The sequence below is a fragment of the Pseudomonadota bacterium genome (genome assembly GCA_018823135.1).
Classification (GTDB): domain Bacteria; phylum Desulfobacterota; class Desulfobulbia; order Desulfobulbales; family CALZHT01; genus JAHJJF01.
The window spans coordinates 1-57671 of record JAHJJF010000106.1 but is presented as its reverse complement, the minus strand read 5'-3'; the positions used below and the strand labels follow the sequence as shown (position 1 = coordinate 57671).

Genomic DNA, 57671 nt, shown 5'->3' with positions numbered 1-57671 from the left:
TTTCAGGACGCGATTTGAAAATCCGGCAAGAGCGATGGCAGGATTCTTGATGTCATGCAGCACATCATCCAGAAACTCCAGCTTCGATGCCTTCATGATTTCCTTACCGAAAAAGGTTATCAGCTCCACCTCTTCTTCAGTAAAGGCCTGGCGATGCCTGGTGGCGAAAAAAATCATCAGATGCCGGACCTCGCCGACAACTTTCAGGGGAACGAAAAGAATGGAATGAATATTATGTTCCTTCACCAGATCATGAAGCCGGTCGCTGATCAAAGAACTTTTAATAGGGTTCTTGACCAGAATATAGGATGGGGTGATCCTTTCATATTTGCCGTCGCCGATGGACTTTGTTCCGGAAATCGCCGCCTGAAAATACGGATGATGGGAAACCGTATAGCTGTAATTGGCTTCATAATAATTCACATCCGATGGATAGGAGGCTTCAAGATGGATATGTTGCCGGTCGTCTGAAACGGTTAACAGAGAGCAGCCCTGCACGCCAAGCATTTCGTCCAGTTCCGGGACAAGCAGGATAAAAAGATCTTTAAGCTTGATCCCTTCGCGGCGACTGAGCTTGAAGAAGATATTGTTTATGATGGTCTCTTTGCGCCGGTTCAGCTTCTGAAGATCGAGGATCTTTTTCTTGGCAAGGACAAAACTGATGCGCCGGGACAGCAACTCGGCATGGGTAATTTCCAGGTCGGTGAATTTTCGCCCCTTCTCCTTGTAATAAATCTGCATGGTGCCGAGAAGGTCTTCCCCGGTGGCAAGCATCGGCACCGGATTAAAGAGCGGCACGGCCAGAAGCGAATGAAAGCCGCGGGCCTTGACAATGGTTTTATCCTTGAAAAGAGGATGTTCAAAAATATCGGGTACGGCTATGGCTTTTTTCTGCTGGACCACCAGACCTGAGATGGATTCCTTGAGCGGGACGGAGGCGAGCCGGTCATAATTGGAAACGCCATAGGCTCCGAAACTGGTCATCCGCATATCATCCGGCTCGATGATCCTGATGGTTGCGGCATCGGCAAAGAGATGCTTGACGATAAGCTTGGCTGCAAGTTCAAGGATTTTCCGGGTGGGTTGCGACGGATCAAGGGCCAGGATTTCTTCCGTTTCGCTGATTATCGAAGAGAGAAACCAGGTCTGATATTCGTCTTCAAGAGCGGCGATCTGGTGCTGTCTGGCGCGAGAAAGCTCACTTTCTTCCAGTAACTGAAACCGGGTGATAAATTCCGCGAGTTTTTTTTCCATACCATGACCCAATCCGCAAGCGAAATTGATTATAAAGGATCTTTACTTTGATGGTAGACAGCGAGAAGGCTTGAGTCAAGCAGTATGGATCAGAAACACAACTATCCTTCAAGGGCCAATTCAATCAACCTGTCGAGAAGCGCTGAAAAACTCAAACCCTGCGCCGCTGCAGCCTGAGGAAGAAGACTGGTCGAAGTCATGCCGGGGATGGTGTTGGTCTCAAGCACATAGATATCCGTCCCGGAAATGATCATGTCCGTCCGGCTATAACCCCTTAAAAGCAATGCCTTGTGTGCGGTTACGGCAATATCCTGGGCCCGCCTGGTCAGTTCAGGACCAATTTCAGCAGGACATACCTCGCGGGTCGCACCGGGCTGGTACTTGGCTTCATAATCGAAAAATCTGTATTTCTGATCAGGGATAATTTCCACGATGGGCAAGGCTTCGAGGGTGTCGTTGCCAAGAACGGCGCCGGTAATTTCACGACCGGCAATAAATTTCTCCACCATGACCGCATTATCATACTTGAATGCCTCGCGGATGCCGCGGCCAAGCTCTTCTTCAGTTTCGGCAATACTCATGCCCAGGCTTGACCCCTGGCGCACCGGTTTTATGACCAGCGGCAGGTCAAGTTCATCGGCAAGGCCTGCCGGAGAATCAATGTCCTGCGGGAGTGCCATGACCCAGTCGGCAACCAGGAGTCCGGCGTTATGGTACAACTCCTTGGCAAGATTTTTATCCATTGCAATGGCACTGCCAAGCACCCCGGAGCCCTGATAGGGAATTCCCAGAAGATCAAGATACCCCTGCACCGTGCCGTCCTCGCCGAACACCCCGTGGAGCAGGATAAAGGCCACATCTATGTTTTTTGCATCTTCGGCCAGTTTGCCAAGATCATTTGCCGGATCATAACGCTTCACCGTGTATTTTTGCGGATCAAGGGCCTTTTCAACTTCCAATGCCCCCTTAAGAGACACTTCCCGTTCCCCTGATTTGCCGCCGGCAAGCAGAGCAACTCGTAATTTATTGTTCATGAAAAACTATCCTGATTTAATTCCATTTAAGTTATCGCAGAACAGCCTGAAGGCTGTTAATTAATCCCACATTCGCCCCACATCCACAGAGAGAATCGGTACTTCAAACAAAATAGTACTTTACCTTCTTCCTCTCATTTCGTAAACCATTGACATGGACCAGCAAATCATAAAAGCGCTTGAAAAAATCATCGGCAAGGAACATCTGACCACAACCCCTGAAGAACTGCTCTGCTATTCCTACGACGCAACCGCCCGGGAATTTCCTCCAGCTGCTGTTGCCTTTCCCGGCAACACCGAAGAAGTCGCAGCAATAATGCGGCTTGCCAACCAACTTTCTTTTCCAGTGGTTCCCCGGGGAGCGGGAACCGGAATGACCGGTGGTGCTTTACCCATAGCCGGCGGCCTGGTCATGGCCATGAGCCGCTTCAACCGCATCCTTGAAATTGATTCGGAAAATCACATCGCAGTGGTGGAGCCGGGGGTGATCACCGGCGATTTCCAGAATGCCGTAAAAAAACTGGGCCTTTTTTATCCGCCGGATCCGGCAAGTCATAAATTCTGCAGCCTGGGCGGCAATGTGGCGGAATGCGCCGGAGGCCCAAGCGCCGTAAAATACGGGGTCACCAGAGATTATGTCCTGGGCCTTGAAGTCGTGCTTCCGGACGGCAGAATACTTACCACCGGCACCAGAACCGCCAAGGGCGTGGTGGGCTACGATCTTTCCCGCCTCTTTGTGGGATCGGAAGGCACCCTGGGGATCATTACAAAAATTATCCTCCGCCTGCTTACCAACCCTGAAGCACGGGTCTCTTTTCTGATCGCTGTAGAAAGCCTTGCTGCGGCCACGGCTCTTGTAGCAAAAATTCTAGCATCACACCGGCCATGCACCCTTGAATACATGGACCGGACGGCGATCAAAATCGTTTCTGCATCCCTTCCCTTTTCCCTGCCCGAACAAACCGAAGCCATCCTGATTCTCGAACTGGACGGCGACAAAAAGATCATTGAAACCCAATCGGAAGAATTACTGGATTTCCTTCAGTCTCAGCCCGGCATTATCGAAATCAGCAAGGCTGATACCGATGAAGAACGCGAAGCCATCTGGTCAGCCCGGCGTGCTGTTTCGCCTGCCGCCTTTCAATTAAAGCCGCACAAAATCAGCGAAGACGTTGTGGTTCCCCGCACGAAAATTCCAGAACTTGTTGCCTTTACAGAACAACTGGCTCTTGACCTTGATGTTATCATCTTTACCTTCGGGCATGCCGGAGACGGCAATATCCATGTCAATATAATGCTTGATAAAGCCAATCCAGAAGAAGCCCTGCGCGGCGAAACCGCCAAAAGACAACTCTTTGAAAAAGTCATCAGCCTCTCGGGCACCTTATCCGGAGAACATGGCATCGGCATCACCAAGGCGGAATTTCTCCCCCTGGAACTTGATCCCAACACCCTTTCAGTGATGCAGGAGATAAAAAACCTTTTTGACCCGAACAACATCCTGAATCCGGGAAAGATATTTCCGCCGCAGAAGAAAACAACCTGAATTAAGGCACAAAAAACAATTGACAGATACCCCTATCATCTTATATAAAGCATGTTTTGTCTTGCCGCCTGACTTGGTCTTTACATTTTCCAGAATGGCAATCATCGAAAAACAATGCAGGGCAAGGCGTTACACTATTAAATTAGTAAATTGACAATCAATAAATACTATTGGAGTTACCATGATCGAAGTTGAAGTTAAGGGAGATATTGAACAGGCGATACGGATTCTTAAGAAAAAACTCCAGCTTGACGGTGTTAAAAAAGAGCTGAAAAGACGGGAATCTTACGAAAAACCCAGTGCCAAGCGTCGTCGCAAAGCAGCGGAAGCACAAAGAAAAATTCGCAAACTCAAACTCCGCTCTGATAGAGACTAATATCACGCTTTTCCCCGTTTTATGCGGGGAAAAGCTATTCCTGCTTTCTCCTCTGATAGTATATAAAGGGAGATATGTCAGCCTCCCAAAGCAAATCCACCCAGATTTTCAAATCCAACCTGGATATATTTCTCCACTATCTGGCCGCGGAACGCCGCCTTTCTGAAAACACCCTTTCATCGTATCATTCAGATATCAATTTCTTTATCGCTTCCATGACCAATGCCGGCATCCATGATCCGGCAAAAGTTGAAACCCGGCATATCAGGAATTTTCTTGCGAGTTGCAATAAAGAAGGCCTTTCCTCCCGCAGCATGGCACGAAGGGTTTCAACGCTTCGTGCTTTTTTTCGTTTTCTGCTTGCCGAAAAAATAATCACAAAAGACCCCACCGGAATTATCGATCTGCCCAAACCCAAGCGCACCCTGCCAAAGGTCCTTACCATAACAGAAGTCTCAACTCTTCTTGAAGGGCCTGATTCAGGAATCCCCTTGGATTTACGAAATACCGCAATGCTCCACCTGCTGTATGCCTCCGGCATGCGTGTTTCAGAACTTGTCAAGCTGCCGGTTGCATCATTAAACATCACGGCCGGACATCTCCGGGTTCTGGGCAAAGGAAGCAAGGAACGCCTGATCCCTTTTGGCGAACAGGCAAGGGACAAAATTACAATCTATCTTGAAGACGGCCGCGGACGGATATTAAACCACCGGCACAGCGATTTTCTTTTTGTCACCAAGAGGGGCACGGCCATGACCCGGCTGCGCTTCTGGCAGATCATCCAGGAAACGGCCACCCGCGCAGGGATCAGGAAAAAAATCAGCCCTCACGTGCTTCGGCACTCCTTTGCCACGCACCTGCTTGAAAACGGCGCCGACCTTCGTTCTGTCCAGCTCATGCTGGGACACTCGGATATTGCCACAACCCAGATTTATACCCATGTTGACAGCAACCGCCTGAAATCTATTCACCAGAAGTTTCACCCCCGCGGCTAGCCGTAATACTGTCCATTTGATCGAACCGCAGAATATCGACCAGGAAAGCGTAGACTCCGAGGAATATCAAATGTCGAATGAACGGATTTTACTTCAAAATTCTGCGGCTCCACGTTCGATATTCGATATTCAAAAACTCTCAATCTCCTTAAGTGAACGGTATTGCGGCTATCCGGCGTAAATCAGGTGACTCTCTTACCGTCAGATGCCATCTCCTTTTGCATAGAATAGATCTTGCGGTTAATCTCCTGTTTTTATTTGTGAATTCTCCCTGCATGCTTTACCTTATATTCATTAGCTAACGCCTTGGAAATTCCAGACAGGTTTTATGAAATTTCAATTAATCAAAACGGCTCCACGAAAGGTTTTCACTGGTGCTGAAGATGCAAGGAAGAAATGTGTTCGCGGTACTAATAGTGCGTGAACATGTTGATAACACAGCTGATTTAGTGCCAGGGGAAGCCCGTTATAATACCTACTAATTAGTAATAATAAAATACATGGAAGTAATCACCACACATCTCAATGCCGATTTCGATGCCATGGCCTCAATGGTCATGGCAAAAAAACTGTACCCGGATGCGGTGTGCGTTTTTTCCGGCTCACAGGAAAAAAACCTCCGGGATTTCTTCGTCGAATCAATCCATTATTACGGTGTACAGCGGCTCAAAAATATCAATCTTGACGAGATTACCAAACTGATCATTGTTGATACGCGCCAGCCGAAAAGAATCGGAAATTTCCAGCAACTCCTTGATAAAGAAGGAGTCGAGGTGCATATTTTCGACCATCATCAGGATGCCCCGGGCGATATCAAGGGTGATTATGAGGTGATCCGCCCGGTGGGCTCCACCTCGACAATCCTTACCGATCTGTTCAGAAAAAACCGCACGAAAATAACCCCTGAAGAAGCAACTATTCTGGCCATGGCCATTCATGAAGACACCGGTTCATTCACCTTTGACTCAACCACTGCTGATGATCTCAAAGCAATGGCCTGGCTCCTGAAAAAAGGCGCTGATCTTCACAAAATATCCCAGTTCGTCGCCAAGGAGCTCACAACCGGTGAAGTCTCTCTTCTGCACGAACTGATCCGCTCGGCCACAACCTATACGATCAGGGGAATCGATATTGTTGTCGCCAAAATTTCCGTACCCGACTACGTCGACGAGTTTGCCATGCTGGTCCGCCGCTTTCTGGTGATGGAAAATCTCAACACGCTTTTTGCCATCGCCCGGATGGACGATCGGATTTATCTTATCGCCAGAAGCCGGATTCCGGAGGTAAACGTCGGAAAAATAGCGCTGGATTTCGGCGGCGGCGGGCATGCCTCGGCAGCTTCGGCAACCATCAAGAACATGACACTCATCGAGGCGGAAGAAAAACTCATCCAACTGCTTCACAAACATGTCAGCCCGGAAAGTTTTGCCCGGGATCTCATGTCTTCACCGGTTATCTCGGTCAAGCCTGATGTGCCGATCAAAGATGCCAACCAGACACTCACCCGCTACAACATCACAGTGCTTCCGGTATTCAAGGACAAAAAGAAAATTCTCGGACTCATCTCCCGCCGGGTTGTTGAAAAGGCCATCTTTCACGGCTTAGGCGACCTGCCGGTGTCTGAATACATGAGCACTGATTTTGTGACATTACCGCCGTCATCCTCTCTTTCGGATATTGAGGAACTGATAATCGAGCATCGCCAGCGATTCATCCCGGTTGTCTCAGACAAGGGAATCATGGGCGTAATCACCCGCACCGACCTGCTCAATCTCCTGGTCAATGATCCTGCCCGGCTTCCTAAAAATCTGCTTTCGGAAAACGATCAGCCGTCCACGGAACGGAACAGAAATCTCAACAGCCTCATGGTGGAAGCCCTTTCCAGAGATATCATCATCCTGCTCCGCACCATCGGCGAAGTTGCCAAAAAGAACAATTGCGCGGCCTATGCCGTGGGCGGATTTGTCCGGGACCTGCTGCTCCATGTTGACAATCTTGATCTGGATATCGTCATTGAGGGAGACGGCGTCGACTTTGCAAGAAAACTTGCCGCACATCTTGGCGGTGAGGTGAGAATTCATGAAAAATTCAGCACTGCCGTGGTCAAATTACCGGATGGTTTCAAAATTGACGTGGCAACGGCTCGGCTTGAATATTATGCTTATCCCGCGGCCATGCCCACCGTGGAACTCTCATCGATAAAACTTGACCTTTACCGCCGGGATTTCACGGTCAATGCCATGGCGATTCATCTGAATCCTGAAAAATTCGGCATCATGGTCGATTTTTTCAATTGCCAGAGCGACCTCAAGGATCGTCAGATTCGAATCCTGCACAATTTGAGTTTTGTCGAGGACCCGACCAGGATCTTCCGGGCAATCCGTTTCGAGCAGCGCATGGGGTTTACCCTTGGAAAGCATACGGAAAAACTCATTAAGAATGCCGTGCGCATGGACCTGTTCAACAGATTTTCCGGACGCAGGTTCTTTGGCGAGCTGCAACTGATTCTTTCGGAAGAAGACCCTCTGCCGGCAATAAACCGCCTGAATCAATTCAATCTGCTGAAATTCCTGAGCCCGACTCTCAAGCTTGATCAGCGCCTCAAACACATACTGGACGACACACAGAAAGCCATTGCCTGGCATAAACTCCTGTATCTCAATGAACCCTGCCAGCTATGGATGGTCTACCTGCTGGCGCTCACCGCCCGAACGCCGATGAATGAAGTCCTGTCTTTTTGCATTAATTTTGAAGTGCCGGAAAAATACCGCCAGATCCTGATCAAAGAAAAAAGCGACGTGTACAAAATCGACCAGTCACTCCACCGCCGGACGCCTTTCAGGGCAAGCGAGGCATACTGGCTGCTGCATGATCTGAGTCATGAAGGTGTGCTCTACCTCATGGGGATAACCAAAAAGAAATCTGCAAAAAAACTGATTTCCCATTACTTTACCACGCTGCGCCACATGAAAACTTTTACAACCGGTGCGGTTCTTAAAAAAATGGGGTATCCTGCCGGACCGATCTACCGGACAATCCTCAATCATGTTCTTGAGGCTAAACTTGACGGCCTGGTCAAAACACGCAAAGAAGAACGCTCCATGATCAAGGAGCTGTATCCTCTGGCTGATTATGCCGGGAAGCCCACGGGGACAGAATAATTTTCAAAAGAACAAAAACACAGGGGCTCCACACCATTTTCGGCATGAGCTCCCCATAAAGCTGTGGCATTTTATGCTGTGGAGGTGACTTGCGCCCGGCCCGAATTTCGAAACGATCAGGCCCGAAGGGGGCGTGACAGGAAGTCACGCATCGACGAACCCGCAGGTAAGCAACGACTCCGGGAGGCGGGATTTCGTCGGCCAGCGAAGAAGTTCGGAAAAGCCGAAGCATCCGAGCCGGAACATCATAAAACGGCTGCAAAATGAAATCACTCTGTTTACGGTTTTATCAAAATTCACAAAAGCCGCATACGATAATTCATGTTTCCCTTAACCAATCAACGAAATCAAAACGGTCATACGGATCCATAACATATGAATATAGAAAATTTTATCAGGGATCTCACTATCCTTGCCCCGCCATTTCTGCTCGCCCTCACAGTCCATGAAGTCGCCCACGGGCGCGTTGCCTACCGTCTCGGCGACCCGACGGCATATAATCAGGGACGCCTCACCTTGAATCCCCTCAAGCATCTGGACCCCATCGGCACCATCTGTTTTTTCATCATGAAAATCGGCTGGGCCAAGCCGGTGCCGGTGAACCCGATATATTTCAAAAATCCCAGAAAGGACATGCTCTGGGTTTCCCTTGCCGGACCCGGTGCAAATTTCATGCTGGCCATTGCCAGCGCAATTCTCGCAAAAGTCCTGAGTCTTGCCGCACCGCTGATTCCAAACTTTTTTCTGTGGCCGTTGCTGAATATGGTTGCGGCAAGCATCTGGATTAATATCATGTTCGGCGTCTTCAATCTTGTACCCATCCCGCCCCTTGACGGCAGCAAGATTCTCATGGGCCTGCTTCCCGACGGTCTTGCCCGCTCCTATGCCCGGGTGGATCGCTACGGATTCATTGTCCTCCTGATCCTTTTTTATACCGGAATCCTCCCCAGGCTGATCCGGCCGATCATCACCTTTGCCCACGGCATCATTGCCGGATAAACCCCGATGCGTCCGGTTCCTTTTTTTCGCCTCTTTCCCAAAAAGTCATATCCATAATCGGCTGAATCCTGCGTGTTCCAATTCAGACGGGTATAGCACCGGCAATTTGTCGATTTGATTTGGCATTTGAAGGCAGCGGGATTAATTCAGGAAGGATTTTTTTTTGCCATTTTGACAAAACACCATGTCATTATGGCAGTCAGATCGACACGCAAAAAACTTAACACACTGATATAAAAGGGAATATTACTGTTGGCACGGTTCTGGCAATATAATCAAGCAAAGAGCGACACTAACTATCCGACCCAGATGGAGGGAAAGAAAATGAATACAGAAAACACCGCAGCAAAAACAATCACCAGGCAAGGCGTTAATACCAAAACCACGGATTCCGCAAAATCCGGAATCGATGCAGTTTCCAAGGGCAGCATCATTCTCATGGGCGCGGTTTCCGCAATCATCGGCCTTTGGGCGGTTGCCTGCTTTGTTGGAGCGATGATGAGCAGCAGCAGCCCCACAGGCGTCTTCGGCGGCTGGTTCAGTTCAATCATCGGCATGTAATTAAACAAACAATACCTTTAAAAAAATATCGGGGGCACACCATGAATACCACAGCAACAAGAACCAAGACAAATGAAGCGATTACAACTCAGGCCGGAATCGACGCAGTAACCAAGGGCAGCATTGCCATCATGGGCAGCGCCTCAGCACTGATCGGACTTTGGGCTGTAGCCTGTATCATCACTGCAGCTTTCACCGCAGGACCATTAGGATTAGCCAGGGGATGGTTCTCGGCAGTGGCTGGAATGTAATAACGATTTTTCACAATCTTAAATAATAAATTTCACAAAACCGGGAGATTATACATGAGCACGATGATCAAATCCAAAATTCAGGCTAAAATCCGCGCCAATGAAGGAACCCAGGCAGGAGTCGATTCAATTTCAAAGGGAAGCCTCATTGCCATGAGCTCAGTTGCTGCTCTGGTGGGTCTTTGGGCGGTTGCCTGCTTTGTTGGCGCCTCCATCAGCACCGGACCGGTTGCAATGATCAAAGGATGGTTCTCAGCCCTGGCCGGCATGTAATCTCTTGTAAGCTGCGGTCTCATGGCACCGCGTCTCCTTCGTCAACAGGAGGACGATGCTTCCCTCGCCCGATAATCTGCGGCAGTCACATAACTTCTAAAAAACCGCTGTCCCGGCTCCATACCGGCGCAGCGGTTTTTTTATCAACTTTCCGGCGAACATATTTGCCTTGCGATTCCATTACCGTATTCGCCTGAAACACTGAAGGCTTTCCAAAACCGTTAAAATAATTTACCTTTACTTCATCCGGATACGGTACTTCTCACTAAAACTCTCACAGACCACTCGAAACACGCAATGCAACCAGCCAGAAAAAAACTGGGAAATTACATCATCATCGCCTTCTTTCTCAATGTCTTTGCGATCTTGAGCCTTGGCGGGGTCTGTATCCTGATGGTCAAAGACATCGTCCACAATATCACCGAGCTTGAGGATGAAAGCAGCAATGTGAGCCGCGCCGATGATATCAACAATAAAACCCATGAGATGATTTTTGCCATCCACCAGGCAATCATCAATATTGATAAATACTATCTGGATTATGCAATCAACATTGTCGACGACGTCGAAAATAAGGTGTCGCTCTATAAAGCCGAAGAAGAATCAAGCACCAAACCTCACAATAAAGAAGAGGTAAAGATCCTGGAGCAGATGCTTGCAGATTTCGCCGGCCTTCGCAAGGAAATCAACTCCATCCACAAAACGTTTTCCGAAACCGGCAAACTTGACAAAACCTCTATTTCTAAACTTGAGCGCCACGCAAGCGCCATCCAGAACCAGGCGGTTAAACTTAATAAAATCCATTTTGAAATCATTAATGTCCTGGTCCATGAATCCCATAATAAAATGTACTTCATCCTGTTGCTCTACCTGGTCTCAGCCCTGGTTGGCATTCTTGCCTCGGTTGTCGGCTATATCATCCTTACCCGGAACACGGTGTTTCCCATAAAAAATCTTGCCTTTGCCACCCAGAAGGTTGCAGACGGCGACCTTTCCATCCGCGTTCAAACCAAATCAGCAACGGAGATCGGCGCTCTTTATGATTCCTTCAACGTCATGACCGAACGTCTTGAAAAACACGAAAAACAACGGGAAGAATTTAAATTGGAACTGGAACGCCAGGTCCGGGAAAGGACCTCGGAACTGCGGGCGGCAAACGAATCGTTGCGAAAGGCCCAGGTCGATCTGATCCGCATGGAAAAAATCGCCACTCTGGGCCAGATCGCCACCACGGTGAATCACGAGATCAAGACGCCGCTCAATTCACTGTATATGAACCTGCAGCTGCTCACCAAAAAGATCAACAAGAGCGAATTGCAGGATGATGCCGCCAAAGACGGCATGCTTGCCGTTACCGCCATCATCGACAGTGAAATTGTCAGAATCAATGAAATCCTTGAAGAATTTGTCAAATACGCGCGGTTTTCCTCGCCGGTGCTCAAGGAAAACGACCTCAACGAGGTTATCCGCAATGTGGCGCAGATGATCAATCAGAACGCCGAGAAATCCAACGTCGCCATCGAGCTTTCCCTGGATGACAACAACGGTCTTTCGATGATTGATGCCAAGAAGATGACCCAGGCGATTCTCAATCTCTGCGTCAATGCCATCCAGGCGATGCCGGACGGCGGCCGGCTGTTTATCGGCACCCACCAGACCAAACAGTACATTATTACAACTATTGCTGATACCGGTACCGGCATTTCCAAGGAAGATCTTGAAAAAATCTTTGATCCGTTCTTCACTAAAAAGGAAAAGGGCCTGGGGTTCGGCTTATCCATTGTTCAAAGAATTATTGAAGACCAGAAGGGCTGGATAAGCTGCTTCAGCGAATTAGGGGAATTTACGATTTTTGAAATTGTCCTGCCGACCCTCGACCTTAACCACAAACAGCTCCAGCAAGAGGGTTGAATATCCAGATTCAGCCATTCAACCCGGCCGATAAGGAAAAACCCCTTCCTTGACCACCAAGGATTACGAGACACATAAAAAAACTATGGAAAAGAATATAGCGATACTCGTGGTCGACGATGACCAGATAACCAGGCAGACTTTGTCCATGGCCCTGGAGGATGATTATACGACATTTACTGCCGAGGACGGCCGGGATGCCTTGAAGGTGCTTGCCAGAGAAGAGATTGACCTGGTGCTCTCAGACCTTGATATGCCGGGGATGACCGGCATCGAACTTCTTGAAGAAATCAATAAGCGGGAAAATCCTTACCCGGTCATTTTCATCACCGGCCAGGGCACCATCGAGACCGCGGTGCAGGCCATGAAGCTGGGCGCCTATGATTACATAACCAAACCGATCAACATCGACCGCCTCATGCTGCTCATCGAAAAAACTTTAGAAAACAAGCGGCTCAAGGAAGAAAATATCTTCCTCAAGAAACGAATCAAGGAAAGCCAGCCGGAGCTCAATCTGATTGGCAATTCCGTGGAGATGAAAAAAATCACCGAGCTTGCCTTGCAGGTTGCCGCAACAAGGGCCACGGTGCTCATTGAGGGCGAATCCGGCACCGGCAAGGAACTGATCACCAATATCATCCATTATAACAGCCCGGTGGCCCATGGGCCGTTTATCAAGGTGAATTGCACCGCCTTTGCCGAGGGCGTGCTGGAATCCGAACTTTTCGGCCATGAAAAAGGGGCGTTTACTGGTGCGGTCTCCACCAAAAAGGGGCGGTTTGAGCTTGCTGACGGCGGTACCCTGTTTCTTGACGAGATCGGTGACATGCCCATGTCGATCCAGGTCAAAATGCTCCGGTTCCTCCAGGAAAAAACCTTTGAGCGGGTTGGCGGCACAAAGACCTTCAAGGTGGAGGTGCGGATCATTTCAGCAACCAACCGAAACCTGGAACAGCTCATCAAGGAAGGGAAATTCAGGGATGATCTTTATTACCGGCTGCGGGTCGTGAAAATGGAAATGCCCCCCCTGAGAAGACGGAAAGGCGATATCAAGCCGCTGGTTGAAAACTTTATCGAGAAATTTTCAAGTTTTCACGGCAAACCGATCACCGGAATAACCGAAGAGGTTCTGCAATTAATGGAAGACTACCGTTGGCCGGGAAATATCCGCGAGCTCATTAACTGCATAGAAAGCGCCGTTGTCATGAGCAGAGGGGACACAATTGATATCCAGTCGATCCCGGAATACCTCGCCTACAAAACCGTTGACGCCGACACCGACATGGAGGGCGGCCTGCTCCAGGAGCTTGAAAGAAATGCGATTGTCCAGGTTCTTGATGAAACCGGCGGCGATAAAACCAAGACAGCTAAAAAGCTCGGCATCGGGCTTCGCACCCTGTACCGGAAAATAGAAAAATACAATCTGGAAAACTGACACAACCCCTGATGTTGTCGGGCGCTCAGCTCTTTTCAACTTTGCCGGAAGGTTTTACGAAAGCATATACCAGGCAAGCTTGTTGTCCTGTCCGCCGCTTTCAAGCACCATGCAGCCGATATAATTATTTCTGACAAAACGAACCAGCAGATTTCTCTCGATTAATGTCTTTGCCGAGTCATCCAGACGTGTCTTCAGCCGGACATAATCATTAACGGATAATTCATGCGCTACCAATGTTTTAAAGCCAATACCATTCATTGAGATATTCTCAATCAGGCAATTCGGCTTTTTAAAGTGAACAAATGTTGTTTCCCAATGTACCACAGGAAACTTTTCACCTTCCTGGTGATGAAATTTTTCGAAAAACCCATCCAGTTCGGTTTTCTTCCTGAATTTCTTTCTGCCCTCAACTTCAACCTCAAATAAATTACCACAGGTACATCTTGCCTTAAAGCTCCGCTTTATAAGACTATACACCGGTATTTTTTTGGTGTGCCGGCATTCAGGACATGTAACCGTAATGCTGTCCCTGCCACCAATTATCAATTTTTGTTTGCTCACAATTTCTAAAAACTCGTTTTAATTAATGCAAATTAACCTTGCCTAAGCAATCAAAACAAATCATTTTTCAATGATCTTTTTGAAATACAAAGTAACGCATGTTAACCTAAAAAACCTTATCAAAAAATTCGGATGCATTTTATTAAACTTCCTCAAAAATGAAAACCAGACATGCCAATGAAAAAAATATTTAAGGCTGCCATTGACCTGCTCAGAGGAATACACCCTAACGGGCATAAACCTTTTGCTTTGCATGTCCAAATCTTCATTTTGATCCTGATTGCTTTTTCCTTCTTCGGCTGTAGCTCGCTGGAACCGGAAATCATCAAGCCTGAAATTCCTGCAGCGGAACTTGCGGCTCTCAAAGCCAAAGGCGAAACCCTCGAGTATCAGAAAGACATTCAGCCCATCCTCGATCGCCGTTGCGTTACCTGTCATTCCTGCTACAACTCCCCCTGCCAGCTGAAAATGACCTCCTTTGAAGGCCTTGCCCGCGGCGCCACCAAGAAAAGGGTCTATAATGCGTCCAGGATTCAAGAATTACAGCCCACCCGCCTTTTTATTGATGCGAAAAGCACCGAAGAATGGCGCAAGCAGAGTTTTGCCGATGTGACCGGTGGAGACCAGAGCCTTGGACCGAACTCTTTCATGTATCAGCTGCTTGACCTCAAGGAATGCAACCCTGAGATCAAAGGGACCTACGACTCTGAAGCTCGCGACCTCACCTGCTCTCAGACCGACGGCGAACTCAAGGAGTTCATGAAGAAAAATCCCCACGCCGGGATGCCTTTCGGATTCCCGGAAATCAGTAAACAGGAAAAAGAGACCCTCAGGGCCTGGCTTGCTGCCGGCGCCAAAGGACCTGATCCGGAAACAGATCGCCTGATGAAATCCCCGTCCAATGGTACAACAGGGGAAGAAGTGATAAATCGCTGGGAAAAGTTCCTCAACGAGGCAACACCCAAAATGATCACCACGGCGCGTTATCTCTATGAACATCTCTTTCTGGCCCATATCCATTTCGATGAAATCCCCGGGGATTATTTTCTCCTGGTGCGATCACGCACCCCCTGGCCTGCGCCCATTGATGAAATCCCCACGGTCAAACCCTACGATGACCCGGGCGTGCCCCAATTCTATTACCGCTTCCAGAAAATCCACTCCACCATTGTATTCAAAACCCACATCCTCTACCGCCTCAATGATACGCGGATGGACCGATACAGAAAACTCTTTCTTGACTCTGAATGGCAAAACAATGAAATCATTGTTCCCAGTTACGAGCCGGACAGTTCAGCAAATCCTTTCAGGACATTTCAACAGATCCCTGCCCGCTCCCGCTATCAATTCCTGTTGGATGATTCCCAGTATTTCTTTATGTCATTTATCCGCGGCCCGGTGTGCACAGGACAGCTCGCCTTGAATGTTATCAATGACCATTTCTGGGTGATATTTCTGGATCCAGATGCTGATCTTTCCCTTGCAGATCCACAATATTTAAATGCCAACATTGACTACCTGAAGCTGCCCACCGAAGCCAGGGGCCGATACGACAGGCTGTTTTATGTGCCCTATCTCTTTGCCCGGAACCGCTATATTTTAAACCGCACGGCACTGTATAAAGCAAAATATCCCAATGGCCTTGGACTGGAAGATGTCTGGGCCGGCGATGACAGTGAGTCAAACCCCTTTCTGACCATTTATCGGCACTTTGACAGCGCCACGGTGAGTACAGGCCCGGTGGGCGGCTTTCCCCGCACCGGCTGGGTTATTGATTTCCCTCTGTTTGAAAGACTCTACTATAACCTTGTGGCCGGATTTAATGTGTTCAGCAACATCAAAGAACAGGTGGGCGGCAGAAACTACATGGATCTCCAGAGAAAGGAAGCCGAGCTCCTTTTACTGAACTTCATGCCCCCTGAGAGCCGGGCTGAAATCCTGAAGAGCTGGTACCCGACTTTTTTCTCAAGACTTTTTGTTCTTGACGATATGGTGATGCTCGATGCTGAGACCCCCACCCAGGTCCTGTTTCCGGGAAATAATACCGATCCAATGCAGTATAAAAACACCTTTTTCACCCAGATTATCGACCAGCGACTGCGTAAGGATATCGGATACCAGTATGACCCGTTAAACTTCCATGCTGATCAATTGGACCGCACCCCGGCAAAGGTTATCGCCACCGAACAGGATCTGGACGATGAATTCCGCAAAATATCCCATCTTGCAGGGACCTTTGTCCGGGCCATGCCCGACAAGGGCGATGTGGCCTTTGTTCGCTTTGTCCGTGAAAACCGTGAAGACCTTGTCTACACCGTCATTCTCAACCGCTACCACGAAAACGTCGCGTTCATAAAAGGTGAAGACCTGCGATTGGACGAGGCAAAAAACACCATTCATGTGGTGAAGGGGTTTGTCGGAAGCTACCCCAATGCTTTTTTCAAGGTGAATTTCGAGGAGGCGCCCGAGTTTTTCAAAATGTTTCGGGCTGCCCATGACACCCCGGAATCATTTTTACATTTCTTTGAAAAATTCGGAATCAAACGATCCGCCCCGGACTTCTGGGAGATGTCGGACTTTTTCAATGACCGTTTCATGAAGGACCGCCCGCTTGAGGCAGGTTATTTTGACCTGAACCGTTACATCAACGACCCGCAACCGCCATCTTTCTGGGATCGGCTGCTCTTTACTCTCCGCAAGGAGTATCAAACCGGCGAGGCGTTACCTGCTGATTGTCCTGCCGGCTTTTGATAAGCGGCTCCTGCTGACATTCTATAGTCCGCTGTTTTTTTCACTCCTGGAGATTCACTTGACCTAGGTCATTTTACTCCTGTTCATATCCGTTTATATTGAAGGAAAATCCAACAAATCAGGAGCAGAAGAGATGGAACTGCCTAATAATCTAGGAGATTCCCCAATCATTGATGTTATTAGAAGATATGCCGAGATCGGCGAAATCCTGGACAGATACGGTATCGGCTGCACCAAATGTTCAATTGGCACTTGCCTGTTAAAAGATGTGGTCAGGGTTCATGTTTTAGGGGACGAAACCGAATCACAGATTGAAAAAGAGATCAATGCCTATCTTAATACCCAAAAGCCTGAGCCTGTACTTATGAATGCGAAAGAGGAGAAACATCAATGAACCGACCTCAAACCAGAATCACCATTTCGATCATTACCGTTCTTCTGCTATTTTCAGGCTTTGGCTCTTTAGCCTTGGCAGAATCAGCAACCAATTGCCATTGCTTCAAAGACCGCTCCTATAATCCTGCCAAACCATTTGCTGCCGACGACTATATCCTGGCAACAGCCTTTAACAGTTTTGTTTCCAAGGCATTCAACATCCCCAAAAAAGAAATTGTCATGCTTAAAATGAAACAGGGGGTCGGGCAGAATGATTTGCTGATCGGACTGAAAATCGCTGCAACAACCGGAGTTGACCTCAAAGAACTCCTCAGTCAACGTAAGCAAGGGAAAAGCTGGTCAGCAATTATCTCTGATCCAGCCATGAACGAATCATTACAAAAAAACCCGCTCCTTCAAAGTATCAAATCAGAAATTTCAATGGATCAGGCCGCAGCAGAAGTTGCTGATCAATCCCTTGCAAATTTCTTTTCGATCCCCATTGAAACAATCCGAAAAATCAAAACATCAGGTTTGAATGAAAAGGAACTTGCCCTGGTTTTTATTCTGGCGCATGCCGGTGAGCAAAATCCGGAAACTCTGGTTTCGCAATTCAAAAAAGACGGCAAAAGCTGGAGTGCAATCGCCAAGGGGATTGGGATCAACCCTCAGGCTGCCGGCGAACTGATCCTGCAATTCCCGGACAAAAAACTTCCCCGGTAAGTATCATGGAGAACAACACACCCCTCCATCCCCGGATGAACAGAGAGAGAAAAACCGTTGAGTTGATGCTCAAGCTTTATTGCCGGGACCATCATAAAACCAAACAGGAACTTTGCACAGAATGCCAGAAACTTGCTGAGTACGTGAAACTGCGCCTCAAAAACTGCCCGTTTCAGGAGAATAAAACAACCTGCGGCAATTGCCCGATCCATTGCTATAAACCAGAAATGCGGCAGAAAATTCGAGAGGTAATGCGCTATGCCGGACCCCGGATGATCCGGCATCATCCCCTGCTTGCCTTCGGCCACATGCTTGACGGTTTCAGAAAAAATCCGGGCCCCGGGAAATTGAAGTAATTGCCGGTTAAATGTTAACGCTGGCCGATTGTAAATACCGGCGGCGCTATATGACTTTTTTTGCATTGAGGACAGCGGCCAGGCCTGGTGAGGCGACTGCGCTCAGAAAACACAAAACCACAGTCATAGCAGCAACTTGGCCGAACTACAAGCTTTTGTCCATGGGTGACTGCTGTCCGGGCAATATGATCGAGATGCTTATAAACATCTTTTTCCCGGATGCTGACCTCCTGTGATATATCCCGTGCATTCATCTCTTTCGCCATAAGGAGGTCGACGATTTCCTGTCGGACAGTCTGCAAACGTTCACGGTCTGATTCCTGCTTCATCTCTCTTTCATCTCAGGCGACAGCTGGCAATGAAAAGAACAAGCCACCGCATCAGGAGAGACTTGTTCTTTTCAGCGCAAGAAAAACCTCGGTTGCCTGCAGATGGTGCAGGGAAGAACGAAGCCCCATATTCCAAATAGTTTTCAGGAATGATACTTGAAAGAAACGCTCACCCGTGCCCGGAACATGGCAACCTTACCGTTCTCCATCTTCATATCCAGCTTGGTGACTTCGCCGATCCTCAGATCCTTAAGGCTTTTTGCCGCCTCTTCAACAACACCTCTGGCTGCAGCCTCCCAGGAAACATCGCTGGCACCGATCAACTCGACAATTTTATAATAACTTTCAGCCATGACACCCTCCTTTTTAAGGTTAACAGTTACTATGCCTTTATGGAGAAGTATCATTGCCGGTGAAGATGTTTGTCAAGTATGAAACATGGTTCAGGCAGCGTTGCGGACTTTTATATTTGTTAAAAGCGAGACATCAACCGCCTCAGGAAAATCATTAAAATAGATACCGCCAAACTTACTGGTGCAATCGGGGCATCCCCTGAGCCAGAGGACATGGTGCCGGTACTGATTCTTTGCAACTTCCCGCAGAACCCAGCGACTGCTTGAACATTCAAAACAATACAACAGCGTCCATTCATCACCCTGCAAGGCATCAATGCAGTCCCGGCATACCGGAATCACCATTTCACGAACAGAGGTTGCTACATCATTACTATCCTTGCTGCCAAAAGGAACAACAATGTAATCACAGGCCCTGTGATTTTCAACAACCGCATCCTTGCCATGATTTAATTCGCAGAATACATTTTCAAGATCTGCCAGCAACACCAGGCTTTCATATTTATCCATTCCTTCCCCCCTTTCTGAGAGAATTGCTGTTTCCCTTCTGCCTAATCAAGCAAAGACTCTTTTCACTCAGCCGACCAGACTCAACCAAAGTCTGGAGGAAACAGCTTCTGTTAAAAAATTGCCTTGTAATTACCTTATCGGCAATCTCATAACCAAACGATAATCATTATTAAATAAAAACCAGGGAAATTCATATAAGGACAAAAAAGATACGGGACAAGAAGTACAACCAGCGAGGAAACAAAAGACGGAAGGCGCAGGGGGGAGGAGGACTATCCTGCGCCTTCCGGGGGGGTATTGCCGGTTAATGATGTTCCTCATAACCGGTAAACATGGCCTTGAAGTGTGCTGTGGGCGTGTGACCCAGAGTCGCAAGATAGGAATGGACAAACAAAAAGACTCCAAAAAAGAAAAAGAGCAATACATGTACGGTATCAACAATTTTTATACCGCCGAGCATGTTAATGTACTGCTCGTATTCCTTTACTCTCCAAAGCAGCACACCGGTTATCATCTGGGCCGGCAGAAAGATAAACATTAATCCAAGATATGCTTTCTGCTGCAAGGCATTGAATTTGTTATCCGGGGTCATTACATGGGGATTTGGGTCACCCTTGAAAATTCCCCCTCCATAATATTTCATCTGCTTGATGACGTTGGGCAGAAAGGTCTTGATATCGGGAAAATAAATCTTTATCTTCCCGGTGCCAAAATAGTAAGCCACCCAGAGACCGTAATTTGCAATGACTATGAAGCCTACATAATTATGCACCTTGATAGCCTCCTCAAGAGTGAAAAAATCAAGGATCTCCGCAAAGCGGATCTGCAGGCCGGTGAGCACCAGTAGGACTATTCCCAAAGCATTTACCCAATGCCATACCCGCACCGGTCCCGGGTGGATATAGATCAATTCACTTGATGCTTTCATTTTTCACCTCCGTCCTGCTCTTGTTCAAAAGGGGATTTTTGCTTTCTTTGCTTCCTTGCAGGGATGGTTAATATTCTCAAGGTCAAATGAGCAATAATAATACCTGCTCCTCCAACGACCAATGCCAGGCCGATCTGATCAAGCAGCCTGATTCTTGTTCCACCCAGAGCATAAAAATGATTCATGTAATACGTCTCAAGAACCTTTCGTTCAACGACGTAGTTTTGCGAAGTCCCGTCCTCCCGGCTCAGTGAAAACCGGACGTTTTCAAAAAACGGCGAGGTCGGCATATGACACATTTCACAGGCCCGGTTAGCGACGCCCCGATTTACATGATGGACAATGGGTTCGATGGCAACGACTATTTCTCCGTGAAATGTACCGCGAACGTCTTTTTCAAGAAGCAAAAAGACCAGGTCTTCAAATTCATTGACATCTATTATCTCATTTTTATCTTCATCTACGAGGGCCATGAAACCGTCAGAATCGGTCCCCAGAACCGCAAGGAATTCTTCACCGCTTAAGAATTTATTGGTCTTGAGATCCTGAAAACGGATATTCACATACCGCGGCACTTCGGGGGCATGACAGACCGTACATTCGACAAATGCAAAATGCGTATCCATCTGCGGCAACCATTCGTGAAATTTATTGGGATTGTGACATTTAAGGCAGAAACCGTTTTCCCTTTCAAGAACCGATTCCGACTCCAGATGGCTCACGTAATGATAGCCGTGACAAGCATAGCAGGGAATGGTAATGCCCTTTCCTCCCGCCTTTTTATGGACACTGTCAATGTATGCCTCCGCTTCCGCTTCGTGGCATTTATCACAATTCACCACTGCAAGCGAAACCGCATGAGGCACTTCATTGTCGAAATTCAATTCCTCGATGTCTGAATGGCAATCAACACATGCCACATCATTGGCATTGTGCACAGACACTTCAAACCTTGCCTGATTAATGTAAAGCTCCACTTTCATCCCCTCCGATTCGACCCTGGAGAGTGAATCATCACTATGGCACTCCATACATTCCTCATTGCCGATTGCCAGACAACTGGAGGGTGGAGCAAGAGTGACAAAGAGAACTGCCATACTCACAATTAGCAAACATCTTACCTTGAGAAATTTCATGCCATTACCCCTCCTCTAAAAAATTGAAGTTGATAATTAATATATAGAAGCGAGTTGAACCGACAATATTCACGCTCCCCTTATTAGCGATGAGTCCTTCCCCGGTAAAAATATCTAAAGAATCATTACTTCTTAATGAGATGCGACTCCTGTTCTTAAAGCTTGCCTGAACCGCCAAGACTCATTTGATTTTCCCCAAAATCCAATATGTCCAAGCCGACCAGAACCTAACCGACATCTACCTGCCTCGCATCTTATTGTCATTATACAAGTCGCAATTGTCAAGATTTGTTTAACAAATATTTTCCACACTCTTCTTCGCGTTGATTCAGCATAGCACAGGAAGAGCAATGTCAATCCCGGAAGCTCAAAGTCATGCCCCCGCGGCGGGTTTAACCCCCGAGCCTGAAGAGATACCTTCCTTTAGCTGCGAGATTGCCTGCACGTTTGCCGCGCCGGCGGAGTACCCATACTTTGCATATACAGCAATTCCCTAATGAATTCAGGAAGTAAAGCGCTCAAATGCCATGTGGCTCGGATTCTGTTTTTCTTTATACAAGATTAACAGGTTGAAAAATTATGTATTTACGCCCCTGATCATATTCCTTGCTCTAAACACAAATCAGAAAACTCCTGTTTAAGAGCTTTTTCCAATTTTATAACCAGAGTATCCTCTATCTGCCTTATTCTTTCCCTGGAGAGCTGGAACATCTCGCCAATCTCCCTGAGCGAGCTTACCTCGTCTCCCAACAACCTGAACTTGAGAATAGCCTGTTCCCTTTGATTAAGATCTCCTGCCATTTTATTTATTACAGACCTCACCCTTGCTTTAACTCCCAGATCAGCAGACATTGCTTCCCGAACAATTCCGTTCTGCATCATAATCTGGTGATCGATATCCGAGAGGACTTCATGTGAATCCTCAAAAGCAATATCTTCTCCATGTATCCTTTGAATCATATCTTCAAGTTCGACTTCCGAAACATCCAGCCGTTCTGCAAGAACCCTGCTGAATTCAATCGGACATTGCGCAACAATTTTTTTCGCTTCGTTTCTCATACGAAAAAAAAGGAGTCGCTTAGACCTGGCGGTACAGATTTTAACCAAACGCCAATTGTTCAAAATATATCTGCTGATATATGAATATATCCAGTAAAAGGCATAGGTGGTAAATTGCACATTTCGACTTGGGTCAAATTTTCTCTGCGCAATAATCAAACCAACATTACCCTCCTGGACAAGATCCATAATATTACCCTGCCAATAATCCTGAAAATCCCAGACAATTTTGATCACCAACCTTAAGTGTGAGGAAAGCAGTTGCTGCCCTGCGCCATGATCTTCATCCTCTTTGAACTGTTTGGCCAGAGCAAAAACCTCGTCCTTTGATAAAACCGGATGCAGATCTACCTCTTCGAGATATCTGCTTAACGCCGGATGTGATGTCTCTTTTAAAAGGTCAACAGCAATCTGAGAAATAATCATTGTGTCTTTTTCTCAGAACTTGGAGCCATTGACTAAAAAATGCACATAAATGCTCGCTGCATAGCCCAGTGCGATGACCGGAGTCCATTTAAGATGACCGAAAAAGGTATACTTCCCCCTGGCCTGACCCATTAATGCAACGCCTGCTGCAGAGCCGATTGACAACATACTGCCGCCAACCCCTGCCGTCAGTGTCACCAGCAGCCATTGGCCCTGCGACATTTCGGGATTCATGGTGAGCACGGCGAACATTACCGGGATATTATCGACAATGGCGGAGAGAATGCCGACCATGATATTTGCTTGAGTTGCCCCCCAGCCGGTGTACATCACATGGGAGACCATGCCCAGATAACCGATGAACCCCAAGCCCCCGACACAGAGGATGACGCCAAAGAAAAACATCAGGGTGTCCCATTCGGCGCGCGCAATATTTCTGAAAACATCAAAGGCGACTATATCGCCCAACTGTTCATCAGTTTCCCCCATACGCCTTCTGTATTCTTGACCAGCCGTTTTATGGGTCTTCTTAAGATAGAAGCCGTACAGTTTCAGATAAGACAGACCGGTCATCATGCCGAGCATGGGGGGGAGATGCAGAAAATTATGAAAACTCACTGCAGTGCCGATTGTCGCCAGAAATAACCCGATGACAACTAAAGCACCGCGCTTCATATGGACATTAATATCGCATGATGTCGGCATCACCTTTGGAACAAAAAAACTCATGATCAACGCCGGCACCAGCCAGTTGACGGCTGAAGGAATAAACAGAGCAAAAAAGGTCCAGAAATCAACAATGCCTTTCTGCCATACCATAAGGGTGGTGATATCTCCAAAAGGACTGAAAGCGCCGCCGGCATTGGCGGCAACTACGATATTTATGCAGGCCAGGCTTATAAATTTGGGATTGTCCTTGGCAATGGCCATAATAACGGCGCACATGAGAAGGGCTGTGGTCAGGTTGTCCGCCACCGGTGAGATGAAGAAAGCAAGCAGTCCGGTTATCCAGAAGAGCTTTCGCAAAGAAAAACCCGCACACACCAGCCGGACTCTGAGGGCTTCAAACACCCGCCGTTCTTCCATGGCATTGATGTAGGTCATGGCAACCAGCAGGAAGAGAAACAATTCCGCGTATTCAAGAATGTTATGTCGCACTGCCACTTCTGCTGCATGATTCATCCCGTGGCTTGCATAAACATAAGCAATCAACCCCCAGATCAGGCCTGCGGCCAGAAGCACGGGTTTAGACTTTCTCATGTGAATGAACTCTTCACCCATTACCAGGAGATAGGCGACAACAAAAATAACCAAAGCAGCGTAACCCACTCCGTGAGCAGTAAGATTCAAATTCGCCTCAGCAGAGGCAGAAGCAAATACCTGACCCGGAAAACTGAATAATGCTGCTGCCACTAAAAACAGAGTTTGTAAAAGACGATTCACTCTCTACCTCCTATAGGGGATCATTACTCATTTATATCAGCGAAACAGCTCTTCTTATTAATCAGCAAATTTTCATCCTTCCGTAATTGAACGGACTCCACGATCACCCACCAGACTATACGGGCGAACGGATATCAAAGCGCGGCGCTTTCATCATTTTGGCAATTTCCTCTTTCAGATTAACCTGATCCGGATTGTCGACACTCTGTTCCATCAGTTTATCAAAAAGCTCTTGCTGCTCCAGAGGATGAATATAGGTTTCAGGATCACTGTCTTTGAGTTGAATATGAGCGGCCCAGGGAACAAAATAGGTGGTTGCCGGATAGGCATTTTGAGTAACCACAAAATATTCTGAAATATCAATATTAAGGCCGGCAATATAAAGAAGATTTTTACCGGCATATTCCTGGCCGCGTCGAATAGATTCCACAGCGCGGGCAAATTCGAGTTGTATATTAATCAATGCAGCTTGCAGTTGCGGGCTTTTAGCGGTGACGATCTGGGGCATGAATTGAATAAGATTTCTCTCCAGCAGAATTGAATCATCGGTTTCATGGAGTTCTTCGTGATAATCAAACAAATCAGCGGTCAGAAAGTCACCTATTTTTTCGCCATGCCCGGATTTCCAGGAATATCCGGCGGCGTCCATCCGTTCCCTGAAGGAATCCGAGACCTCATAAGTCTGCGAGGTGCTGTAAGATCCAACCGGCCGTATTTTGCCGTTGCCGTTTGATTTGGCAATATCCTCTAAACGCAGAAAAAACCCTTTTTTAACCGGATGAGAGGCGAAATCAACAAATGAGTTTTTAACCTTGATCAGGTATTGACCGTTCTCGCCCCGGAGAAGAAAAATCCGATCACGAGCAAATTTATACTGATCGAGGTAGGGAGTAATCACATGGGTAATTTTCCCACAGGAAACCGAAGCCGTTTTTGTCTCCATTTTCGGACGCCGGTATCTGCCATAGATTCCAGTATCAGGATCATAGCCAACATGACTTGCCTGAACAATGACCGAGTCCTCACCATGATGTGCATGGGGACCATGCCGACTGGTAGCGACGATGCCACCAACCCGGCCGTGGTTGAAAGGAAATGACCCGAAATGTTTGGTAAGGAGAATTATCGGCAGGCCTTGATTTTCATCAGAGCAAAAAGCCCTGGAAGGCATGATCAGCCCTTTACGGAAACCCAGCGCTTTACAGTAATTATAGAGGCGGGGCACAAATTCAGCATAAGGCATCGCCAGGTTGTCCACATGAAACGGGACGGTTTCACGTATTATCTCAAGATGTTGCTTTGAATCCTGCATGTTCTTTCCCTTCTATTGAAATATTCAGTAAAGTATATGCCGCCTTGGCATGTTATATCTCAAAATTAATTATTTGGGCAGATAAACCTCCATGCCCATAAGCGGCCAGACAAATTGAACAGCTATCCAGACCACCACCATAAGCAGAATACTGGCAGGGATCCCGTAAGCAAAGAATTCTCCGGTGGTGAACTGCTTGGAGTTATACGCAATGGCGTTGGGCGCCGCACCTACCAGCAACAGAAAAGGCATACCGGCAACAACCAGGGCGGAGAATAAAATTACTTCACCTGCAACTCCGAGATAGGGAGCGATTACCAGTGCCACCGGCAGGGAAATGGCGATTGCCGCAACGTTCATGATGAAGTTGGTCATGATCATCACGAAAAATGCCATGCCCAGGATGAAGACGATTGCCGGGGCGCTCTGGAACAGGGTGAGCCAGTTGACTGCCATCCATTTTGCAGCGCCGGTTTCCCACAGGCAGAAACCGATGGACATGGCGCCGGCAAACAACAGAATAATGTTCCAGGGAATCTCTTCCAGATCATTGATGTCCAGAATATTGACGATGAAAAAAAGAATAGTTGAGATAAGGAGAATACCGGTCTTGTCAAGTCCCTCCAACGCCGGAACAAAGGCCTTTGCAGAGATGACCAGAATGGTCAGACCAACAATAAGAGAGGCCAGAATTTCCTTGGTGGACCAGGAGCCGAGCTCTATGTACATTCTTTTCGCTTTTTCCTTGAGTCCGGGAATGACTTTCTTTTCAGGTTTACAGACCAGCATGAAAAAGCCCCACAGCAGAAAAGTGAAGGCCCAACCGATGGGAAACATGTAGTAGGTAAGCTGGAAAAAACTGATATCCACTCCGGTGATATCCTTGTAAAATCCAAGGGCCACCGCACCACGGGCTGCACCCAGCAGGGTGATGATACTGCCGGCTCCTGCCACATATGCCATGCCGATGAACAGCCCTTTACCGAATTTGGTGGGACCTTGTTCGTCGGAGTACAGTGCGTATATGGCCATCAGCAACGGGAACATGGTGGCCGCAACCGCGGTATGAGCCATGATATGTGTCAGAGCGGCGGTGAGCACAAAACAACCCAGGTATATCATGCTGGTCTTTTCGCCGACAATGGAGAGCATTTTATAGGCAACACGTTTGGTCAGGCCGGTCTTGGTGAAAACCATACCGATAACAATGGAACCGAAAATAAAAAGAACCGACGGGTCCATGAAATCCTTGAAGGCCACCTTGGCAGGCCGGATAAAAAAAAGGGCCTGCAGCATGCCGATGGTGAGACTGGTGACTCCGATGGGAACCACTTCGAAGACCCACCAGGTCGCCGCCAGGCAGAAAACCGCCAGAGCGCCCTTTCCCTCCTTGGTTAAAAGAAAATGTTCCCCCATGGGGTCAACGGCATCCGGCCACAGGGGCGAATAATATACACCTAAGAATGCTATGACACCTATGGACAGAAACAGTAAGCGTTTCCAGTCAAACGGCACGTTTTTCATCGCGACACTCACATCAGCATTAGAATTTGTCATGACCCCTCACCTCATCTCCTTTCATTCCCTTTTTGGGCAAAAAAAAATCACAGCTTACAAACGCTGCATATCGCCTTGAAAATCTCCTCAAGCCGGATGACACCGATAATCCGTTCCTGATCAGAAACCGGCAGGATAACCTCTTTGGTGTGCAACATGATGGACAGGGCCTTGAGCAGGGAATCGCTCCCCTTGACCAACCTGTCTGTGGGCGTCATAAAACCCTTGATCTGCTCATCCTTTTTTTCCGTACACTTCATGAAAAAGGAATCTTCCCATAAAATCGACAGGTTGGGATACTCACCGCCCTTTCCTTCAAAGCCTTTAACCTTCGGCACTTCCACAAGGCGCTTATCAAGGCCCTCAAGAATATTCTCTATGGACAGCCGCCCCACAAGTTGATTCCGTTCATTAACAACCAGCATCTCTGAATATCTCAGACGGTTATTTTCGCCGCAGGTGAATTCCTGGATCGCCTGCACGGCATCATGGAGTGTTTGCGTTTCTTTCAGATGCGGATATCTTGCCAGAGGAATGATATAGTCCTTAACGACCGGATGATTGTCAGCAGTCACAAGTTTTCTCCTTATGAAATGTTTATTAAGTACTATTTGAATTCAGAAACTGTGGTTTCAAAAATACCTTAGCACTTCGTAAGCCGTTACGAAGACGCACGTCTCCTGTTTCAGAAAATCCTAAAATTATTCCGATGGTGATATATATGGATTTCGCAGGCGCTTCAACACCAAAAAACAGATAGACGCTTACCAGCTTTTACTTTTAATAATTTTCCTTACTTCCTCCTGGCGGCTCTTCTCGACAAGGAGCATTGTTTTATTTTTCGCTTGAGTTAATTTCTCAAGAAGCACATTCAAATCCAAAGGTTTCTCCAGAAAATCCTCAGCGCCCATTTTCATTGCGTCAATCCCGCTTTTAACCGTAGCATGACCTGTCAGCATTATGATCTGCAGATCGGGCTGTTTTTCCTTGAGCAACCTCAATGTTTCAATACCGTCAATGCCGGGCATGGCCAAATCCAAAACTATGGCATCAAAGGGCTTCTCGTCTATCTTGGCAAGGGCTTCTTCTCCATCCTTGACTGTATCAACAGAAAGACCACGGATTTCCAGCCGCTGGGAAAGCGCATCTAAAAACTGTACCTCATCATCCACCAACAAAACGTTACATTTGATTTGATCGGCCATTGCCTTCTCCTTATGTTAAAATACTACTTATCCGAATTTTCTAAAATTTCACGGGCCGTATCATATTCTCCTGCTTCAGCAAAGGTAACCGCTGTCATGGTTGTATTTATTTTTGCCTGGTATGCAGCCTTAATTCGGCTTACGAGTATTTCTATTTCTATGGGCTTATTCAAATAATCAAAGACCCCAAGACTCTTTGCCTCATCTTCATCCTTATCCGTTCCATGCCCTGTAAGAATAATTACCTGCAAATGTGGATATTTCTTTTTTACACGCCTGAGCACCTCCATGCCATCAATCCCCGGCATTTTTAAATCCAACACCATGACATCAGGTTCTTTATCATCCACAAAGCCCAGAGCTTCTTCGCCATTATAAGCAGTGTCAGTTTCAAGTTCCCGCATATTCAATCGTTCGGATAGAGTCCTGGCAAAAGACTCTTCATCATCAACTATCAATACTTTCATTTCACCCATGGAATACCTCCCGTTTATTGAATCATTTCAGAACTTAGTCTCTTTTCCCGGAGCTACCTGATTTGTCATCTTCAGTTCTACCGTGAATCTCTTTTGCAGTCTCAAACTCTCCGGCTTGTGCAAAGGTTGCCGCTACCATGGCATTTTCAATAACACCCAGAAATGACCTTAATTTTCTAAAAGAAATTCGCGATTTTTTTCGTCTATAAATCTCATGAATTTTAAAAATCAACTTGTCAATTTCAAAAGGTACTGTGATATCATCAGCAGCACCCTGCCGCATCCCTTCCATAGACCATGATATGTCAAAATCACTTGCCAACATGATGACCTCTGCTGTCGGGTTGGCCTGTTTCATCTCTGTCATGGTCTGCATGGCTTCTTTGCCCTGATTTCTGATATCGAGCAATACGATATCAATTTCATTTCCAGCAACTGCTTCAACAGCTGCGCTTCTTTCACTAACAGCTATAACCGAAAAACCCCGCTTATCTAATTTTTCCCTCAGGGCATCCTTGAAAATTGAATCCTTAACAACAACAAGGATTTTTGCATCCATATGTCCACTCTCCGGACACGAGTTGGAATTAATTTTCTCCGAAAACTATACAGAATTCAAGCCTTCTTCGAATCTCGTCTCAGCACTCAACCGACATCGTCCCATAAACTAAATGAATTTTCCTAAGCCCCAATTGTTCAAGGGCGACCAGATCCAATGGTTTTCTTGATACACATTTCTCCATGCCGGTTATTATCTGTCGCGCTTCGTCAAAAAGCCCTCCTTCAGCAAAGGTAATTGCCGTAAAGAGCTGATCCCACACATTTACCTTGGCGCTGACCTTTGCTGCAGGAATCATTGTTCTGGCAGTATCCCATTCCCCCGCCTCTGCAAAAGTTGCAGCCACCATCATGTTATCAAATGCCTCAACCATCTTTCTTTCAAATCTCAATAATTTAGTTTCCATAACGGGCCTCCTTGTTGGTGGTAGAAATCTTAGGGCCTTTGAGATTAATGCCTTTGCAGATAAATAATGCAACTACTATGCCACCGCGGCGACACTCAAGAAAAAGAACATAACTACAGCTACTTAAGTCAACCTTCACAACAAAAACCTCCGAGGCTGAAGGAGAACCACAAAGAAACAATATGGGACATTAAAGCTAAAACACCCAAAGAAAATACCTGTAAAACCAGCAGGATAGCCAGTAACTCCTGCAAGTTATTCGAAAATACCATAACGTTCTACAATGTTTCAAAATGAACCACATCCGATTATACGAACCCCTTATGCCATCACCGAATTACTGGTGAAAAACATTAGAGCGAAATGATGTTTTTTGAGTTGCAGAAAGATGCGCAAGGCCTTTGCACACAAGGGCCGGCGCCATAGACGGACAAGAATTGTCCACTTGAACACAGTTACTTCAAACCAGGGAAGAGAGAGTTACACTGAAACAGGCCTTGCCATTTTCATCTACCGTTGCAGAAAGTCCTGCCCCGAGTTCGCTCAGTGCATCGCCCAGCATACTTGAGAGAACGAGGGAACCCCGCTTGCCGTTCCCGGATTTCCAGGAACCACTGCACGACAATTCTATGCAGACTGACTGCCCCTTGCTTATAGTTGAAACCTGAATACAACTCTTTGCCTCAAACCTTTCAAAACAGTCGACAACGATGCAAAAAACCACATACTGCAAGAGAGATGGGTTATTGTAAATTGACGGCAGCTGGTTATCTGCAAAAAATGCCTCCAGCCGAATCTCCTTTTGCTTTGCCTTCCAGCCAAGCAAAGATAATTCCTCCTCCAATATATCATTGACATTAAAAGAAGTGCGCGGTTCATCCATGCGATGAGCAAAACGACTGAGATGCCCAACCCTGAAAGCCGCCTGAGTGGCCCGATCCCTTAGCGTTGCCATTATTTCGTGATAGCGCTGCCTCCCCCTGTCCTCACCCTGATTTTCCATGCTCAGCAAATCATCCATCAAACCGCTTAATTCCTTGATGATTGCCAGATGATTTTTAGACTCATGTGAATAACCGGCGAGGAGTTTGCCAACAAAAGCCAACTGCAGATCTTTCAGCGATTTACTGCTATCCATACTCAAGACACCCTCCTGCCAACCGGGATATTTCACGAACCAGACAAACCCCTTCGACGTTGCGCTGCAGCCTGGTTGATCTTGACCATCAGTTCGGCAATATCTATCGGTTTCATGATATATTCAAAGGCACCACCCTTCTTCGCTCCAACCCCTTCCGGGTCACCACCATGACCGGTCAGCATGATGACCTCAATGGAGGGATCGAACAACTTAATGTTTGCCAAAACATCCATCCCATCCATATCCGGCATTTTCAAATCAAGCAAAACAACGTCCGGAGAACCTTCCGAGCGGATCAGAGCGAAAACATCCTCAGCACAAACCACCGGAGTTGTGTCAAAACCTCGCAATCTCAAACGCTCGGCAAGGGTAACAACAAACTCTTTTTCATCATCCACCAACAAAACCCGTATCGCTTCCATCTTCACCATCCAGGCCGACCTTAAACTCAATCGGCAACATTATGTTAAAAGTCGAGCCAACACCGAGAGTACTTTCTACAGAAATTTTTCCACCTAGCTTTTTCACAAGGCCATAGGTTATGGAAAGGCCTAACCCTGTGCCCTTATGCTCGCCATGGGTTTTTGTCGTGAAAAACGGCTCGAAAATATACTTCATATTTTCTTCGGATATCCCGGGGCCGTTGTCTGAAATACGAACCCCAACAAACGCCTCACCATAACTGCAGGATGCAATGACGACCCTTCCGCCTCTCTCCAGTGCATCGATAGCATTATTAATGATATTTAACAAAATCTGCTGCAACTGCCCCTTGTCACTCTGGATTTTTGGCAAATTTTCCTGCAGTTCCAACTCGAATTTGATGCCGCGATACAGACTCTCTTTATCAAGAAAACTCAAAACCTCCCGGACCACCTCGTTAAGTAATATGAACTCCGGGGTTACATCCATACGTCTTGCAAAACCCAGCAGCCGATGAGTAATAACCTTGCAACGGTTCACCGCATCTAAAATACCGCCGATCTGACCATAAAAATTATCTTTATATTGAAAATCTCCTGAGATTTCAAGAAAGTCATGCATCAACCCCGCCTTCTCACTGATGATCGCCAGGGGATTATTAATTTCATGCGCAACACCGGCAGCAAGTCTGCCTATTGATGCAAGCTTACTTGTATGTTCAACTTCAGAAAGCATGGCCTCGCGCTTTTCGTCCGCCTCCCGAATACGACTCCCGAGTATATTTGCTGTTCGCAAAATCACGATGAATGCCAGCACAGCGCTTATAAAGACTATACCAATCAATTCCATCTTGAATGAGGACCATACTCTCTCATGGATATACCCACGCTTGACAAGGACCAGAATCCACGGAGTTCCCTCAATATAGGCAAAGGCCTTTAGACTGGTAAAAGAATCACCCTTTTCCACCTTCAGAGTCACACCACTTTTATAAGGAAGACTCTCCAGTGGAAACGTATCCCCCACTTTTCCAAAATAACGGGATGAGGTCTGCAACTCACCCGCATGGTTGATAAGAAAAATATCATCAGAGGCCTCCGTATCAATTGTTCCAATAAATTGCCCCAGCGTCTCGGCGTCAATGCTGGCCCTGAGCACCCAGTATTCCTCCAGACCAGGCCTTTTTTTCGTTAAAGCGATAACAAAATGAGGCATCTTACGATATCCCATAAACACTTCACTGACCGTACTCCGGCGCGCAATGGACTCTTTGAGCCACACCATATTGCGATACCCCTTCCCCCGGAATTCATACGGCCCTGCATAAGTTTGCTGAATGCCCCTTGGATCAATATATCCCAAGTCAACAAGGCCGCGCTTATGCTTCAGTCGGGAAAATAGTGAGCTCAGGAATTCTTGATCGGCTAAGTCTTCATGACTATACTCGTCAGCAATAAACCCGATTACCGAACGAAGCTCTTCAATAAATGCACTTATAGTCCTGCCGGCACTCTCCGCATTCCAGCGGATATGATTCTTAAATTCCTTTTCCAGGAGAACCTGATACTGGTAATAACTCAGGGTCGCGGCGACAACAAGGGGGGTCATGGTGATCACCGTCATTATTAAAAGCAGGGTACGGCGGAAATGCTTATAACGCTTGCCTACCGTAAAAGGCCTTGCAGCCTCAAAGGTATCCATGACCAGATACTTGAAAAGTTTTTTCAGGAGATAAATCATAGAGTGCCCCCTGTCATCTTGAACCGGGGAGAATAGTGCCGTTTTTCAAACGACCAGCCAGCACCCAGTCCAGTGCTTCGGAATATGGCCCAATAATGCCATCGAAAACGGTTATTTTTTTCCAGATGAGATACTCGAAATGAGCGCCTTCAACCCCACCACAAATAACAATGGAAACATCTTCCTTTACGGACAGGCCGCACAACTCGTCTCCGGATGCCCGAGGAAGAAGAATAATCCTAGGCTCGCCAAGAATGCGGCCTTCGATTGCTTCGGCAATGAGAACCTCCGTCGCTAAATCAAATCGGGCTGCAACATCATTTTCATGAATTGTAACGAGAATTTTCATAAGAAGTAAAACCTGTTAAATTGTCGGTCTCGCTAAAAGCACGAGTTTCTTTCAATCGTCAGATCGTCCTGTTATCTGACAATCGTCGGCTGTTTTGCTGGCCGACACCGACGCGTATCCCTTATTTAATTTATAGAAATTACTCAGGCCGATAATCCCGGTTTTGACTCTTTGCAAAATCGCCCTCAGGCAAGAGCGTGGTGTTTTAATTTGCGCCACAAGGTGCTTCGTCCCCAGCCAAGTATTTTTGCAGCCTCTATCCGCCTGCCACCGGTCTTGACTAACGCGTCAATGATCATCTGTTTTTCCATTTCATTCCAAGCCAAAGGCCCGGAAGCCCTGAATCCGCCGACAGGTTTTGCCTCCCCCTCGAACTTGGCCCCTTCAGAAGTCTTGCTATTCGCCTCCTCTGAAACCTGAAGCTCCTCTGAAAAAATATAATTCGGAAGATGTGCAGGCTCTATGGTACGACTCTGACAGATATTCACTGCATATTCCACAATATTTCTGAGCTCGCGAACATTTCCAGGAAAGGAATAGGATGACAACCTCTCAAAGCAGGACACATTGAACCCCTTGATATCCTTATTTAGTTTCCCGGAAAACTCCCTTAAAAAATGATCGACCAGGAGCCTGAAATCATCCTCCCGCTCCCGAAGCGGCGGAATATGCAGATGCAGGACATTCAGCCGGTAAAATAAATCCTCCCTGAACTTGCCCAGCCGGACAAACTCCCTTAAATCACGATGGGTCGCGGCAATGATCCGGACATCGACACAGACCTTCTTTGATCCCCCCACCGGGAAAAACTCCTTATCATCAAGCACCGTGAGCAGTTTCACCTGAAGCGGCAGCGGCAGATCACCGATCTCGGTCAAAAAAATCGTCCCGCCGTGGGCAAGCCTGAACATGCCGGGCTTGTCCCTGTCAGCCCCGGTAAAAGCGCCGCGAACATGCCCGAAGAGTTCGGACTCGAGCAGCGCCTCAGGAAGAGCGCCGCAATTGATTTTAATGAATGGCTGCGGCGACCTTTTCGAAGCCAGATGGATCGCCTCGGCAAACAGATCTTTTCCCGTGCCGGTTTCACCGGTAAGCAATGCCGATGCATCAGTTCGGGCAATAATCGGCAGCAACTCGAAAATTTCCTGCATCTTGCGACTATGACCGATTATCTTCTCCGATTTTGAAAAACCATGAACCCGATCCTTTAAAAGGGATATGTCTTCAAGACAAACAACAACTCCGGCAATTTCACCACTTGCTCTTTTTAGCGGCGAAATCGTAAACCGAACAGGCTTTTTCTTGCGATTCCTATTGATAATATCCGCCTCAATGGTAACTGCCACACCGGATTGATACACTTCTCCTACAGGATCTCCCTCCTGCCCGAGACTGCTCCGAATAATGTATTCACCTCGAACCCCATAGGCATTTTCCCGCGAATAACCGGTAAGCGCCTCCATGACCTGATTGACGGCGAGCACCCGGAGGTTCGAATCCAGGAGAAGCACCCCATGGGGGATCGAGTCGACAAATCCTGAAAAATCCATACCCTTGAGTATGGCGCTTATTGCCTGAGGATTAGATTGTTTTTCTTTTGCAGGCATCAATACACTGTCCCCCCATCAACCACCATGAAACATTTCAAGACACAGGCATCCTTTCAGTCCCAGAATCACACAAAAAAAAACCGTAATCAAGTAAATTATACTTAATTACGGGAAAAACGTTTCAAACCGTAGCGAGAAGTGCCACCAATTAAGCAAAAAACTACCTGCTACATCAAGTGCCAACAGTAGAACAAGAAACCAATGATCACTTATCAAGCATTTTCACTAAATCCTTGATTTCGGTGACCGGTTTGTTGCAGATAAAATTCTCGCAGACATAGGCGGTGGCCTTGTTATCCCGCATTGCGTACCATTCTAGAGCGGGCTGAAACTCCGCCAGCTGTTTCTGATTTTTCTCCGGATCAACCACCATCAGAATACTTCCCGGCAGAAAACGCTTGCGCACCTCTTGAAGCATCTTCTTAGTGTCTTGCGCATCAAGGTGCCCGAGAATTATCACCTGCTTTGGTTTTGACAGAGAATAATCAAGGGCAACAAGCATCTGCGGCATGGCTGAAGGATTTTCAAGTAACCTTGCAGCAGCAGCTGTAACAGTATTTTTAGCGATCTCCCGCCATGCTTCCTTGTCGGCAAACTGCGCCAGGCGCAGGAGATTTATTGCGGCAATTGAATTGCCCAGGGGCTCTGCCCCTTCAAAATCAGACTTCACCCGAATGGGCAGGCCAGTATCTTTCCCCGCCGATTCGAAAAACCCACCCATTTCCTTATCAGAAAACAATGCTATCTGGGTGACGGTCAAATCCGCAGCTGTTTTGAGCCAGTAAAAATCCTGCGATGCCTCGTAGAGATCAAGAAGTGCCTGAATAAAGAATGCATAATCATCGAGCATACCGTTAATGCCCGATTTACCTGCCCGAAACCGGCGAAACATGGTTTTTTGCTTGGGATCATACAATTCCTTGAGAATAAATGCCGCAGCCGTCCGGGCAACCTCCAGATACTTTTCCTCGCCGGTCACCTGATAGCCCTTGGCAAAGGCGCTGATCATCAGGCCGTTTTCAGCGGTGATCACCTTATCATCCAGATGCGGCCTCGGACGCACGTTGCGCCTTTTGATGATTTTTCGGCGCGCTTCATGGAGTTTCTGTTTTATTTCTTCGGGTGGTTTGCCAAAATGCGCAGCTGTTTCGGCAAGGGACTGCGCCTCATACAGGATATTTCTTCCTACAAATTCCTGATGAGGATCTTTCAATACATTTCCATCTTTCTTGACGCCGTAGTGAAAACTGAACACATCAGCCTCATCTTTGCCGAGTATCTGGTCGACTTCCTTGGCAGTCCACACATAAAACGCACCCTCGCCATGCTCCGCAGGATTTTCCGGACGGGGGCTGTCGGCGTCTTCTGCTGAAAAGAAAACACCGTTGGGATCGGTCATGTCACGCAGTACATACCCAAAGATATCCTCGACGCTTTCCTTGAACAGGGATTCCCCGGTAATCTGATAAGCCTCAAGATAGGACACGGCAAGCTGGGCCTGGTCATAGAGCATTTTCTCGAAATGCGGCACTCGCCACTGATCATCCACGGTATAGCGGTGGAAGCCGCCACCCATATGGTCGTGAATGCCACCCGCAGCCATTTTCTTGAGCGTTGTAAGCACCATTTCCAGAGCTTTTTTGTCGCCCGATCTTTTATGAAAACGCAGCAGGAAATTCAATCCCACCGGCCTGGGGAATTTGGCATCGGTGCCAAACCCGCCGTCTTCAGTATCATAATGACCGGCAAAATCCTGAAATCCTTTGAGCAATATCGACTCGGTCAGGGGTTCTTTATTTTGAGGATCACGTTCAGGCTTGATCGCTGCCACCAGCTTGTCAGCCTGGTCGAGAAGTTTCTGGCGGTCGTCATGCCAGGCCTTATTGATGGCAATGAGCAGATCGGCAAAACCCGGCATGCCGTACTTTGCTTCCGGCGGGAAATACGTACCCGCATAAAACGGCAATCTGTCCGGGGTGACAAACACCGATAACGGCCACCCGCCGCTGCCGGTGAGAGCCTGGGCCGCTTCCATATAAATCCGGTCAATATCCGGCCGTTCTTCACGATCGACTTTGATACTGATAAAATACTTATTGAGAATCGCCGCAACATCAGGATTCTCAAATGACTCCCGCTCCATTACATGACACCAGTGACAGGTGGAATAACCAATGGAAAGAAAGACCGGCTTGCCCTCCTTGAGCGCCTGCTCAAAAGCCTCATCACCCCAGGGAAACCAATTAACCGGATTAAATGCGTGCTGAAGAAGATAGGGGCTGGTCTCGTTAATCAGCCGGTTGGATTTTTTTCCCAATGCCAGTTGCCGCGCAACATAGGCCGCAGCAGTATTATCTTTTTGAGTAGAAGACATGATTTCATTCCCCCTTTCTCCGGCTGAGGTTATCATCGGCTGCAAAAGGACTGCTAAAATCGTAAGTATCCGGATTATCATAGGTGCAAACATTTAATTCTCCGCGGCCATAGGCCATCCTCAAGATTTTTTTACTTACAGGCAATCTCTGCGCCTGGAAGAAGACTGTGCAGGCACTCTACAAGAATCTTTTCTTCTTCTCGAGTGAGTTTCGCGCCCTTCTTGACCATCGCCCTGATAGTATTTCTCCATTTCCATTTACTTTTCTTCCCCAGAGACTGGCAGATTCTTGTCTTATAATGACATTGCTCGCACTGTGTTTCAAGAAGCGGACCACATCTATTTTCAGCAGAAATTTCCTGCAACGGAAAAAACATCAAGAGCGTCGCGACACTCAAAAAAAGAACTAACAGTTTCATACCTGTACCCCTGCCATTAGCATTTAACAATTCCCCACAGAAGATACTGTAACAAAAAGTTGCTGACCCTTAGGTAGATAAAAAACCTTTGCCCATCTTCATTATTATGTCTCTGCACCAATATCTGTAAGAATCCCGGAACGTTCCGGAGTATAGTTTATTTCAAGAAAGAACCTTGACAGCAGAAGAGCTATTAGTAATAATTATTAAGATTATGAATAAGAACCTTTCCATATTCTTTTTGCAAATACTATTGTTCCTTTTTCAGGGGATAGCAACCGCCAATCCTGCCTTTTCATTTCCTTTCATGAATATAAAACCCGGGGACTCTCTTCCTGAACTTGTTTTCAAAGATCTTCACAACCAGCAAGAGGTGCGCTTCAGTGGAAATGACGACCAGGCGCTGCTTTTTGTTTTCTGGGGAGCAGACCTCCCTGAAAAAAAACAACGGGCCACAAAAATTCTCAACAATATCCAGGAATCACTGAATTTTTATCAAAACAGAAATATCAGGGTGGTATCAGTAAATATCCAGAACAATCCGACGCTGGTAATCAATGAGATACTCCAGAATGCCGAAACAACTTTCATGGCCTGCACTGACCCAAAGAACTATGCATTCAATGAACTCGGTGCCTTTATCATGCCTTCCATTCTCTTTGTCACCAGAGACGGCAAGATCGCTGCCGGCATTGGCTACAGCCGCAGGTTGAGCGAAATTCTCGCAGGGAAAATCCAGGTGCTGCTCAATGAAAAAACAAAAGAACAGGTCCACAACGAGCTGTATCCGGAAATGACCCATAAAACACCTGAGAGAAACAAGGCCGAAACCCAATTTAATTACGGTATGAGCCTTGTTCAGCGAAACAGGTCCGAAGCGGCGGCTGAAATTTTCCACAAGGCCATTGCCGCAGACCACGAATTCGGCCCCCCCTATATTGAACTGGGGTGCATACTTGTGGAACTGGGAGATATTGAAACCGCTGAAAACATGCTTTTCAGGGGAATGGATCTCATCCCTGATTCAACAAACGGCAAGGTGTGCATGATCAAACTTAACGAACTGGTAAAAAGTCGGATCTGAACAGACCAACCTTTCAGTCGCCCACAAAGGAAGTCTTTCATATATAGAAAATCGAAGACTTACAAACTCATAGCGTAGCTGGAGCTTTATTTGCGAGGACGACAATTATCGCCCCCAATAATTTCAATGAGTTATAAGAGGAACACGCGTCCGCATCGTGCTTTTTTACAATGCCGACAAACTTGTAAGGGAAAAACGTCTTGTAGAATTCCCTGTCGCTCATTGATTTTTCAAATAGCGGGGAGTTTCCCTCCTGGATGGCTGACCGTTCGGAGTTAAAGAAGAAAAACTCTGGCGACTTAAACTTTATTGCCATTTAAAATAAAAAAAGCCCGGAACGAATCCGGGCTTCATAATAATTTCTTTTGTTGTTTCAGACGATAGCTAAGTAATCCGAAAAAGTTGCTTTGGGCTCCGGCTCCTGTTTGTCATTCTGTTGTTTTTCCATGCCGGTCCTGGGGACCACAATTTCGTTGATTGTTCGTCTTTCCTGCCGCTTTCTTTTATCCTTCATACTAGAGAGAAAAACAACAACACCTTCCTGGACCGAATGACGCCTATCAAGTGATGACTTGCGCCTCTCACCTTTTAAAATTTTAGCGCTGGGAATGTGTTCTCCCCTTTTTTCCCTCAACGAATCTGAAATGCTCCTTACTAAAATATTCACAACTGCACCTTTTGTTCATCGTGTTTACTGGGATCATTGAACCACCAAACACTTTGTAAAGATTTTAAGATAAACAACGCCTTTATATATCCTATCGGCAATTCTCAAAATATCTTTACTACTTTTACAGGCAAGGGCGCTTAAAACAGGATGCCACGAGGGAGCCTATAACATTTACAATGATTTCCATGACCGGGGGATAACACTTCAGAGGAATAAAAATCTTGCGGAAAAGTAATGCAACCTACGGAGTTGAAATAATCATAATTCTTCGATGCGGCCTGCGGAGTCAATGAATACAATAGTTCACGCGCCGTCTTTGGCCCGGGCATTACCCTGCCCTTTTGACTTTGATCCGCCCCATTTAATGATGCCGTAAATTGACAAAACAAGATAGATGGCAAAAAGGGTGGCTTCCGCAGCCATGCCCTTCATAGTAAAACAGATAACCCAGCCCACATTGGAAACCGACCAGATATACCAGCCGGCAACTTTCTTCTGGATATTGTACCAGGTACCCAGGAGGCTTAAAGCAGTAAGAATCCACTCAAACATGTCTCTCCTCAAAAATAGTAGTAAAAAAAATTATCGTTTATAAACGTCCATGAACTTTGCGAAAGGATAGGGACGTCAGCTCAAAAACCAAGGTCCCAAGCCGCAGGAAAAGTCTGTCGTCCTGGTTGCACAAAAGAGAAGAATACCACGCAGGAAATAATAAACCATCTTGTAGGTAAAAAAGTCAATCAGACCCTTCCCGCTCGCTGCCCCACAAGGTCAGGCGCCGAGAAGGGATAAGCACGAACTTTACTGCTCCGCCCCCGGTTACCAAGTTAAGATCGAAGTCGCAGCTCATTTACCCGGAAGCACCCCGGCCGCCTTCATCATCGCCCAGCCGAGCGGGTCATCCTCTTCGCCATTATAATCCTGATCCTGACGCAGGCCGGAAAAATGGTCCAGCAGCCGGTTGGCCAGCACCTTGCCCAGCTGTACGCCTTCCTGATCAAAGGAATTTATATTCCAGATAAACCCCTGGAATACAATCTTTGCCTCATACAAGGCAAGGAGCGCCCCCATACAAAACGAATCAAGTTTATCGCCCAGAATAATAGTGTTTGGCCTATTCCCCTGAAATTCCCGGTTAGGATTATCACTGTTTTTTCCGGTTGCAAGGGCCATTGACTGGGCCAGCAGATTTGCCAGAAGTTTTTCCTGGGAATAGGTGCCGTTAATTAAAATATCCTGTTGCCGCTGGTTTTCCCGAAAACCGACAAACTCCACCGGCACAACGGTTGTCCCCTGATGGATAAGTTGATAAAAGGCATGCTGACCGTTGGTGCCTGGCTCGCCCCAGATAATCGGCCCGGTATCATGGCTGACTCGAACACCATTTCTTGCGCAGGACTTGCCATTGCTTTCCATGTCACATTGCTGCAGATGGGCAGTGAATCTCACCAGGGCCTGGCTGTATGGAAGAATTGCAAGGGTGTGGTTGCCCAGAAAATTCCGGTTCCAGATTCCAAGCACCGCCAGCAGCAGTGCGGGGTTATTTTTGATCTGCCGGTGTTCCGCAGCAATATCCATACTGTTAGCGCCTTTTAAAAATTCCATAAAGGCCTCAAGCCCAAGGGCAAACCCCAGCATTACCGCGCCCACCATGGAAGTGACGCTGTACCGACCGCCGACATAATCGAACATATAAAAAGCCCGGAGATATTTTTCCGGATTGTCCATGGGACTGCCCTTGCCGGTAACAGCGACAAAATGCCTGGCTGGATCCAGCCCCGCTTTCACATAGGCCACCTTGACAAACTCTTCATTGGTAAGGGTCTCCAGGGTGGTGCCGCTCTTTGAGACGACATTGACGATGGTTCTTGATAAATCAACTTTTGACAGAACTTCCGCTGCATCATCGGGATCGACATTGGAGATGAAATACACCTTTCTTTCCGGAAGCCGATAGGCCTCCAGGGCGAGATAAACCGCCCGCGGCCCAAGGTCGGAGCCGCCGATTCCAATATTGATTAACCCGGTGACAGTTTCATTTTTTGCATTCCTGATACGTCCGTTTTCAAGATCATCAAGAAACGATGCAAGCTTATCCAGTTCCTCCCTGGCTTTGGAAGTGGCTTCGAGATTGTACGGCTGGTCAGCAAAGACATCCCGCATGGCGGTGTGCAGAACCATTCGATTCTCACTGTCATGGCCCTCTATGCGATTAATCACCTCACCCTTTTTCATCCGGAGAAATTGATCCACTGCATTACTTTCATCCGCAATTTTCTGGAGGTTCTCAAGGACAGCATCATCCACCCGCTGGGTGCCATATAATACATCAAGGCCGGAAGCCCGGCATATACAGGAAGAGACCCTTTCAGGGCGCAGGGCCCCGGAAACGGTGAGATCATAGGGTGATGCCGCCTGTTTTTGCAATTCTGTGAAAACCGCCAAATCACTCAGGCCCTTGTTGTTTGTCTGCATCTCGCTCACTCCTTGAAAAAAAATCCCTGAGGACTACCTCCACCTCTCAAATCCGGCTTTGAGAGACAATCAAGTAATTCCGGGAGGATTGATTTGCCGGAAATCCACCTTTTTCACGCGCCTTCCAGGCTGAAACTATAATTTAACTATTTATTTTCCCTCATGAATATGCTATAAAATACTAACTTTTTTATGGTCTGTTGCCTTTATCCAAATCATCTAATCAAGGGCATTCGACTCAAACTATGCATATATTACTACATAGTAATTCCCCTTTCCTCAAATCTTATATAGTGATCCTGTTTTTTTCTTTATTAAGGGGTTTCAGATGACAATGATAGTTGCTGAAAGCGAGCTCTATCGTTCCTGCCGAATTCTTTTCGGCTTCGACCTTGACCTTTCACACGATTTCCTTGAATACCTCCAGCTTTCGGGAATCAAATCCGCATACAGGAACAAGGCCCGTGAGACCCATCCGGACATGGCTGCAACCCGGGGAGAATTAGCCCAGGCAAGAAATGCGGTCCGCTTCACTCACGTCCAGACCGCCTACGAGAATCTCTTGAAATATCTGGACGCCAGAGAAAACGGTTTCCGGCTTACCGCATCAAACCAGAGAACTGCAAGAAAATCATCTCAGGGGAAAAAACAGGCGCGACAAACCCCTCCGCACACTATGCGGAGAACGGCCAGACCGACAAACCCCTTCAACAGTCAATCTTTCAACAAGAAAAACGACTCTGCCCATCAGACGCATTTCAATAATTCATGCAGCACGGCTGACACGTTTTACAAAGGTGTCATTCCCCAACGTAAACTCCTGCTGGGCCATTATTTATATTATTCCGGAGTAATTAACTTCAGGAATATTATCCAGGCCCTTGTATGGCAAAAAACAATGCGGCCGCGAGTCGGCGAGCTTTGCCTGAAATTCGGCTGGTTGACCAACGATGATATACATTTGATCCTTAAACACCGGACTTTTGACCGGCCCTTTGGCAGATCTGCGTTAAATCTCGGATTGTTGAACGTAAAACAGGTTAAAACCATTCTGTTTATGCAGAAAACGCTTCAGAAGAAACTCGGTGAATTTTTCATAGAAAACAACATCCTGACAGAACAGAGTCTCGAAAAACTGTTAACCCATCACCGTCGCCACAACTCACTCCTCGCTGCCACATCCCGCTTTGGCATTTAATCCGTCGGCATTGCCTCGGGAACAAAAATCCCACTTGGTTCTCTTTAATGGTATTACTATATTACAGTTACCGGCCCGCCCCAAAATTACATTAAGAGCTTGTCCGTAAACAAACTTTAAGGAAAGAACATTGATCTACAATAATCTCATATATCTTCTCGTCGTAATTCTTATCCTGACGACAAATACCGTACCCGACACGCCGCAAACCCCATTAAATATCGCTCTGTTTATCTTTGTACTGAAGGGCTTTCTTTATCACCTGGCGGCTCGGCGATGGTTTGCCGGCAAATCAATGGCGAGCGCAGCGCAATACTTCTCAGCCGAACAGAAACTTGCAATTCTGGCCATTGCATCCCTGGCAATTGACGTATATTTCCTTGATTTCAAATACTACATTGCCAAGCTGCCATTTACCGGACAATTACCGGTGCTGATTGATCTCGGCGGCATCATTCTCTTTCACTGCTATCTTTCCTTGACCTGGCATGCATCGATTAAGAGTTATCAGCGTATTTTTGAGCGATCCTCCGGAAAAAGCTCAATCGTTATCAGCAATCTGAAAACCAATTTATCAATCATCCTCCCCTGGCTTTTAATTTCTTTTTTTTCTGATTTACTGCTCCTCGCGCCATCTCCGGGTTTACAGAAAATCCTTGCCTCCTCCTGGGGGGAATCGATTATTATTCTGGGCTTTTTCCTTGTACTTGCAACCGTCTTCCCGGCAATCGTCATCCGCCTCTGGGGTTGCACCCCCTTACCCAAAAGCGACCTCAGAGACCATCTGGAAAATTTCTGCAAGCGTCAGGGGCTTGGGTATGCGAACATCATGCTCTGGCCGCTTTTTGAGGGAAGGATCATCACTGCAGGCATAATGGGGATCGTCAAAAAATTCAGATATCTCCTGGTCACTCCGGCCCTTCTTGAATCCATGTCCATAGAAGAAACCGAGGCGGTCCTGGCCCATGAAATCGGCCATGCCAAACGGTATCACCTGCAATTGTATATCTTTCTCTTCTTAGGATTCGGCCTCCTTGCCCAGATAAGCCTCTACCCAATCCTCTACCTGCTGTTGAATTCAGAACTCTTCTACAAGCTCCTCCAGCTATCCGGCAAAGAACCGGCAACCGCTCTGTCCCTGTGGGGCTCCGTCCCTTTATTTATTCTGATGATTGTTTATTTCCGGTATGTGTTCGGATTTTTCATGCGGAATTTTGAACGCCAGGCCGACCTCCATGCACTTGCAGTCATGGGCGGCAGCGCTCCCCTCACCCGGGTCCTTGAAAAGATCAGCGTGCTGAGCGGCAATATCCGTGATGTTCCCAGCTGGCATCATTTCAGCATCGGGCAACGGGTGGATTTTCTTGAAAAATGTGAGAGCAACAAGATCCATATTAAACGACATCACCGAAAAGTCTACGGCGCCCTCCTCATCTTTCTGCTCACCTTAACCAGTGGTGCCTTTTTCATGTGGAAGATGCCGACAACCCTCATGGAGGGGCCCACCCGGGAAAAATTTGCCGAAGCCGCAATCAGACAGAAAATCCGCGAAGAACCGCAAAAATCCGCGTGGCGTCACCTCCTGGGCGACCTTCAGCTTGAAAGAAAACACTATGGCGAGGCAATTGCCGCTTATGAAAAAGCCCTGGAACTTGCTCCGTATAACCCCGAAGTATTAAACAATCTGGCCTGGCTGCTGATCACTGCCGAGGACGAATCCTTTCTCGACCCCGCGCGAGCCTTAGAGCTTGCGGAATCGGCCTCCACCATAAAATCTCAAGGGTACATTCTTGACTCCCTGGCCGGAGCTTACTGGGCTAACGGATACACCAATCTGGCAGTCAAAACCGAAGAAAAAGCCATGGCCCGCGATCCCGCCAACCGGGAATTCTATCTCCGGCAGATTGCCAAATTTCAGTCCGGCGCCTGGTCGCCGGCAGCACTACGAAAGAATGATAAGTGATGGGTCCCTGAAAAATTGCAGAAGATAAAGATCTTTCAACACAATATCAACACATTACAAGGCAATAACTCGATGAGTCATCAGTCTTTTCGAAGTCTCTTGGCAATCGCTATGTACGATTTCATCAAAAATAATATCGTACAACTTTTATTACTGTATTCTGATTTTCAAACCTATGAACCCGATTAATGTCGGCATAATCGGCACCGGACGTCACGGCGCCCGCTATGCAAATCATATCATAAATGATCTTGACTGCTTCCGGTTGACCGCAATCAGCAGGCGTTCCCTTGTCGGTCTTGACCAGGCTGCACAATGGAATGCAGACTGGCATGGCGAATGGCGAGATTTAATCAGCGATCCTCGGGTAGAAGCAATAATCGCCGCCACCCCGCCAAATCTCAACCTTGAAATTGCCAAAGCATGCAGCACAGCCCAAAAGCCACTTCTCATTGAAAAACCTTTAGCCATAAATACTACTGAAGCTGAACAGATAGTCAACCTGTTCAGCTCAAACAACACCCCGCTTACCGTGGGTCATACATTGCGTTACAATGCGACTATCAAGGCACTGAAACACGAGCTTCCTAAAGCAGGCGAACTCTATTCCTTCTATACGAATCAGCGCCTGGAAAAAGCGCTTCATCGCTGGCTCGACGATGAGAATATTGCAGGCGGCGGAGTCATTCTCCATACCGCGGTTCATATGTTCGACGCCTTGCGGTTTGTAACCGGACGAGAAATTACCCGTGTCCGGGCTTCGATGTTTTGTCGGGATAACACAAAACTCGAAAATCTCTTTACCGCACAGATTGAGATGGAGAAAAACCTCGTTGGAACAATGGATGCGAGCAAGGTCGGTCCGGCCCGCGCCGGACGATATGAATTCGTGGGTTCCAAAGGGCAGTTACAAGGGGACCAGGTGCACGGATTCATGGAGTTCATCAAAGAAGCAACAATAACTCAACTCCCCCATGCCAAACAGGTTTCAACCATTGTGCCGCTGCTTAAAGATTGGCACAAATTCTTACAGGGAAAAGGCCCCAATCCCATTCCCGGAGAAGATGGCCTTGCCGCGGTCAGAATCTGCGATGCATGCCGCCAATCCGCACTGGAAGATAAATGGGTGTCAATTATTGATGGGCTGGGCTCGTAGGCAAGCGAGTACACCGCCAGGGTATAAAAAATTCACGAGACTTCGAAAAGCCGCTGTAGCAAAAGGTCCACCACACAAAATCAACATATTATAAAGAAATAACTCAATGAAATCAATGTGTTACAATTTCATCACTTGTTGATTAAGGTTTTTATGGGCTCAGCAATGGTGCCGACCGACGTTTTCACAGTATCAAGAACACCCGCCTCCATGCCTAATCCCATGTACAATGCCCCGGCGACAAGGGCAGCAATCACAAAAAAAACAACTCTGAGGATTTTCCTAAGAGAATCCTTTTTATCAAAGTCTGATTTTTCACATTGCGGACAGAGAAAGACATTTCTTTGTTTGTAATACCAGAGTGTGTCCGTCCTGCCACAGCACTTGCATCTTCCTACGCGTGACATACCTACAGTAGCCATTTGACACCTCGTGATTCAATTATTTATTTGATATATCAAATTATTTGAAATGATTAACACGGCCATATTAACAAGTAGCTACTTCAAGTTCCAGCTAATAATTGAGTCCAGGCGGTCTATGACAGCCACGATTCCAAGTCGCAGGGCGTGGCTTATCTTTGGATATTGTCGGCCGCTGAATATGACATCATGCAACAAATAAAGCTATAAGCAATTTGTTTCTTGGCCAATCCCGGTTAAGATAATTTTTATATTTTTAATGATAACAACAATGGATAAGGGGCTATGAAAAAAACCGGATTAACCCTCATTTATACGGGAAACGGCAAAGGAAAAACCACTGCCGCACTGGGGCAGGCGATTCGCGCCGCAGGCCATGATCAGAAAATTTGCATTGTCCAGTTTATAAAAGGTCCATGGGAAACCGGCGAGGCCAAGGCGCTCACCTGTTTCCCGGAATGTATCGAGCTTCATTCGAAAGGTGAAGGATTTACCTGGGAGGCCAAAGACAAAAAGCAACTCATTGAATCGGCGCGCCTTGCCTGGGATTTTGCAAAAGAAAAAATTATGAGTGCTACCTATGATCTGGTGATCCTTGATGAGCTGACCTATCTCATCACCTATGGAATAATCGATGAATCGGAGGCAATTGCACTCCTTCGAGCCAGACCGGAACACCTGAATATTGTCATTACCGGCCGGGATGCGTCAGCAGGACTGGTTAACGAGGCAGACCTGGTTACCGAAATGAAAGAAATAAAGCATCCATATTCCAAGGGCGTCAAAGCGCGAAAAGGCATCGAATGGTAAGCGGTTATTCTACTTTTTCAAACCTGATTATCGCATACACGTAATAATTCCCCCACCGGGACGGCACCCGCTTATAATTGGTTTTCACCTTATCCCCCTCCTGAGGTTTCCACCCCTGAGGGATATATTTTGTGCTTCTGGCCGTATCATAGGTCATGGGGTCTTGGATTTCCGGAAACTGAATTTTATAAAACTTCTCTCCTGCCTCAACAATTGTGCCGACAGCCGGATTCTTCGGGTCTTTCCGGATTGGGTCCGGCCGGATGACCTGGAGCTGAGTGACCGCAGCAACCATTTCTCCCTTGCGGCTTTTTTTAAGACCGTATCTGACCGCAACTTCATCGCCCTTTCTCGACCGGAAGTCACTGGGAACATATTTTGTTTCACTTCCCGTGTAGAGCTGTATTTCCTTTCCAGTCTCATCAATGATGATAAAACTCGCCGGGGTATTTTCCTTGATTATTCCCTGAGCAATTTGCTGATTTTTAGCTGGCGAATCTCTTTCGGCAAAGGCACTCTGCGGGGAACCAAGCCCAAAAAACAATACGACCAACTGAACAATGAATGCGGATACGATCAATATCTTCTTTCTCATTATCTTTATCTCCAGTGACCAGTGACGAAAAATTCATCACTATATACTCGTTACTTATCTCTTTCCAATCAGGGCAAGGCGATTTGAGTCCTGAAATTCAAACTTGAAACAGATCCCTCTTTCATCAGGACCTCGCCGATCATTGTCCCAAAACGCCTGGCTTCCACCATCTGGGCCTTTGAATGGCCGTAACGCTTGTAAAATTTTCCGATTAATCCGGAACGTTCCGGATTTTTACCGGCGATCTTCAAGAATACCCCCAGTGTCCTCCAGGGCTCTGAACTGGGATGCGAAAAAACTATATGATTTGTTATTTCTGCACCGCACCTGGCAAGTAACTTTTTGAGTCCCCACATGTGCATGCGCCAGTAGCCGCGGCAAGAAATGATCGGCATGATTTCTTTGCCACCGAATAGCAGCTCTCCGTCCCGGTCAATAAGCGAAAGCACCGGGCCGCTCGGGTTATATGACCATGTCGGCCCGGCAAGGATTATAAGATCATAGTGTTTACAGCAATCCTTGGATAATGGTTTTATCGGAACTCTTGCACGGAAAAAAGTTGAAACCATCATCTTTATTGTAGAAAAAAAACCGTCCAGCGGAAAGCCTGCAGGGACCACAGGTTTGATCTTTTCCATTACAACGGAAACATCCTGCTTCCTTAATCCGGCCGCCAGCTGATAGAGGACTCCGCTGGTTTGGCCACTAAAAGAATAATATATAACCAGAACTCTTTTCTTGTTTTTGGCAATCATGTTTTATTTTGAGAAAATTATGTCATATGTTCTTCTTAATAAGCCAATTCAACAAAAACATCATTCAATTATCCAAAAACATACTAGAGAATCAAGCTTTTTTCATTTCTGAACGGAACCTTATCGGGTAAACTTTGCCTCATAGTCCAAGGAGTAAGAATCCGCATCATAACTTTTGGCGATATATTATGAACAAATACCACGAAATAATCATTATCGGTGCAGGAATCTCGGGCTTAAGCGCCGCCCATTTTCTGAAAAAATTCGACCCTGCCGCCGATGTTCTGATTCTTGAACAAGGCGACCGACCTGGGGGCGCTGTAAAAAGTTTTCAGGAAGGGGAAATCCATGCCGAGTGGGGGCCACACGGCTTTCTCGACAACACCCCTGAAAGCCGGGAGCTCCTGATTGACACCGGGCTTGACAAGGTTGCACAACGAGCCCCTCTTGGTGATTTTCTACGCTTTGTCTGCCATGATGCTGCGCTTACTCCGTTACCTCAAAGCCCCAAAAAGCTTCTCACCACTCCACTGCTTTCCTTAACCGGTAAACTCCGATTATTGGGGGACTTGTTCAGAAAACCGGCCGAAGACGGACTTACTATTGCTCAATGGGCCGAATACCGGTTCGGCAGTGAGATCCTGCCCCTGGTTGATGCCGCGGTTACCGGTACCTTTGCCGGCGACTTCAGCCGGTTGAATATTGATGCGGTTATGCCCGGGGTCCGCAACCTTGAAAAAGAGTTCGGCTCTGTCCTCAAAGGCCTTAAAAAAAGAAAAAAGAAAACCGTCAGCTCAGGCCCCCTGCCGGCAATGATTAATTTTCCACACGGCATGGAATCCCTCATCCAGGAGTTATCCAGAAAAGCTGAAATCAGCTTTGATTCCGGGGTGGCGCACCTTGCCTTGCAGGATGGGAAATGGGAAATAACAACTTCCGGAGGGGATCAATATCAGGCACGGACAGTGATTATTGCGTTGCCGGTCAACCGGGCATTAAAAATGTTGGCGCCACTTCTCCCCCCGCCTGTAGCGAGCATACCCGTGGCGCATATTATTAACCTGGTCATGGCTTTTCCCGGAACCGCCGAGGTCCCACGAGGGTTTGGCTACCTTGCGCCGGAAAAAGAAAACAGATTCACCCTTGGAGCCATGTTCACCTCACATATGTTTCCTGACCGGATTCCGCCCGGAACCGTGCTTCTCGAAGCACTTGTAGGCGGCAGACGACACCCCGAACGCCTTGAACTTGATGACAAGACGATTATTGAAAATGTCTTAGGCGATCTCAAAAGCCTGATGAAACTTCCAGACCCGCCTCATTATGTGAAAGTGCTGCGGCCTGAAAACGGAATCCCGCAGATGGAAGGCGACCACCCGGCCCTGTTAGGCTGGAGAAAGGAACTCCTTCAGAAATATTCAAAACTCCATGTATTCGGATTCGGCTGGGATGGAATCGGGATGAACGATATGATAAAAACAGCTCGGAGAGTTGCTGAAACCATTGGGACAGGCGACGTTGCAGGAGAACAACAGCCTCAGGTCAAGCCCGTTTATTTCTGATAAGCTGAGCTTACGAGTCGATACTCAGGCCGGAATGCTCTATTACCACCGAGTCTTTTTTCCTGCTTCCGCCGAAGCGCTTGGAAAGTATATCCGCACGCAGTTTCTGCAAGGCAAACTGAAAGCATTCCGGGCAATATCCATGGGAAATATTTTTCCCTGGAGGTGCAACCTGCTCAATCCATCCCCCGCTGCACTTTATCCTCTGACACAAACAACAGATGAGAGTCATGGTTCTATCACATATCCTTAATTGGTTATGATAATCCAAAGCGAAAAATTATTCTCCGCAGGTACCTTAAAGAAACTGCTCTTTAATCTTTTTTGCTAGAAGTTCCACCTGGCCTCGCACACTGTTGTTCCGGGCAATTCCTTCAGTTACGACGCGAATCGAATGGACAACAGTCGAATGATCGCGGTTAAAGGCTTTGCCGATATCCGACAAGGCCTGATCGGTCAACTTGCGCGCCAGGTACATGGTTACCTGCCTCGGAAAAGCAATTGCTTTTTTTCTGGATTTGGAACGCATATCCGAAACCGAAACTTTAAACTGCCGGGCAACAAAATCCCGAATCACTTCCGTTGACAAATCCTGATACCGTCCAATAATGTTGCTGATGACCTCCTTGACCATGTCAAGATCAGGTGCTCTTTTAAGCAGACAGGCCTTGGCCTTGACCCCGACAACCGCACTTTCAATCAGGCGGATGTCACATCGCACATGATCGGCAACATACTCAATGAGCTCATCCGTTAGTTCAAGTTTACTGTTTAAGGCTTTGCGCTTGATGATCAGCATGCGGGTCCGCAGATCAGGAGGATTGATGGTGGTAATCAATCCGGAAGAGAGCCGCGAACGGAATCCTGGATCAATATTCTGTATGTCCTTGGCGGAAATAGCACTGGTAAAAATAATCCGCTTGTTGGACTCAATCAGGGCATCGACAACCCCGGAAAGTTCCTCCTGGGTTTTGGTCCTGCCGGACAATGCATGAATATCTTCAACAAGAAGCACATCACAATGTTTGTAATATTTATCCTTGAACTGGTCCATGGTGTTATTTTTTATTCCTTGGACCATCTCGGCGGTTAACTGGTGCGCCGTCCGGTAATGCAGTCTCGTTGATGGTGATTGATTAATGATATGGTGGGCCACGGAGTGGGTCAGATGACTCTTGCCGAGACCGGTTCCTGCCTCGATAAAAATACATCTCCCCAGAGAATCGTCATTGTTTGCAAGGGCTTGACAGGCTGAATGCGCCAGCATATTTGCATCACCGACCATGAACTCATCAAATGTATACTTGGGGTGGAGTGCTCTGACGCTTGTTCCAACCCTGGGCATCTCCGGCAACCTGAGTTGCTCCTGAGCTTCCCCCGGAGGAAGAAACTTGCCGTCCTCCTGGGCCACGGCAAATTGCACCCGCAGATCTCCCTGGCCGAGTTCAGCCAAACCCTGTTTAATATTGGTTAAGTATTTTTCCGCAACCCATGAATTAAAAAAACGATCCGGTCCCGCAAGCTCAATGACATGGTCATCAGTATGAATGCATGTAAGCGGATCAATCCATAAGGAATAACTGCTGTCTGGGAATCTACCTTTCAGAATCTCCTTGGTTCTTTCCCACAGGGACATAAACTTCTCTCCAAAAAAAATAAAATGATAACGACAGGATAACTTCAACAACGCAAGATGAATAAAACTAATTTCGGCAGGTAATAGTGTTGGAGTTTTGTAGTAAAAAAGGCCTGCATCTGTCAAAGCCGTTATGGAAAGATTTTGCCCTAATCCAAACTTAAGTTATCAACAGCCCGTTATCCCCTGTCAGACACGGCAACGCAAAAATACCCCCCCTAACACCCTAGAAAATGGTGCTTTTTGAACCACCCATAAAAAACTATATGATTATGTGGGGTTACCAACGCCCCCTTGAGTTTTCCAACAATTCTAAACCTCAAAAATACTCCTGAATGCTCACTATTCCTCTTTTTTCCTCTTTTTTACGTTTTTTTTAATTCTTTTATAGCCGTATTATTTATATCTCTTTGATATGTCAAATTATTTGCGCAGAAACTTTTTTTATTGGCTCCTCAAGAGTGACAGGTGGCTGCTCATTTAATAATCCTCGTATCTTATAAATTATAATTTCCCCTTGACTTGCTCATCTCCTTTTCATAGACATTAAATGTCTTAACAGGAAACCACCGTGCCTGGAAAAGTCACCTGAAGCGATACGAAATTTTACATCACTGCGAAGATCCCATTGGAGGCAAGATGCTTAAACGTTTTTCCATTTCCCTTGAAAATGATTTACTGAAAAAATTTGATATTTTCATAAACCTGCGTCGGTACAATAATCGTTCCGAGGCAATTCGTGATCTTATCAGAAAATCGCTGATCCAAGACGAATGGGAAGCTGACAAGGAAGTCATCGGCGTCATCTCCCTTGTGTACGATCATCACCAGCGGCAGCTCCAGGAAAAAATCACCGAGGCGCAGCATGACTTTCACCACCTGATAATTTCCACAACCCATATCCACATGGATCATGACAACTGCCTTGAAGTCATCATTGTCCGCGGTTATGCGCAACAAGTACAAAGTCTTGCCGAACAGTTACAAGCGCTGCGCGGCGTAAAAGACGGCAACCTGGCGATGAGCAGTACCGGCGGCCATCTTCATTAAATATCCCGGAGGCAAATTTTTATTTGACAGACAAAATGCAATTACGCTAATGTGCAAAAAGTGTTACGTTTTTTAATTTTGTATTACCAGTCATGGTAATACTCGCCAAAAAACTATTATCCAGGAGAATACATCATGCACATGGCTGACGCATTGCTGTCTCCTGTGGTTGGTGGCGTCATGTGGGCCGCCTCTGCAGGAACCCTGGTTTATTGCTCAAAAAAAATCACCTCTGCAATGGATGAGCTGAAAACACCGCTCATGGGCGTTCTCGGTGCATTTATCTTTGCCGCCCAGATGATCAACTTCACCATCCCCGGCACCGGCTCCAGCGGACATCTCGGAGGAGGCATGATTCTCGCCATTCTTCTAGGCCCCAATGCGGCTTTTCTTGTCATGGCCTCCATCCTCACGGTTCAGGCGCTTTTCTTTGCAGACGGCGGCCTTCTGGCCCTGGGATGCAATATGTTCAACCTCGGTGTTTTCCCCTGCTTCATTGCCTATCCTCTTATATATAAAACTATTCTTGGTGACAGCGGAGACTACAAACGCATCACCGCCGCCTCTATCCTCTCAGTGATTACTGCCTTGCAACTGGGTTCTCTGGGCGTTGTCATGGAAACAAGCCTTTCAGGAATAACCGAACTGCCGCTTTCATCCTTTGCCTTTGTTATGCAGCCGATTCACCTGGCCATCGGTCTCATTGAAGGAATTGTTACCGCCGTTGTCATCCAGTTCATAATCAAAGTTGAACCGGACATTCTTAATAATTATAATTTGACTGCCCCCTCCCGACACCGTTCCCGCAAACCGCTTTTTATAAGTTTGCTTGTTGTAACACTGTTCACCGGCGGCTTTCTTTCCTGGTATGCTTCAAGCAATCCCGACGGCCTTGAGTGGTCCATCACCAAAGTCACCGGGCAAGAAGAGCTTCATGTCGTGAAAAACAATCGGGTCCACTCTTTTCTTTCCCAAATCCAGGAAAAAATCGCTTTTCTCCCTGAATACGGTTTCAAAAATTCCGGCGCCGAAGAAACCGCTGAAAACCGCCGCACAGGAACCGCGATTTCCGGGATACTTGGCGGAATCATAACCATTGCCTTGGTCTTTCTGGCAGGCTTTTTCTTGAAAAAACGCACCCACACCGAGACTTCTTGATGGCAAAGATCGACTCGGCTTTTTTTGATATCAACTCCCTGGAGGTTTTTGCCCGGCAGGGAACCCCGATTCATACCATTGACCCGCGCGCCAAGGCTGTGACGACTTTCTTTTTCATCATCACCGTGGTTTCATTCGACAAGTATGAAATCTCAGGCCTGCTGCCGTTCCTTGTCTATCCGGTTCTGCTGGCGGTGATCGGCAACATTCCCTCTGACTACCTGATCAAGAAAATCATTCTAGTTGCGCCTTTTGCCTTTTTTATCGGCATCCTCAATCCCTTCTTCGACAGAGCGCCAATGCTCGATCTGGGGTTTATGACGATCTCCGGCGGCTGGATTTCTTTTCTGTCGATTCTGCTTCGCTTTATTCTCACTGTAAGCGCAGCCCTGATTTTAATTGCAACCTCAGGCTTCAGAGAAGTCTGCCTTGCTCTGGAAAAGCTCAAAAGCCCCAGGATTTTCTCCATACAACTGCTTTTTCTCTATCGCTATCTCTTTGTGTTGATCAATGAGGCCCGGCGCCTGATCCGCGCCAGGCAGCTTCGTTCCTTCAACGGCCGCGGCATGGGCCTTACGGTGGCCGGTTCGATGATCGGCCATCTTCTGGTCCGGACCCTCAACCGGGCCAGGCGCATTCATCTGGCCATGATGTGCAGGGGATTTGACGGAGAAATCAGGATCCTTCGCACATTACGATTCACAATGCGAGATGCCTGCTTTATTCTTGGCTGGATACTGATCTTTCTTTTCTTGCGGTTCAACAATCTTCCCCGAATGATGGGTACTCTTTTCACAGGACATTTTTCATGAGTCATCATATTGTTGAAGTCTCTCAACTCGGCTACACATATCCTGACGGAACTCCGGCGATCAGGGATGTATCTTTCCGCATCGAGCACGGTGAATCCGTTGCCATTGTCGGGCCAAACGGCGCCGGCAAATCCACCCTCCTTCTGCACTTAAACGGTTGTCTCAGCCCTGCCAAAGGAACGGTTCGCATCGGCGATTTCCCGGTAACCAAGGAAACGCTTCATTCCATCCGTAAAACCGTGGGCATGGTATTTCAGGACCCGGACGACCAGCTGTTCATGCCCACCGTGAAAGACGATGTCGCCTTTGGCCCATTGAATCTCGGCCTGCCAGTCGCAGAAGTGGAAAAAAGAGTGCATGACGCCCTTTTAACCGTTGATGCCCTGAATCTCCTGGACAGAGAGCCCCACAAACTCTCGGGCGGTGAAAAAAGAGCGGTGGCCATTGCCACGGTTCTTGCCATGTCTCCGGATATTTTAGTTATGGATGAGCCCAGTGCCAGTCTTGATCCCGGCACCAGGCGCCAACTGATCGAGTTGCTTAAAACATTCCGCCATACCAAGATCATCGCCACCCATGATCTGGACCTGGCCCTTGATCTCTGCAGCCGGACGATCATCATCCACGATGGAAAAGTTCTGGCAGACGGGGCAACGACCAGCATTTTTCAAGATGATGAAATACTGGCCACGAGCAGTCTTGAAAAACCCCTTCGCATGCAGGGCTGCCCGATTTGTAATCCTCTAAGAACTCCATAAATTATCCAGATGCTTGGTTGTAGCGTTTCTCAACTATGGTCAATTCCATCTTGGGAAATCAAACCCTAATCATCTTGATTATTGAAAAATACTTTGATATCTTTCACGCTCACGGATGGGTGGATTGCATTTTATTCTCGGAATGAAGAGTTTGTCTGGAACTTTATGCAGGTTACAAGTGCCTAATTTATCCAAAAGCGCTCCCATAATAATGATAAAGATGATGTGAGTTTATGAAACCCCGGAGTAACATTTTCCGATCACTGATAGTAATACTGCTCATTTTGCAGGTAAGTGCAGCCCATGCGATGCCGGCAGGGGTGCATTTCAAGCTGTGCTTTGGCTTAGACGGTCACGTCGATATATCCCAAGATGATTGCATTGATAATCCAAGTCAACCCCAACGTTCGGATACAGTTCTAACCGTCGATGACCATCATAATGAATGCCTGGACGTTGCGCTGGGTTGTCTTTCATTCCTTGAAACCCCCTCATTTCAAGCAAAGAGACTTATCACCACTTCGTTTCCGGCAACAGGAAATTACACTTTTGCGTTTTCCCAGCGAGTTCAATTCTCAATTCGTACCTCCTCTTACCTGAATGGCGGGGTCTCAATGCCATCACCTCTTGCTTTCCTGCGGACCATTGTGCTTCTGATTTGATACTTCTCCGGTAGTTTCCTCCTGACCTTTGGGACATGTGTTTGCTCCATGTCTCCAGATTCAACAAAAAGACCTGTTCCATGTGCATCCCGGGGAGTTTCCCTACAGAGGCAAGCTTTGGGTGCAGCACACTTATTAACGGAGAAATACATAGATGAAGTACGCTATTTTCAGGGTATTCCTTGCCACGACACTTTTTTTTGTGGGATATGCCAACCCTCATATCAGTCTGGCCGGAACTTCAGATTTGAATTTAATTCCGCCGCAAATCGTTTTACGCGGACAAATACCAGCGGAATCGTCTCAATCAAAAGCGGTCGATTCGATTACCCTGGATTGGGCAATTGAAGCAACTCTTAACCAGCACCCGTCTCTTGCTGCGACATGGTATGAGATCAAAGCAAGACAGGGTGTGGCTCTTCAGGCTGAATTGTCACCAAATCCCGCATTTTTCGGCGAGATGGAAGAATTCGGCGGTTCAGGGGAGGTTTCCGGCACCGCCATTATGTCCAGCCGAATCGGTATCAGCCAGGAGTTTCTACTTGGCGGAAAAATCGCCAAGCGCAAGCGAAAAGCAGAGGCCTC

The 57671-nt window shown here is 47.2% G+C and carries 57 protein-coding genes (1 of these 57 running past the window's edge); 25 read left to right on the top strand and 32 right to left on the bottom strand.

Annotation, left to right across the window (positions count from 1 at the left end; translation table 11 throughout):
* Both KKE17_12100 and KKE17_12095 read right to left on the bottom strand, forming a co-directional pair.
* Positions 1 to 1254, bottom strand: partial view of a GAF domain-containing protein gene (locus KKE17_12100; GenBank protein MBU1710739.1) — the 5' portion only. Its footprint begins 555 nt before the window's first position; 1254 of the gene's 1809 nt are visible here — the first part of the coding sequence; its start codon is at positions 1252 to 1254; the stop codon falls past the left edge of the window.
* Positions 1255 to 1355: 101 nt separating this feature from the next.
* Positions 1356 to 2288, bottom strand: coding sequence for a D-alanine--D-alanine ligase (locus KKE17_12095; protein MBU1710738.1), 933 nt, complete (start codon positions 2286 to 2288; stop codon positions 1356 to 1358).
* Positions 2289 to 2442: 154 nt separating this feature from the next.
* Here KKE17_12095 and KKE17_12090 point away from each other — a divergent pair, with 154 nt between their 5' ends.
* The 10 genes from KKE17_12090 (at position 2443) to KKE17_12045 (ending at position 13796) form a co-directional block, all read left to right on the top strand.
* Positions 2443 to 3834, top strand: coding sequence for an FAD-binding protein (locus tag KKE17_12090; GenBank protein MBU1710737.1), 1392 nt, complete (start codon positions 2443 to 2445; stop codon positions 3832 to 3834).
* Positions 3835 to 4018: 184 nt separating this feature from the next.
* Positions 4019 to 4210, top strand: a complete 192-nt coding sequence (gene rpsU / locus KKE17_12085; GenBank protein ID MBU1710736.1) for a 30S ribosomal protein S21 — start codon at positions 4019 to 4021, stop codon at positions 4208 to 4210.
* A 74-nt stretch (positions 4211 to 4284) separates the two neighbouring features.
* Positions 4285 to 5205, top strand: a complete 921-nt coding sequence (gene xerD / locus KKE17_12080; protein MBU1710735.1) for a site-specific tyrosine recombinase XerD — start codon at positions 4285 to 4287, stop codon at positions 5203 to 5205.
* 500 nt (positions 5206 to 5705) lie between these two features.
* Positions 5706 to 8366 carry a CBS domain-containing protein gene (locus KKE17_12075; GenBank protein ID MBU1710734.1) on the top strand — a complete coding sequence of 887 codons (2661 nt, stop codon included), beginning with the start codon at positions 5706 to 5708 and terminating at the stop codon, positions 8364 to 8366.
* Between the two features lie 375 nt (positions 8367 to 8741).
* Positions 8742 to 9365, top strand: coding sequence for a site-2 protease family protein (locus KKE17_12070; protein MBU1710733.1), 624 nt, complete (start codon positions 8742 to 8744; stop codon positions 9363 to 9365).
* Positions 9366 to 9689: 324 nt separating this feature from the next.
* On the top strand, positions 9690 to 9926 hold the full coding sequence (locus KKE17_12065; protein MBU1710732.1) for a hypothetical protein: 237 nt from the start codon (positions 9690 to 9692) through the stop codon (positions 9924 to 9926).
* A 41-nt stretch (positions 9927 to 9967) separates the two neighbouring features.
* Positions 9968 to 10177, top strand: a complete 210-nt coding sequence (locus KKE17_12060) for a hypothetical protein (protein MBU1710731.1) — start codon at positions 9968 to 9970, stop codon at positions 10175 to 10177.
* Between the two features lie 54 nt (positions 10178 to 10231).
* Positions 10232 to 10450, top strand: a complete 219-nt coding sequence (locus tag KKE17_12055; protein MBU1710730.1) for a hypothetical protein — start codon at positions 10232 to 10234, stop codon at positions 10448 to 10450.
* A gap of 297 nt (positions 10451 to 10747) precedes the next feature.
* Positions 10748 to 12361, top strand: a complete 1614-nt coding sequence (locus KKE17_12050) for a HAMP domain-containing protein (protein MBU1710729.1) — start codon at positions 10748 to 10750, stop codon at positions 12359 to 12361.
* Positions 12362 to 12446: 85 nt separating this feature from the next.
* A complete protein-coding gene (locus KKE17_12045; GenBank protein ID MBU1710728.1) occupies positions 12447 to 13796 on the top strand; it encodes a sigma-54 dependent transcriptional regulator in 1350 nt (449 codons plus the stop codon).
* Between the two features lie 54 nt (positions 13797 to 13850).
* Here the strand turns inward: KKE17_12045 and KKE17_12040 are convergent, their stop codons facing one another.
* Positions 13851 to 14360 (bottom strand): hypothetical protein, encoded by a 510-nt coding sequence (locus KKE17_12040; GenBank protein ID MBU1710727.1) that lies wholly within the window; start codon positions 14358 to 14360, stop codon positions 13851 to 13853.
* Between the two features lie 177 nt (positions 14361 to 14537).
* Here KKE17_12040 and KKE17_12035 point away from each other — a divergent pair, with 177 nt between their 5' ends.
* From KKE17_12035 to KKE17_12020, 4 genes are all read left to right on the top strand, one after another.
* Positions 14538 to 17111, top strand: a complete 2574-nt coding sequence (locus KKE17_12035) for a fatty acid cis/trans isomerase (GenBank protein ID MBU1710726.1) — start codon at positions 14538 to 14540, stop codon at positions 17109 to 17111.
* A gap of 133 nt (positions 17112 to 17244) precedes the next feature.
* A complete protein-coding gene (locus KKE17_12030) occupies positions 17245 to 17505 on the top strand; it encodes a hypothetical protein (protein ID MBU1710725.1) in 261 nt (86 codons plus the stop codon).
* Positions 17502 to 18209: a hypothetical protein gene (locus tag KKE17_12025; GenBank protein MBU1710724.1), complete on the top strand. Its 708-nt coding sequence runs from the start codon at positions 17502 to 17504 to the stop codon at positions 18207 to 18209. Before KKE17_12030 ends, KKE17_12025 begins: the two co-directional genes overlap by 4 nt.
* A 5-nt stretch (positions 18210 to 18214) precedes the next feature.
* Positions 18215 to 18565, top strand: a complete 351-nt coding sequence (locus KKE17_12020; GenBank protein MBU1710723.1) for a nitrous oxide-stimulated promoter family protein — start codon at positions 18215 to 18217, stop codon at positions 18563 to 18565.
* A gap of 14 nt (positions 18566 to 18579) precedes the next feature.
* On the opposite strand, the gene KKE17_12015 is transcribed toward KKE17_12020, so the two are convergent.
* The 21 genes from KKE17_12015 to KKE17_11915 all read right to left on the bottom strand — a co-directional run bounded on the left by KKE17_12015 (position 18580) and on the right by KKE17_11915 (position 38320).
* Positions 18580 to 18894, bottom strand: coding sequence for a transcriptional regulator (locus KKE17_12015; GenBank protein ID MBU1710722.1), 315 nt, complete (start codon positions 18892 to 18894; stop codon positions 18580 to 18582).
* A gap of 143 nt (positions 18895 to 19037) precedes the next feature.
* On the bottom strand, positions 19038 to 19247 hold the full coding sequence (locus KKE17_12010; GenBank protein MBU1710721.1) for a dodecin family protein: 210 nt from the start codon (positions 19245 to 19247) through the stop codon (positions 19038 to 19040).
* A 90-nt stretch (positions 19248 to 19337) separates the two neighbouring features.
* A complete protein-coding gene (locus KKE17_12005; protein MBU1710720.1) occupies positions 19338 to 19757 on the bottom strand; it encodes a hypothetical protein in 420 nt (139 codons plus the stop codon).
* A 304-nt stretch (positions 19758 to 20061) separates the two neighbouring features.
* Positions 20062 to 20685, bottom strand: coding sequence for a cytochrome b/b6 domain-containing protein (locus KKE17_12000; protein MBU1710719.1), 624 nt, complete (start codon positions 20683 to 20685; stop codon positions 20062 to 20064).
* A complete protein-coding gene (locus KKE17_11995; GenBank protein ID MBU1710718.1) occupies positions 20682 to 21821 on the bottom strand; it encodes a hypothetical protein in 1140 nt (379 codons plus the stop codon). The genes KKE17_12000 and KKE17_11995 overlap by 4 nt, the downstream gene beginning before the upstream one ends.
* 597 nt (positions 21822 to 22418) lie before the next feature.
* A complete protein-coding gene (locus tag KKE17_11990; protein MBU1710717.1) occupies positions 22419 to 23306 on the bottom strand; it encodes a sigma-70 family RNA polymerase sigma factor in 888 nt (295 codons plus the stop codon).
* A 12-nt stretch (positions 23307 to 23318) separates the two neighbouring features.
* The gene (gene nhaD / locus KKE17_11985; protein ID MBU1710716.1) at positions 23319 to 24728 is read right to left on the bottom strand and encodes a sodium:proton antiporter NhaD; all 1410 of its coding nucleotides are present in this window, start codon (positions 24726 to 24728) and stop codon (positions 23319 to 23321) included.
* Between the two features lie 136 nt (positions 24729 to 24864).
* Positions 24865 to 26061: a hypothetical protein gene (locus tag KKE17_11980; protein MBU1710715.1), complete on the bottom strand. Its 1197-nt coding sequence runs from the start codon at positions 26059 to 26061 to the stop codon at positions 24865 to 24867.
* A 69-nt stretch (positions 26062 to 26130) separates the two neighbouring features.
* Positions 26131 to 27618 carry an SLC13 family permease gene (locus KKE17_11975; protein ID MBU1710714.1) on the bottom strand — a complete coding sequence of 496 codons (1488 nt, stop codon included), beginning with the start codon at positions 27616 to 27618 and terminating at the stop codon, positions 26131 to 26133.
* Between the two features lie 47 nt (positions 27619 to 27665).
* Positions 27666 to 28193 (bottom strand): CBS domain-containing protein, encoded by a 528-nt coding sequence (locus KKE17_11970; protein ID MBU1710713.1) that lies wholly within the window; start codon positions 28191 to 28193, stop codon positions 27666 to 27668.
* A gap of 189 nt (positions 28194 to 28382) precedes the next feature.
* Complete coding sequence (locus KKE17_11965; protein ID MBU1710712.1) at positions 28383 to 28823, bottom strand: response regulator; 441 nt, start codon at positions 28821 to 28823, stop codon at positions 28383 to 28385.
* 23 nt (positions 28824 to 28846) lie between these two features.
* The gene (locus tag KKE17_11960) at positions 28847 to 29299 is read right to left on the bottom strand and encodes a response regulator (protein MBU1710711.1); all 453 of its coding nucleotides are present in this window, start codon (positions 29297 to 29299) and stop codon (positions 28847 to 28849) included.
* Positions 29300 to 29333: 34 nt separating this feature from the next.
* On the bottom strand, positions 29334 to 29858 hold the full coding sequence (locus tag KKE17_11955) for a response regulator (protein MBU1710710.1): 525 nt from the start codon (positions 29856 to 29858) through the stop codon (positions 29334 to 29336).
* A gap of 79 nt (positions 29859 to 29937) precedes the next feature.
* Entirely contained in the window at positions 29938 to 30264 is a 327-nt protein-coding gene (locus KKE17_11950) for a hypothetical protein (GenBank protein ID MBU1710709.1), read from the bottom strand.
* Positions 30265 to 30724: 460 nt separating this feature from the next.
* A complete protein-coding gene (locus KKE17_11945) occupies positions 30725 to 31402 on the bottom strand; it encodes a hypothetical protein (GenBank protein MBU1710708.1) in 678 nt (225 codons plus the stop codon).
* A 32-nt stretch (positions 31403 to 31434) separates the two neighbouring features.
* The gene (locus KKE17_11940) at positions 31435 to 31827 is read right to left on the bottom strand and encodes a response regulator (GenBank protein ID MBU1710707.1); all 393 of its coding nucleotides are present in this window, start codon (positions 31825 to 31827) and stop codon (positions 31435 to 31437) included.
* Complete coding sequence (locus tag KKE17_11935; protein ID MBU1710706.1) at positions 31796 to 33568, bottom strand: two-component sensor histidine kinase; 1773 nt, start codon at positions 33566 to 33568, stop codon at positions 31796 to 31798. Before KKE17_11935 ends, KKE17_11940 begins: the two co-directional genes overlap by 32 nt.
* Positions 33569 to 33581: 13 nt before the next feature.
* Entirely contained in the window at positions 33582 to 33917 is a 336-nt protein-coding gene (locus tag KKE17_11930; GenBank protein ID MBU1710705.1) for a NifB/NifX family molybdenum-iron cluster-binding protein, read from the bottom strand.
* A 185-nt stretch (positions 33918 to 34102) separates the two neighbouring features.
* The gene (locus tag KKE17_11925; GenBank protein ID MBU1710704.1) at positions 34103 to 35524 is read right to left on the bottom strand and encodes a sigma 54-interacting transcriptional regulator; all 1422 of its coding nucleotides are present in this window, start codon (positions 35522 to 35524) and stop codon (positions 34103 to 34105) included.
* Between the two features lie 208 nt (positions 35525 to 35732).
* On the bottom strand, positions 35733 to 37901 hold the full coding sequence (locus KKE17_11920) for a thioredoxin domain-containing protein (protein ID MBU1710703.1): 2169 nt from the start codon (positions 37899 to 37901) through the stop codon (positions 35733 to 35735).
* Between the two features lie 131 nt (positions 37902 to 38032).
* Complete coding sequence (locus tag KKE17_11915; GenBank protein MBU1710702.1) at positions 38033 to 38320, bottom strand: hypothetical protein; 288 nt, start codon at positions 38318 to 38320, stop codon at positions 38033 to 38035.
* A 307-nt stretch (positions 38321 to 38627) separates the two neighbouring features.
* Between KKE17_11915 and KKE17_11910 the strand changes: the two genes are divergently transcribed.
* Positions 38628 to 39404, top strand: a complete 777-nt coding sequence (locus tag KKE17_11910; protein MBU1710701.1) for a redoxin domain-containing protein — start codon at positions 38628 to 38630, stop codon at positions 39402 to 39404.
* 373 nt (positions 39405 to 39777) lie between these two features.
* Here the strand turns inward: KKE17_11910 and KKE17_11905 are convergent, their stop codons facing one another.
* The 3 genes from KKE17_11905 to KKE17_11895 form a co-directional block, all read right to left on the bottom strand.
* The gene (locus KKE17_11905; GenBank protein ID MBU1710700.1) at positions 39778 to 40071 is read right to left on the bottom strand and encodes a hypothetical protein; all 294 of its coding nucleotides are present in this window, start codon (positions 40069 to 40071) and stop codon (positions 39778 to 39780) included.
* Between the two features lie 306 nt (positions 40072 to 40377).
* Positions 40378 to 40626, bottom strand: coding sequence for a nicotinamide mononucleotide transporter family protein (locus KKE17_11900; GenBank protein ID MBU1710699.1), 249 nt, complete (start codon positions 40624 to 40626; stop codon positions 40378 to 40380).
* Positions 40627 to 40920: 294 nt separating this feature from the next.
* Positions 40921 to 42549: a glucose-6-phosphate isomerase gene (locus KKE17_11895; GenBank protein ID MBU1710698.1), complete on the bottom strand. Its 1629-nt coding sequence runs from the start codon at positions 42547 to 42549 to the stop codon at positions 40921 to 40923.
* 328 nt (positions 42550 to 42877) lie between these two features.
* Here KKE17_11895 and KKE17_11890 point away from each other — a divergent pair, with 328 nt between their 5' ends.
* The 3 genes from KKE17_11890 (at position 42878) to KKE17_11880 (ending at position 46866) form a co-directional block, all read left to right on the top strand.
* Positions 42878 to 43747 (top strand): J domain-containing protein, encoded by an 870-nt coding sequence (locus tag KKE17_11890; protein MBU1710697.1) that lies wholly within the window; start codon positions 42878 to 42880, stop codon positions 43745 to 43747.
* A 130-nt stretch (positions 43748 to 43877) separates the two neighbouring features.
* Positions 43878 to 45710 (top strand): M48 family metalloprotease, encoded by a 1833-nt coding sequence (locus KKE17_11885; protein MBU1710696.1) that lies wholly within the window; start codon positions 43878 to 43880, stop codon positions 45708 to 45710.
* 175 nt (positions 45711 to 45885) lie between these two features.
* Positions 45886 to 46866 carry a Gfo/Idh/MocA family oxidoreductase gene (locus KKE17_11880; GenBank protein MBU1710695.1) on the top strand — a complete coding sequence of 327 codons (981 nt, stop codon included), beginning with the start codon at positions 45886 to 45888 and terminating at the stop codon, positions 46864 to 46866.
* 131 nt (positions 46867 to 46997) lie between these two features.
* Here the strand turns inward: KKE17_11880 and KKE17_11875 are convergent, their stop codons facing one another.
* Positions 46998 to 47288 (bottom strand): hypothetical protein, encoded by a 291-nt coding sequence (locus tag KKE17_11875; GenBank protein ID MBU1710694.1) that lies wholly within the window; start codon positions 47286 to 47288, stop codon positions 46998 to 47000.
* Positions 47289 to 47573: 285 nt separating this feature from the next.
* On the opposite strand from KKE17_11875, the gene cobO reads away from it, so the two are divergent.
* The gene (gene cobO / locus KKE17_11870) at positions 47574 to 48098 is read left to right on the top strand and encodes a cob(I)yrinic acid a,c-diamide adenosyltransferase (GenBank protein MBU1710693.1); all 525 of its coding nucleotides are present in this window, start codon (positions 47574 to 47576) and stop codon (positions 48096 to 48098) included.
* A 4-nt stretch (positions 48099 to 48102) separates the two neighbouring features.
* On the opposite strand, the gene KKE17_11865 is transcribed toward cobO, so the two are convergent.
* On the bottom strand, positions 48103 to 48693 hold the full coding sequence (locus KKE17_11865; protein MBU1710692.1) for a hypothetical protein: 591 nt from the start codon (positions 48691 to 48693) through the stop codon (positions 48103 to 48105).
* A gap of 68 nt (positions 48694 to 48761) precedes the next feature.
* Positions 48762 to 49331, bottom strand: a complete 570-nt coding sequence (locus KKE17_11860; protein MBU1710691.1) for a hypothetical protein — start codon at positions 49329 to 49331, stop codon at positions 48762 to 48764.
* A 305-nt stretch (positions 49332 to 49636) separates the two neighbouring features.
* Between KKE17_11860 and hemG the strand changes: the two genes are divergently transcribed.
* Complete coding sequence (gene hemG, locus KKE17_11855) at positions 49637 to 51010, top strand: protoporphyrinogen oxidase (GenBank protein MBU1710690.1); 1374 nt, start codon at positions 49637 to 49639, stop codon at positions 51008 to 51010.
* A 10-nt stretch (positions 51011 to 51020) separates the two neighbouring features.
* Here the strand turns inward: hemG and KKE17_11850 are convergent, their stop codons facing one another.
* Together KKE17_11850 and dnaA are read right to left on the bottom strand one after the other, a co-directional pair.
* On the bottom strand, positions 51021 to 51242 hold the full coding sequence (locus tag KKE17_11850) for a hypothetical protein (protein ID MBU1710689.1): 222 nt from the start codon (positions 51240 to 51242) through the stop codon (positions 51021 to 51023).
* Between the two features lie 66 nt (positions 51243 to 51308).
* Positions 51309 to 52646 (bottom strand): chromosomal replication initiator protein DnaA, encoded by a 1338-nt coding sequence (gene dnaA / locus KKE17_11845; protein ID MBU1710688.1) that lies wholly within the window; start codon positions 52644 to 52646, stop codon positions 51309 to 51311.
* 639 nt (positions 52647 to 53285) lie between these two features.
* Between dnaA and nikR the strand changes: the two genes are divergently transcribed.
* The 5 genes from nikR to KKE17_11820 all read left to right on the top strand — a co-directional run.
* Entirely contained in the window at positions 53286 to 53696 is a 411-nt protein-coding gene (gene nikR / locus KKE17_11840) for a nickel-responsive transcriptional regulator NikR (GenBank protein MBU1710687.1), read from the top strand.
* Positions 53697 to 53831: 135 nt separating this feature from the next.
* The gene (locus KKE17_11835) at positions 53832 to 54854 is read left to right on the top strand and encodes an energy-coupling factor ABC transporter permease (protein ID MBU1710686.1); all 1023 of its coding nucleotides are present in this window, start codon (positions 53832 to 53834) and stop codon (positions 54852 to 54854) included.
* Positions 54854 to 55666 carry a cobalt ECF transporter T component CbiQ gene (cbiQ, locus tag KKE17_11830; GenBank protein MBU1710685.1) on the top strand — a complete coding sequence of 271 codons (813 nt, stop codon included), beginning with the start codon at positions 54854 to 54856 and terminating at the stop codon, positions 55664 to 55666. The genes KKE17_11835 and cbiQ overlap by 1 nt, the downstream gene beginning before the upstream one ends.
* Positions 55663 to 56424, top strand: coding sequence for an energy-coupling factor ABC transporter ATP-binding protein (locus KKE17_11825; GenBank protein ID MBU1710684.1), 762 nt, complete (start codon positions 55663 to 55665; stop codon positions 56422 to 56424). Before cbiQ ends, KKE17_11825 begins: the two co-directional genes overlap by 4 nt.
* A gap of 816 nt (positions 56425 to 57240) precedes the next feature.
* The coding region (locus KKE17_11820; GenBank protein ID MBU1710683.1) for a hypothetical protein at positions 57241 to 57671 on the top strand (431 nt) is incomplete at its 3' end.

Excerpts from the sequence above, each read along its gene's own strand:
- KKE17_12095 (MBU1710738.1), bottom strand. The coding sequence starts at position 2,288 with ATGAACAATAAATTACGAGTTGCTCTGCTTGCCGGCGGCAAATCAGGG.
- KKE17_12090 (MBU1710737.1), top strand. The coding sequence starts at position 2,443 with ATGGACCAGCAAATCATAAAAGCGCTTGAAAAAATCATCGGCAAGGAA.
- xerD (MBU1710735.1), top strand. The coding sequence starts at position 4,285 with ATGTCAGCCTCCCAAAGCAAATCCACCCAGATTTTCAAATCCAACCTG.
- KKE17_12075 (MBU1710734.1), top strand. The coding sequence starts at position 5,706 with ATGGAAGTAATCACCACACATCTCAATGCCGATTTCGATGCCATGGCC.
- KKE17_12070 (MBU1710733.1), top strand. The coding sequence starts at position 8,742 with ATGAATATAGAAAATTTTATCAGGGATCTCACTATCCTTGCCCCGCCA.
- KKE17_12065 (MBU1710732.1), top strand. The coding sequence starts at position 9,690 with ATGAATACAGAAAACACCGCAGCAAAAACAATCACCAGGCAAGGCGTT.
- KKE17_12060 (MBU1710731.1), top strand. The coding sequence starts at position 9,968 with ATGAATACCACAGCAACAAGAACCAAGACAAATGAAGCGATTACAACT.
- KKE17_12055 (MBU1710730.1), top strand. The coding sequence starts at position 10,232 with ATGAGCACGATGATCAAATCCAAAATTCAGGCTAAAATCCGCGCCAAT.
- KKE17_12050 (MBU1710729.1), top strand. The coding sequence starts at position 10,748 with ATGCAACCAGCCAGAAAAAAACTGGGAAATTACATCATCATCGCCTTC.
- KKE17_12045 (MBU1710728.1), top strand. The coding sequence starts at position 12,447 with ATGGAAAAGAATATAGCGATACTCGTGGTCGACGATGACCAGATAACC.
- KKE17_12035 (MBU1710726.1), top strand. The coding sequence starts at position 14,538 with ATGAAAAAAATATTTAAGGCTGCCATTGACCTGCTCAGAGGAATACAC.
- KKE17_12030 (MBU1710725.1), top strand. The coding sequence starts at position 17,245 with ATGGAACTGCCTAATAATCTAGGAGATTCCCCAATCATTGATGTTATT.
- KKE17_12025 (MBU1710724.1), top strand. The coding sequence starts at position 17,502 with ATGAACCGACCTCAAACCAGAATCACCATTTCGATCATTACCGTTCTT.
- KKE17_12020 (MBU1710723.1), top strand. The coding sequence starts at position 18,215 with ATGGAGAACAACACACCCCTCCATCCCCGGATGAACAGAGAGAGAAAA.
- KKE17_12015 (MBU1710722.1), bottom strand. The coding sequence starts at position 18,894 with ATGAAGCAGGAATCAGACCGTGAACGTTTGCAGACTGTCCGACAGGAA.
- KKE17_12010 (MBU1710721.1), bottom strand. The coding sequence starts at position 19,247 with ATGGCTGAAAGTTATTATAAAATTGTCGAGTTGATCGGTGCCAGCGAT.
- KKE17_12005 (MBU1710720.1), bottom strand. The coding sequence starts at position 19,757 with ATGGATAAATATGAAAGCCTGGTGTTGCTGGCAGATCTTGAAAATGTA.
- KKE17_12000 (MBU1710719.1), bottom strand. The coding sequence starts at position 20,685 with ATGAAAGCATCAAGTGAATTGATCTATATCCACCCGGGACCGGTGCGG.
- KKE17_11995 (MBU1710718.1), bottom strand. The coding sequence starts at position 21,821 with ATGAAATTTCTCAAGGTAAGATGTTTGCTAATTGTGAGTATGGCAGTT.
- KKE17_11990 (MBU1710717.1), bottom strand. The coding sequence starts at position 23,306 with ATGATTATTTCTCAGATTGCTGTTGACCTTTTAAAAGAGACATCACAT.
- KKE17_11980 (MBU1710715.1), bottom strand. The coding sequence starts at position 26,061 with ATGCAGGATTCAAAGCAACATCTTGAGATAATACGTGAAACCGTCCCG.
- KKE17_11975 (MBU1710714.1), bottom strand. The coding sequence starts at position 27,618 with ATGACAAATTCTAATGCTGATGTGAGTGTCGCGATGAAAAACGTGCCG.
- KKE17_11965 (MBU1710712.1), bottom strand. The coding sequence starts at position 28,823 with ATGGCCGATCAAATCAAATGTAACGTTTTGTTGGTGGATGATGAGGTA.
- KKE17_11960 (MBU1710711.1), bottom strand. The coding sequence starts at position 29,299 with ATGGGTGAAATGAAAGTATTGATAGTTGATGATGAAGAGTCTTTTGCC.
- KKE17_11955 (MBU1710710.1), bottom strand. The coding sequence starts at position 29,858 with ATGGATGCAAAAATCCTTGTTGTTGTTAAGGATTCAATTTTCAAGGAT.
- KKE17_11950 (MBU1710709.1), bottom strand. The coding sequence starts at position 30,264 with ATGGAAACTAAATTATTGAGATTTGAAAGAAAGATGGTTGAGGCATTT.
- KKE17_11945 (MBU1710708.1), bottom strand. The coding sequence starts at position 31,402 with ATGGATAGCAGTAAATCGCTGAAAGATCTGCAGTTGGCTTTTGTTGGC.
- KKE17_11940 (MBU1710707.1), bottom strand. The coding sequence starts at position 31,827 with ATGGAAGCGATACGGGTTTTGTTGGTGGATGATGAAAAAGAGTTTGTT.
- KKE17_11935 (MBU1710706.1), bottom strand. The coding sequence starts at position 33,568 with ATGATTTATCTCCTGAAAAAACTTTTCAAGTATCTGGTCATGGATACC.
- KKE17_11930 (MBU1710705.1), bottom strand. The coding sequence starts at position 33,917 with ATGAAAATTCTCGTTACAATTCATGAAAATGATGTTGCAGCCCGATTT.
- KKE17_11925 (MBU1710704.1), bottom strand. The coding sequence starts at position 35,524 with ATGCCTGCAAAAGAAAAACAATCTAATCCTCAGGCAATAAGCGCCATA.
- KKE17_11920 (MBU1710703.1), bottom strand. The coding sequence starts at position 37,901 with ATGTCTTCTACTCAAAAAGATAATACTGCTGCGGCCTATGTTGCGCGG.
- KKE17_11915 (MBU1710702.1), bottom strand. The coding sequence starts at position 38,320 with ATGAAACTGTTAGTTCTTTTTTTGAGTGTCGCGACGCTCTTGATGTTT.
- KKE17_11910 (MBU1710701.1), top strand. The coding sequence starts at position 38,628 with ATGAATATAAAACCCGGGGACTCTCTTCCTGAACTTGTTTTCAAAGAT.
- KKE17_11900 (MBU1710699.1), bottom strand. The coding sequence starts at position 40,626 with ATGTTTGAGTGGATTCTTACTGCTTTAAGCCTCCTGGGTACCTGGTAC.
- KKE17_11895 (MBU1710698.1), bottom strand. The coding sequence starts at position 42,549 with ATGCAGACAAACAACAAGGGCCTGAGTGATTTGGCGGTTTTCACAGAA.
- KKE17_11890 (MBU1710697.1), top strand. The coding sequence starts at position 42,878 with ATGACAATGATAGTTGCTGAAAGCGAGCTCTATCGTTCCTGCCGAATT.
- KKE17_11880 (MBU1710695.1), top strand. The coding sequence starts at position 45,886 with ATGAACCCGATTAATGTCGGCATAATCGGCACCGGACGTCACGGCGCC.
- KKE17_11875 (MBU1710694.1), bottom strand. The coding sequence starts at position 47,288 with ATGGCTACTGTAGGTATGTCACGCGTAGGAAGATGCAAGTGCTGTGGC.
- cobO (MBU1710693.1), top strand. The coding sequence starts at position 47,574 with ATGAAAAAAACCGGATTAACCCTCATTTATACGGGAAACGGCAAAGGA.
- KKE17_11865 (MBU1710692.1), bottom strand. The coding sequence starts at position 48,693 with ATGAGAAAGAAGATATTGATCGTATCCGCATTCATTGTTCAGTTGGTC.
- KKE17_11860 (MBU1710691.1), bottom strand. The coding sequence starts at position 49,331 with ATGGAAAAGATCAAACCTGTGGTCCCTGCAGGCTTTCCGCTGGACGGT.
- hemG (MBU1710690.1), top strand. The coding sequence starts at position 49,637 with ATGAACAAATACCACGAAATAATCATTATCGGTGCAGGAATCTCGGGC.
- KKE17_11850 (MBU1710689.1), bottom strand. The coding sequence starts at position 51,242 with ATGACTCTCATCTGTTGTTTGTGTCAGAGGATAAAGTGCAGCGGGGGA.
- dnaA (MBU1710688.1), bottom strand. The coding sequence starts at position 52,646 with ATGTCCCTGTGGGAAAGAACCAAGGAGATTCTGAAAGGTAGATTCCCA.
- nikR (MBU1710687.1), top strand. The coding sequence starts at position 53,286 with ATGCTTAAACGTTTTTCCATTTCCCTTGAAAATGATTTACTGAAAAAA.
- KKE17_11835 (MBU1710686.1), top strand. The coding sequence starts at position 53,832 with ATGCACATGGCTGACGCATTGCTGTCTCCTGTGGTTGGTGGCGTCATG.
- cbiQ (MBU1710685.1), top strand. The coding sequence starts at position 54,854 with ATGGCAAAGATCGACTCGGCTTTTTTTGATATCAACTCCCTGGAGGTT.
- KKE17_11825 (MBU1710684.1), top strand. The coding sequence starts at position 55,663 with ATGAGTCATCATATTGTTGAAGTCTCTCAACTCGGCTACACATATCCT.